Raw genomic sequence first — 55,720 nt, forward strand, 5'->3', positions numbered from 1 at the left:
CGACACGTTCGGGCTCGTGGGTCGCGGGGTCCAGGCCGAACAGCGGCTGGGCGGGCACGAAGCCCCAGTCCACCTTGCCGGGCAGGGCGAAGGCCCAGGCGGTGAACGCCAGCGCTCCCACCGAGAACAGGTTGCCGAGCGACAGCGCCAGGCCCGAGGCCTTGTGGGCGCCGCCCATGCCGGCCGCCCGCACCAGCAGCGAATTGTGCAGCACCTCGGTGTAGATGAAGAGCACGCGGGCGAAGGCGCCCAGGGCCAGCACCGTGGTCAGCGACATCCAGCCGCCGGGCCTGGCGAACCACATGGCCGCGATCGCCGGGACCATCAGCGCGACAGTCAGGGCCAGCCATCCCTTCCGCGGCCCCAGCTTGTCGATCGAGGCGCCCAGGAAGGGCGCGGTCAGCATCACGGTCCAGCCGATGTACTGGTCCCAGCGCGAGATCACCGCCTGGCCCTGCACCGGATCGCCGACCAGCGTCCCGGCCACGTAGGGCATGAAGATGTAGATCGTGACCAGGATGATGAACGGGTCGCGCCCGCCCTGGAACACCGCCCACGAGACGCCGCCGCGGTTCAGCCGTCCGTCTCCGCCGATGGTCGCGGTCACCGGCGGATCGACCACCGCCGCGGGCCCGCGCGCATCCACCGCTTCCGGATCGAGCATGAACGTCCCCTCTCCTTCGGCCGCGTCTGATCGGCGGCGCTTGTCCGCCACGTTAGACGGCTGGCGCGAGGCCGCAATCATCACTCCGTGATTCACGCGCAGGTGATTGGGCGCGCGCCGCCCCCGAGCGCAGAGTCGCGATACGGCTTCTCTTGAGGTCTGTCCCTGAAGCGCCCGCTACGGTTTGCGGAGACCGTGGCGGGCGCGGCCGTGTCGGCTTGGCGCCGAGCCTTTCCCCTCGCTAGGCTCCAGCAAACACGGCAAGGGGGGATGTTCATGGCTAGGTTCCGCAGCGCGGCGCTCGCCATCGCCTGGGCGTTCACGGCTGCAGGCGTCGCTGCGGCCCAGCCGGCCGCCCAGCCGCCCGCCGACCCCGGCCCGCCGCTCAGCGGCTATCCCCGCAATGCGCTGCGGCCGCCGACTCCTGCGGAACTGAAGACCGCGACCTACGTCCGCGACGTCATCTACGGCCACCGCGACGGCATGGCCCTGACCTACGACGTCTTCAGGCCGGTGAAGAAGGCCAACGGCGCCCTGGTGGTGAACATGGTCTCCGCCGGCTGGCGCTCGTCATGGGCGCCGCCGGAGGAGCGCCAGGCCCGCTATCAGGCCCTGATCGACAAGGGCTTCACCGTCGTCGCGCTCTACCATTCCTCGGCGCCGCGCTTCCAGGCGCCCGACGCGGTGACGGACGTCCGGCTGGGCATGCGCCACATCAAACTGCACGCCCGCGACTACGGCGCCGATCCCGCCCGGATCGGCGTGTGGGGCGCGAGCGCCGGCGGTCACCTGGCGCTTGTGGCGGGCCTGATGGCCGATGACGGAGACCCGGCCGCCGCCAATCCCCTGGAGCGATCCGGCAATCGCGTCGCCGCCGTCGTCGCCTACTTCCCGCCCACAGACCTGGCCGTCCTGCTGCAGGGCCGCCCCAAGGCGGGCCCCATCGCGTTCGACGACAAGCTGCTTCCGTCGATCTCGCCCATCCACGCCGTCGATCCCCGCGATCCGCCGACGCTGCTCCTGCACGGCGACGCCGACCGCGGCGTGCCGCCCGCCCAGTCCGAAATGATGCACGCGGCCCTCGACAAGGCCGGCGTCGAGAACGCGCTGAAGATGTTCGCCGGCGCCGACCACGACTTCTACGTCAAGGGCGACCCGGCCAGGACCGACGCCTACGCCACCGAGGCCATGACCGCGATGGTCGCCTGGTTCGAACGCCACCTGAAGAAATAGGCGGCTCCCATGTCACAGCGGGCGCGAACCGCGCGTCTCCTCACCATCATCATTGAGAGGAGATCCAATGGCGCGCTTGAACTGGTCAGAGGTGGCCCCTGACGGGGCGAAGGCGCTCTACGGCGTCCATCATTACGTGGTCACCCGAACCAACCTCCCGGCAGAACTGATCCACCTGGTGTTCCTTCGCGTGTCACAGATAAACGGCTGCGCCCACTGCGTCGACCTGCATAGTCGCGATCTGCGAAAGACGATGTCGGTCGAGAAGATCACCCTCGTCCCGGTCTGGGATGAGGTCCCGCACCTCTTCTCCGCCATCGAACGCGCTGCGCTGGCCTGGGCCGAGGAAGTGACCCGCGTCAGCGAGACCCATGCATCGGACGAAGCCTATGCCGCAGCCTCGGCGGCGTTCGAGCCGAAGGATCTGGTCGACCTGACGATCGCCATCGCAGCGATGAATGCGTTCAACCGGCTGGGCGCGCCGTTCCGCTTGCCGGTCGCGGCGACGGTCTAGAACTGGAGGCCTTCCACGGGTCGGAAGGGCCGCTTGCCACCCTTAGCTGACATTCGGAGCGTCTGCTTCCCGAACGGCGACCACGAACTTCCGCTTCCCGGCGCTCGGCTCGTGTCTGCTTCCGACCCTTTGCGGACGTAGAACCGGCCCGTACAACGGCGGAATGACCGAACTCGTGCTTCTGGCGCTGGCGGGCTTCGTCGGCGGCGCGATGAACGCGCTTGCCGGGGGTGGTTCGTTCGTGACGTTGCCCGCTCTCATTGCCGCTGGCGTGCCGTCGGTGGCGGCGAATACGTCCAGCTCGGTGGCCCTCTATCCAGCCGGAGCCGTGTCGGCGTGGGTGTATCGCGGTGGGCTGACCCGCGTGTGCGGCGTGCCGCTGCGGCCTACCTTAGCTGTCACCCTCGTCGGCGGGCTTATGGGTGCGCTGCTGCTGCTCTGGACCCCATCGACCATCTTCGACCGAGTGCTGCCCTGGTTACTCTTAAGCGCGACCGCCACCCTCTTCTTTGGGCCGAGACTGCGGACGCTGGTGCAACGGCGCTTTCAGGCGAGCGCCACGCTCATTCTCTCGTTGCAGTTCATGCTCGGCGTCTACGGCGGCTACTTCGGCGGGGCGGTCGGCCTGATGATGATGTCCGCCTGGAGCCTACTCGACGAAGCCGACGTGAAGTCGCTGAACCCCGTGAAGACGTTACTCGTCACCGCCGCCAATACAGTGGCGATCATCTGCTTCGCCGTGGCTGGGGCCGTCGATTGGGGGGCGGCTGCCGCGCTTGGTACCGGTGCGATCATCGGCGGCTATGGCGGCGCCCACCTTGGACGGCGTCTTCCCGCCGCTGTCATCCGATGGGCGACCTTGATTGCAACAGCCGCGATAACGGTCGCTTTTTTCGGCAGAGCCTACTTCACAGGCTGAGGGCTTCTAACCACCCCTAGCGGACCTCTAAGAGGTCGGCTCGCTGGCCGCCGCGGCGGCCGGCCCCTGCCCGGAGGATCAGGCCAGCAGGCGGTCGTGGATCTTCTCGCGCAGCGCGGGGGTCAGCCCCAGCGCCTCGTCCAGGTAGCCGTCGATCGAGCCGTGCCGATCTCGCATGACCGCGAAGGCCCGCTCCAGGTATTCGGCCTCGACGCGCATCGCCACGTACAGCGCCTCGTCCGACGGCACGCGGCCGCCGAGCTCGGTGAAGTGCTGGCGCATGATCGGCAGCCGGCGCTCGATCCGCGCCGGATCGTTGGTCAGCAGATAGTCGTCGACGATGTCGTCGTCATGGACGCCCGCGACGTGGTGGGTGAGCGCGCACAGGATGCCCGTCCGGTCCTTGCCCGCCGCGCAGTGGACCAGCACCGCGCCCTCCGTCTGCGCCAGCGCCCGGAAGTATCGGGAATAGAGGTCGATATGCCGGGCCGCGTGCGGCGCGCCGTCGTAGTAGCTCAGCATGTAGTCGCGGAACGAGGCGGCGGTCAGGTCCGAGCGGGCGATGAACTCGTGCCACTCGTCGGCGTGTTCCTGGCCGATGTCGTTGTCGATGACCTCGGCCGCGAACCCCTGCCATCGGCGGCTGGGGCTGGTTTCGCGTTCGTTGGAGCGGCGAAGGTCGACGATCACCGCAAGGCCCAGGTCGGCCAGCCGCTGCAGGTCGGCGTCGGTGGCCTGGGCGTGGTTGGCCGAGCGGTAGAGCAGGCCCTTCTTCAGCCGCCGCTGGCCCGCGGCGTAGTCGCCGAAGTCGCGGAAGTTCTCGATCCCCTCGAAGGGCAGGTGTCGCGTCATCGGCCGGGGCTCATCGGAAAGGCGGTTCGTCGAAGCTGCGGAGTTTGCGCGAATGCAGGCGCGCGCCTTCCTGGCGAAGCAGGTCGACGGTGGCGAGGCCGATCTGCAGGTGCTGGCCGATGGCCCGCTCGTAGAAGGCGTTGGCCTGGCCCGGCATCTTGATCTCGCCGTGCAGCGGCTTGTCCGAGACGCAGAGCAGGGTCCCGTAGGGCACGCGGAAGCGGTAGCCCTGGGCGGCGATGGTGGCGCTCTCCATGTCGATGGCCACCGCCCGGCTCTGGTTGAAGCGCAGCGCGCTGGTCGAATAGCGCAGCTCCCAGTTCCGGTCGTCGGTGGTCACCACCGTGCCGGTGCGCAGGCGCCGCTTGAGCAGTTCGCCGCTTTCGCCGGTGACGATCTCGGCCGCCCGGTTGAAGGCCACCTGCACTTCGGCGATCGGCGGGATCGGGATCTCTGGCGGCAGCACGCGGTCCAGCACGTGGTCGTCGCGCAGATAGGCGTGGGCCAGGACGTAGTCGCCGATGGTCTGGCTGCCGCGCAGGCCGCCGCAGTGGCCGATCATCAGCCAGGCCTGCGGCCTCATCACCGCCAGGTGGTCGCAGATCGTCTTGGCGTTGGAGGGGCCGACGCCGATGTTCACCAGGGTCACGCCCGCGCCGCCCTCGGCCATCAGGTGGTAGGCTGGCATCTGGTGCCGCCGCCACGGCCCGGCCGCCACCGTCCCTTCGGGATCGACCGTGTCGGCCGTCACCGTGATGCGGCCCGGCGCGGACAGGGCCGTGTACGGGCTGTCCTTGGCCTTCAGCTGCGCGGCGGCCCAGCGGACGAACTCGTCGACATAGCGGTGGTAGTTCGTGAACAGCACATACTGCTGCACGTGCTCGGCGGGCGTGCCGGTGTAGTGGGCGAGCCTCGCCAGCGAGAAGTCGGTGCGCAGGCCGTCGAACAGGGCGAGCGGCCGGGGCTGGTCGTCCGGCTGCAGCCAGGCGCCGTCGGCCACCTCGTCGCCGATGTGGGCGAGCTCGGTCGAGGGGAAGTGGCGGGCGATCTCGGCCGCGCCGATGTCGGCCAGCGCCAGGTCGTGGGCGCCGTCCAGCACATAGGGGAACGGGATCTCCTGGTTGGAGCGGCCCACCTCCAGCTCGACGTCGAAGTCCTCCTGCAGCAGGGTGAGCTGCTCGGTCAGGTAGGACCGGAACAGGTCGGGCCGCGTCACCGTCACCGCATAGCGGCCGGGAATGCCGATCCGGGCGAAGGCCCGGCCGATCCGCGGATAGGGTCGTCCCGCCGGCCAGTGCAGCCGCAGCTCGGGATAGACGTAGGCGCCGGCCCGCCGTGCGACGGGATCCGGGGGCGGTCCGCCGGCCAGGAAGGATTTCAGGGAGGTCCGCAGCGCCGTGACGCTCGTGCGGTATTCGTTTTCCAGCCGATCGACGATGCCGGCTGCATCGGTTTTCTTCATCATGGCCACTTATAGCGACCTCGTGTGACGCTTGCCATTCCCCGCCGCTGGACTGCGCCGCGGTTCTTCGCGACAAAGACGCCTCGAAATTCCGTCGGGGTCTGAATGAACCGCCTTTTCACCTATTTCATCGTCGGGTCCATGGTGCTCGGCGTGGTCGTCGGCTGGGCGCTGAACGCCTACCTGCCCGCCGAGAGCGCCGCCGCCGTCGCCGGCAACCTCACGATCATCACCGACGTCTTCCTGCGCCTGATCAAGATGATCATCGCGCCCCTGGTGTTCTCGACGCTGGTGGTCGGCATCGCCCACATGGGCGACGCCTCGGAAGTGGGCCGGGTCGGGGTCAAGACCATCGGCTGGTTCATCGTCGCCTCGATCTGCTCGCTGCTGCTGGGCCTGGTCATGGTCCACATCCTGCGGCCGGGCGTGGGCATGAACCTCTCGACCGCCGACGCCGCCGTGGCCTCCACAGCCGTCGACATGTCGAAGTTCACGCTGCGCGAGTTCGTCACCCACCTCGTGCCGTCGTCGATCTTCGACGCCATGGCCCGCAACGAGATCCTGCAGATCGTCGTCTTCTCGGTCTTCGTCGGCGTCGCCGTCTCGGCGGTCGACGACCGCGCGCCCCAGGTCCTGGCCCTCGTCGAGCAGGTCGCCCAGATCATGCTGAAGGTCACGGGCTATGTGATGAAGACGGCGCCCTTCGCCATCTTCGCGGCGCTGGCCGCCTCCATCGCCACGCGCGGGATCGAGGTGATCTTCACCTACGCCAAGTTCGTCGGCGGCTTCTACCTGTCGCTGGGCATCCTCTGGGGCCTGCTGATCCTGGCGGGCGTGATCATCGTCGGCCCCCGGGTCCTGAAGCTGATCGGCCAGATCCGCGCGCCCACCCTGCTCGCCTTCTCCACCGCCTCGTCCGAAGCCGCCTACCCGCGCACGCTCGAGGAGCTGCAGAAGTGGGGCGTCAGCCGCAAGGTGGCCTCCTTCGTCCTGCCGCTGGGCTACTCGTTCAACCTCGACGGCTCGATGATGTACTGCACCTTCGCGACGCTCTTCATCGCGCAGGTCTACGGCATCGACCTCACCATCGGTCAGCAGATCACCATGCTGGCGCTCCTGATGGTGACGTCCAAGGGCATGGCCGGCGTGCCGCGCGCCTCGCTGGTCGTGATCGCCGCCACCCTCACCTTCTTCGACCTGCCCGAGGCCGGCATCGCCCTGATCCTGGCCGTCGACCACCTCCTCGACATGGGCCGCTCGGCCACCAACGTGGTCGGCAACTCCGTCGCCAGCGCCGTGGTCGCCAAGTGGGAGAACCAGATCGAGGAGCCGGCGCCCGAGCCCGCCCGGGCCTGAGGCGCAGGCTCGCCGCGGGTCGCCCGGCCCGCGGCGAACCCGCCGTTAACCTCGACGCTTAACGTCCCGTTCGCCTCGTTCGCCACAATGTCCGCCTCCCGTCGAGGTGAGGCAGAACGCCGGTCGTGTCCGACACGCGAAACACACATGCGGAACTCGTCCAGCGCGTCGCGGCGCTGGAGGCCGAACGGGCGCTCACCCTGCGCCTGGCGCAGACCGATTCCCTGACCGGCCTCGTCAACCGCGGCGCCTTCACGGCGGCCCTGTGCGATCGGCTGGAGGCGGCGCGCGCCGGCGGCGGCGCGGTCGCCCTGTTCGTCGTCGACCTCGACCGCTTCAAGCACCTGAACGACACGCTGGGCCACCACGCCGGCGACCTCCTGCTGGCCGAGCTCGGCCAGCGCCTGCGCGGCGACTGTTCCGAGACCGAGATCGCCGCTCGCCTCGGCGGCGACGAGTTCGCCATCATCTCCGACGTCGCCGACGTGGCCCGCCGCGCCCAGCGGCTCGTCAACCTCGTCTCGCAGCCGCAGGTCATCTACGGCCGCCAGGTCTCGCCCGGGGCCTCGGTGGGCGTGGCTGTCTATCCGCACGACGCCGCCGACGCCTCCGACCTGCAGCGTTTCGCGGACATGGCGCTCTATCGGGTCAAGACCAAGGGCGGTCGCCGCTTCTCCATCTTCGACGCCGAGCTGCGCGCCGAGAGCGAGCGCCGCCGCACCCTGGAGGAAGAGCTTCGCCGCGCCATCCCCGCCGGCGAGATCGAGCCCTGGTTCCAGCCGGTGATCGACAGCGGCACGGGCGCCGTGGTCGGCGTCGAGGTCCTGGCCCGCTGGAACCATCCCGACCAGGGCCTGCTGGCCCCCGCCGCCTTCGTGCCGATGGCCGAGGAGCTGGGCCTGATCCGCGCCATCGACGAGGCGGTGTTCGACGCCGCCTGCCGCCGCGCCGCCGCCTGGGTCGCCGAGGGCCTGATCGAGCTCGTCTCGTGCAACGTCAGCCCCCGCGACCTGCTCGATCCCGGCTTCTCGCGCAAGCTGATCGGCCGCCTCGACCGCACCGACCTGCCGGCCACCGCGCTGACGGTCGAGATCACCGAGACCTTCCTGCTGCAGGACCTGGGACTGGCGCGCCGCCATATCGAGCGCCTCGCCGCCCGCGGCGTCCGCGTGGCCCTGGACGACTTCGGCACCGGCTACTCCAACCTGCGCGCGCTCATGCACCTGCCGATCCAGACCGTGAAGCTGGACCGCTCGCTGATCGCCGACGTGGGCCGCGACGCGCGGGTCTCCAAGCTGGTGGCCTCCATGCTGCACGCCGCCCGGGCCCTCGGCGTCTCCATCGTCGCCGAGGGCGTGGAGGACGAGGCCCAGGCGCTCTTCCTCCGCTCCACCGGCTGCGACCGGATGCAGGGCTACTTCTTCGCCCGCCCGATGTGCGGCGACGCCATGGACGCCCAGCTCCGCGAGGCCGCCGCCCAGGCCGAGCCGGCCCGCGCCGCCCGCCGCGCCGCCCGCTGACTTAAAACCGCGTCAGCGAATCCCCATATCGGCAGTGGGGACGTTCCGGACTGCACAGATCCATAGGGACCATGCGCAACCATCTTCGCACCTTCATGCTGCTGGCCGCTCTGACGGCGCTGTTCGTCGGCGTCGGCTATCTGATCGGCGGCCCGACCGGCATGGCGATCGCCTTCGTCTTCGCCGCAGGCATGAACCTGATCAGCTACTGGAACGCCGACAAGATCGTCCTGAAGATGTACCGGGCGGTCGAGGTCGACCGCGACCATCCCGAGCCGCTCATCCGGAACTATGTCGAGGACACGCTCGAGCTCGCCAACCGCGCCGGCCTGCCGCGCCCGAAGATCTACGTCATCGACCAGGACCAGCCGAACGCCTTCGCCACGGGGCGCGACCCGGCGCATGCCGCGGTCGCCGCCACGCGCGGCCTGCTGCGGATGCTGGACCGCCGCGAGATCCGCGGCGTCATGGCCCACGAGCTGGCCCACGTAAAGAACCGCGACACGCTGACCATGACCATCACGGCGACGATCGCCGGCGCAGTCTCGGCGCTCGCCAACTTCGCCTTCTTCTTCGGCGGCCGCGACGAGGAAGGCCGACCCACCGGGATCATCCCGATGATCGTCGTGGCCCTGGTGGCGCCCATGGCCGCCGCCCTCGTCCAGTTCGCCATCAGCCGCGGGCGCGAATACGAGGCCGACCGCCACGGCGCCGAGATCTCGGGCGATCCCCAGGCCCTGGCCTCGGCCCTGCAGAAGATCGAGGCCTACGCCAAGGGCGGCTACTTCAACCCCGACGCCGAGCGCAATCCGGCCACCGCCCACATGTTCATCATCAACCCGCTGGCGGGGACGAAGGGCGGCGACAGCCTGTTCTCCACCCACCCGGCGACCCACAACCGGGTGGCCGCGCTGATGCAGCTCACCGGCGTCGCCGCCGAGGCGACGGTCCAGCCGGCGCGGCGCAGCGGCACGGCCGTCCCGCTCACCGCCGCCCGGAAGAGCCCCTGGAACTAACCTTCCGTTGTCATCCCGGTTTTGGCGCAGCCAAAGACCGGGACCCATAAGCGCCAAAGGGTGGACGGCGACACGCCAGCGCGAACACTCCGAGCATCGACGCCAATGGGTCCCGGTCTTCGCCTCCCGGCGAAACCGGGATGACACGGGAGGCGGCTGCCTAGCGCGTCAGGGCCTCGTCCGGCATCTCGATGTCGATCTCCAGCGTCGAGACCTGATCCCCGCGATCCAGCTTCACCACGACCTTGTCCTGGTCGATGGGGATGTGCCGGGCGATCACCGCCAGGATCTCCTTGTGCAGCACGGCAGCCAGGTCCGTGCCGCCGCCCGAGATCCGCTCGTGGGCCAGCAGGACCTGCAGCCGGTCGCGGGCCACCGGCGCCGAGCCGCGCCCGCGGGTGAAGAAGTTCAGGAAGCTCACGCCGCCGCCCTCCGGCCGAACAGCCGGCTCATCAGGCCCTTCTTCTCGGGCTCGTGCATCCTGAGGGTCACGCTCTCGCCCATCAGCCGCCTGGCCGCGTCGGCATAGGCCCGGGCCGCCGGCGAGGCCGGATTGTTCAGCGTCACCGGACAGCCGACGTTCGAGGCCGTCAGCACGTCGGGGCTCTCGGCCACCACGCCCAGCAGCGGGATGGCCAGGATCTCCAGCACGTCCTCCACCTTCATCATCTCGCCCCGCGCCGCCCGCGCCGGGTCGTAGCGGGTGAGCAGCAGGTGCTTCTCGATCGGCTCGCCGGCCTCGGCCTTGCGCGTCCGCGCGTCCAGCATGCCGATGATCCGGTCTGAGTCGCGCACCGACGAGACCTCGGGATTGGTCACCACCACGGCGGCGTCGGCGAACCGCATGGCGAGCTGCGCGCCCTTCTCGATCCCCGCCGGGCTGTCGCAGATGATCCAGTCGAAGGTCCCGCGCAGTTCCTCGATGACGCGGCCGACGCCCGCCTCGGTCAGCGCGTCCTTGTCCCGCGTCTGCGAGGCCGGCAGCAGCCACAGCCCCTCCAGCCGCTTGTCGCGGATCAGCGCCTGGGTGAGCTTGGCGTCGCCCTGCACCACGTTCACCAGGTCGAACACCACCCGCCGCTCGGCCCCCATCACGAGGTCGAGGTTGCGCAGGCCCACGTCGAAGTCGACCACCGCCACCCGCTTGCCGGCCTGCGCCAGGGCCGCGCCCAGCGAGGCCGACGAGGTGGTCTTGCCCACCCCGCCCTTGCCGGACGTCACCACCAGAACCTTGGACATCGGCCTTCTCCTCCTACTCGATGACGGAAATCCGGATGGCGCCGCGGTCGCAGCGCACCTCCACGGGCCGGCCGTGCAGGTCCGGTCCCCAGTGCGAGCCATCCTGATGATTGGGCGTGCGGTAGAGGTGGTCGACGCCGACCATCTCGGCCTCCAGCCGGCGGCAGAAGACGCGCGCCTGCGGTCCCGTCTTCAGGCCGGCGATCGCCCGCCCGCGCAGCGGCCCGTAGATGTGGATGGAGCCGCCGGCGATCACCTCGGCGCCGGAGCCCACGGCGCCCACGATGGTCACGTCGCCGTCCTCGAACACCACCGACTGGCCCGAGCGCACCGGCCCCTCGATCAGCAGGGAGGCGGGCGGCGGCGGCGCGACCCGCGCCTCGGCCTCCCGGGGAAGATCGCGTCCCTGGATGCGCGGCAGCTTGGCCCAGCGCGTGCCTTCCAGCGCCCGGGCCGGCACGCCGTCCACGCCCACCAGCCGCAGGTCGCGGGCCTCCAGACCCTCCAGAAGGATCGGCGCGACGTCCGGCCCGCCCGCCGCCACAGCCGCCGACAGATCCGCCACCACGGGCCGGTCGGCGAACACGCCGGCGGCGTCGCGCATCTGGGCGTCCAGGCCCGCGAACCACGCCGTGGCGGGAAGATCCGGCGCCAGCACCAGGGCCATGAAGTTGCGCCCGCGGATACGGAAGGGCGCGGCGACGGGCGCGGTCTCGCTCAGCATGGCCATGGGAAGCGCCTCCGCCCGTCGGGAAGCGCTCAGCAGTCGGCAGCGTCCAAGGCCGTAACGCGGCCCATTCGTGACCATCCCCGCCCAAGATGTTTACAGGGGGTACGGCTCCGCTTGTTCAAGATTGAAGCACCTTCCCCTCAACCCTTTCCTTGTCATCCCGGCCGCAGCGAAGCGGAGAGCCGGGACCCAGAGGGTTCTGCAGTGCGCCGGCCACTGGGTCCCGGATAGCCGCTGCGCGGCTTCCGGGATGACGCCCGGGGAGGAAGGGGGAGGCACGCTACGCCTTCCGCAGCTCGGACGGCTTGTGCGCGGCGATCGCGCCGGTCTTGTCGGACTTTACGATGTACTCGGGATTGTCCTTCGACGCGGCCACCTTGTGGCCCTTGATCTTGGTCGGCGTGGTCTGCTTGCGCACCACCTTGCCCTTGGTGGTTCCCTGGCTGTGGTCCCACCTCACGGCGTCGCCCGCCTTGAACGTCTTCTCCGTCATCGCGGCTTTCTCCTCGCGCCGGGAAGCTGCGGAGGCGGCGCCAGGTTCCGCTCACCGCCTTCTCCCCTTGCGGGAGAAGGTGTCGCCCGAAGGGTGACGGATGAGGGGTTTCTGTGAGCCGGCGGAGGCGACCGGCAGCTCAGCCGCCTAGCAACCCCTCATCCGACCTGCTCCGCAGGCCACCTTCTCCCGCAAGGGGAGAAGGGAAACGGCCTTCGATTCCACGGCAGCCAGTCACCTCGGGGCCGGGCGTCTCAAGGACGCCTGCGCAGCGCCCGCCGGCCGCGGCGGCCTGTCGGCCGGTCCTTGACACACCCGGATCCGCAGGCTCGCATCGAGGCCAGAGAACGACGTGGGGCGTCTAAGGTGGTAGGCTCTTGGAGCGGCTGGCTTCGAACCGGATTGGCGGCCGGCCTCCTCGGAGGCGCGCTCACCTACCAGATCTTCTTCGGCTTCAGGGTCGGCGAGGATGCTGGTGAAAGGGCGGAACTGATCGTGGCTTCAGCGCTGGTGCTTGCCATGCCTGCAGCGTTCTACGGCTTGGCGAAGCGTCGCACATGGGCGGCCATGGCACTGGCCTTCTGCAGCGCCTTCATCCTTTGGCAGGCCGATGTCCGGTTCTCTACCGGTCTCGATGCCCAGTACGGCGGCGCTTACGGTTGGACTAGCGAACGAATCGCCGTCCTTTCGTGGCTGCTCGGCCTGCCCGTCGCCGGCGTCGCCGCGTGCAACGTTGTGCTGACGGTCCTGCTTGGCCGCTTCTTGGATCGGCGACAGAAGCTTCCTGCCTAGTCTGGTTCCCGGATCGCCGCTGACGCGCCGTCCGGGATGACACGCTACGCGGTCACTCCGCCGGCATTCCCTCCGCCGCGCGCTTGGCCTGCATCTTCTCGAACTCGGCCCAGACGCCTTCTTCGCCGTGCCACTGGCCCCGGGTGGCGGCCTTCGAGTACTCGGTCGCCCGGGCCTCGAAGAAGTTCGCGTGTTCGACGCCCGAGAGCATCGACTGCAGCCACGGCAGCGGGTTCTCCTTGATGCCGTACACTTCCGGCAGGTGGAGCTGACGCAGGCGCCAGTCGGCGATGAAGCGGATGTACTGCTTGATGTCGTCGGGCGTCATGCCCTGGACCTCGCCGGCCTCGAAGGCCAGGTCGATGAACTTGTCTTCCAGGCCCACCACGGTCTTGCAGCAGTCGACGATGTCGTCGGCCACGGCCTTGGTGACCGCGCCCGTTTCCTTGTTGAAGGCGTGGTACAGCTTGATGATGCCTTCGCAGTGCAGGCTCTCGTCCCGCACCGACCAGCTCACGATCTGCCCCATGCCCTTCATCTTGTTGTGGCGCGGGAAGTTCATCAGCATGGCGAAGCTGGCGAACAGCTGCAGGCCTTCGGTGAAGCCCCCGAACATCGCCAGCGTCCGGCAGATGTCGGCCTCGGTGTCGACGCCGAACTGCTGCATGTAGTCGTGCTTGTCGCGCATGGCCTGGTAGTCGAGGAAGGCCGTGAACTCGGAATCGGGCATGCCGATCGTCTCGAGCAGCAGCGCGTAGGCGGCGATGTGGACGGTCTCGATGTTCGAGAACGCCGCCAGCATCATCTTCACCTCGGTGGGTTTGAAGACGCGGCTGTAGCGCTCCATGTAGTTGTCGTTCACCTCGACGTCCGATTGGGTGAAGAACCGGAAGATCTGGGTCAGCAGGTTGCGCTCGCGGTCGTTCAGCTTGACCGCCCAGTCCTTCAGGTCCTCGCCCAGCGGCACCTCTTCCGGCATCCAGTGGACCTGCTGCTGGCGGCGCCAGAACTCGAAGGCCCAGGGATAGCGGAAGGGCTTGTAGGCGTAGGAAGGCGTCATCAGACCCGGCAGGGCCTTGCCGTTCGGAGTGATAATCCCGCTCATTCGACTCAGCGTCCCTGCTGCCTGCCCCTGGTGTCGGATTGAAGGGTGACCCAACATCTTGTGGGCGTAAAGTGGGTGAGACGCCGCATCTAGAGTTTTCCACGAGGTTCTCGAATGGCTGGGGATTATCTCGTTTATGGCGGCCTGGGCTCGGGCTCGGTGCCCGTCGAGGCTGCGCTGACGCTGCTTGCCGAACCCTACCGGGTGATCGAGCGCCGCGTCTGGGAAGACCCCGCCGCCGCCGAGGAGATGGCCAAGGTCAATCCCCAGCGGCAGGTGCCGGCGCTCGTCCTGCCGTCCGGCGAGCTGATGACCGAGAGCGCCGCCATCCTGATCCACCTCGCCGACTCGCACCCGGCGGCGCGGCTGGCCCCGGCCGTGGACTCGCCGCTTCGGCCCCGTTTCCTCCGCTGGATGACCTACGTCTCGGCCCAGATCTATTCGCTCTACTGGATCCGGGATGACGCCAGCCGCCTCGCCGCCGACCCCGCCCACGAGCCGATCCTGCTGGAGCGTACGAAGCAGCGCATCCTCGACTGCTGGCGGATGATGGACGCCCAGGTGACGCCGGAAGGCCGCTTCATGCTGGGCGACGAGGTCTCGGTCCTCGACCTCTACCTGACCGTCGTCTCCCGCTGGGGTCCGCGCCGCAAGGCCTTCTACGAGGCCGCGCCCGGCCTGACCCCTGTCGTGAAGGCCGTCGACGCCCTGCCGGGGCTCGCCGCCTTCTGGCCTGAGCGCATGCCCTTCTTCGACGGCTGGGAAGGCTGACGCCCCCAGCGGGTGCGCGATCGACGAAAGTTTTTGACTTTCGCCAGCTTCCGTGTTCTCTTTTTGTTCGTGATCAGCGACGCCGACATGCTGGAGGAGATCGACGCCCGCCTCGCGGCCGTGGCCGACGTCCAGTTCGCGCTGATCCAGAAGATCCAAGGCCGCATCGAAGCTTCGGACGATGCCGCCGAGCTTCAGGCTCTGGCCGAGCCCCTCGACCGCTGCGCCCGCTCGATCCGCCTCACCTATGCGCTGCGCGTGAAGCTGCGGAAGGACATCCGCAGCCTCGACCGTGAGGAGACCCGCCGCGCCGAGGCCGCCCACAGGGAGCGCAGCCAGGATCGCTGGGACGCGGTCCGCCACCGTGTCGAGACCCTCACCTGGCGCGAAGCCGACTGGGAGGACGAGGGCCTGCTGGCTGAGTACGACCGCGTCCTCGACTTCGAAAGCCTCGACGAACGCTTCCTCGACCTCACCGTCGAACAACAGGCCGACCGCCTCATCGCAAAGCTCGACCTCAGGGCCGAGCCGCCGCCCTCATATCCCGAGGCGGAAGCGGCCGAGGCTCGCGAGGGCTTCCAGAGCTCCGCCTGATCCCGCCGCCGCAGGATCTAGCCACGAACCAACACGAACCAACACGAACAGCGCGGTTGGTCGTCGTCCCTCAGAGTTTCAGCCCTATCGCGCGCCTCGGGCGCGCCTTCCTCCCGAAGCGCATGCGCTTCCGGGCTCGCACCGCATGCGCCGACCCGTTCGTGTGGGTTCGTGTTCGTTCGTGGTTCCAAAGAGAAGCAGCGCCGGCGCCCCATCCACGTTCACCGTGCAGCCACCGGCAAACCTAAACCGGCAGCTGGGTCGTCGACTTCACCTCTTCCAGCACCGCATAGGTCCGGGTCTCCCGCACCCCGGGGATCCGCACCAGCACCTCTTCCAGGAACACGCGCCAGGCCGCCAGGTCCTTCACCCGCGACTTGATCAGATAGTCGAACCCGCCCGCCACCATGTGGCACTCCAGCACGTCGGGGGAGCGGCGGGCTGCGGCGGCGAAGGTCTCGAACACCTCGGGCGTGGTGCGGTCCAGCACCACCTCCACGAAGATCAGCACGCCGCGCTCCACCTTCTCCGGATCAAGCAAAGCGGTGAACCCTGTGATGAAGCCGCCCTCCCGCAGCCGCCGAACCCGCTCCGAGCAGGCCGACGGCGACAGGTTGCACCGCTCCGCCAGGTCGGCGTTGCTGATCCGCCCGTCCGACTGCAGGGCGCGCAAAAGCCGGCGATCGGTGTCGTCCAGCCGCAGGTTATTCGCCATCATGCCTCCCAGCCGCAGGATGTGCGGCGGCTCGGCTCGCGATCCGCAGCACCTGCTGTCCACCCTGGGTTACTCCGGAGATCATCTCCGCGGAAGGGCTCACATGCCGTTCGATCATCTGGATTCGCTGAAGTTCGCCGACGAACGTGCGGTCCTCGCCGCCCATCTCGCCGTCCGCCCCCTGTCCGCGGACGATCGCGATGCGATCCGCCAGGAAGCCGAGACCCTGGTGCGCGCCGCCCGCAAGTCGGCCCGCCGGCAGGGCGTCGTCGAGAGCTTCCTGCAGGAGTTCAGCCTCTCGACGCGCGAGGGCCTCGCGCTGATGTGCCTGGCCGAGGCCCTGCTGCGGACGCCGGACGAGGAAACCCGCGACCGTCTGATCGCCGAGAAGATCGCCTCCGCCGACTGGGCCAGCCACGCCGGCAAGTCGGATTCGGTTCTCGTGAACGCCTCCACCTGGAGCCTGATGCTCACCGGCAAGCTGATCGATCCGGACGAGGAGGCGAAGAACGACCTCTCCGGCTTCATCAAGAAGCTGGCCGGCCGCCTGGGCGAGCCCGTCATCCGCCGGGCCGTCGGCGCCGCCGTGAAGATCATGGGCGAGCAGTTCGTCCTGGGCTCGACGATCGACAAGGCCATCAAGCGCGCCGCGCAGGACGGCTTCGTCTGCTCGTTCGACATGCTGGGCGAGGGCGCCCGCACCGACGCCGACGCCGACCGCTACGAGGCGGCCTACGCCCGCGCCATCGAGACCGTCGGCAAGTCCGCCAAGGGACAGGGGCCCGAAGCCGGCCACGGCATCTCGGTGAAGCTCTCGGCCCTGTCGCCGCGCTACGAGGCGCGCCAGGAAGAGCGCGTCTTCGCCGACCTTTACCCGCGGACCCTGCGCCTGGCCGAGATGGCCGCCAAGGCCGACATCAACTTCACCCTCGACGCCGAGGAGGCCGACCGCCTCGTCATCTCCCTGAAGCTGCTGGACCGCCTCGCCCGTGAGCCGTCGCTGGGCGCCTGGACCGGTCTCGGCCTCGCCGTCCAGGCCTATCAGAAGCGCGGCCCCCAGGTGATCGAGGCCGTCGCCGGCATCGCCCGCAGCTCGGGACGACGCCTGATGGTGCGGCTGGTGAAGGGCGCCTACTGGGACAGCGAGATCAAGCGCGCCCAGGTCGGCGGCCTGCCCGGCTATCCGGTGTTCACCACCAAGGCCGCGACCGACCTGTCCTACCTCGTCTGCGCCCGCGCCCTGATCGCCGCCGCCCCCGCGCTCTATCCGCAGTTCGCCACCCACAACGCCCACACCCTGGCCGCCGTCCGCCAGATGGCCCGCCAGGCCCAGGCGCCCTTCGAATGCCAGCGCCTGCACGGCATGGGCGAGGCCCTCTACGGCGCCGCCAAGGACCGCTACGGCGACTTCCCGCTGCGGGTCTATGCCCCGGTCGGGAGCCACGAGGACCTGCTGCCCTACCTCGTCCGACGCCTGCTGGAGAACGGCGCCAACACCTCCTTCGTCCACGCCCTGCTCGACGAGAAGACGCCGGTGTCGAAGGTGGTCGGCGATCCGATCGCCGCCGTCGAGGCCGCCGGCGGCGCGCCGCATCCGAAGATCCCCCTGCCGCGCGACCTCTACGGCCCTGCGCGCCGCAACTCCGAGGGCCTGGACCTCTCGATCGCCGCGGTCCGTGAGCAGCTCGCCGCCGCGGTCGTCGCCCTCGACGCCGAAGACCTGGTGGGCGCACCCATCGTCCGCGGCAAGGTCCGCGACGGGGCGAAGGAGGATCGCGTCTCTCCGGCGCGTCTCGCCCAGCGGATCGGCCGTGCGGTCCAGGCCTCGCCCGAGCTCATCGACGAGGCCTTCGCCGCGGCTCGCCTGGCGCAGAGGCCTTGGGACGCCCTCGGCGGCGAGGGCCGCGCCACGGTGCTCCGCGCCATGGGCGACGCGCTTGAGGCCCGTCGCGACCGGCTGATCGCCATCTGCGTCCGCGAAGCCGGCAAGACCCTCGCCGACGCCATCGCCGAGGTCCGCGAGGCTGCCGACTTCTGCCGCTACTACGCCTATCTCGCCGAGCGGCAGTTCGCCTCGGCCGAGACCATGCGCGGCCCCGTGGGCGAGACCAACCAGCTCAGCCTGCACGGTCGCGGCGTCTTCGTCTGCATCAGCCCCTGGAACTTCCCGCTGGCCATCTTCACCGGCCAGGTCGCCGCCGCCCTCGCCGCCGGCAACGGCGTGCTGGCCAAGCCGGCCGAACAGACGCCGATCATCGCCACGGAGGCCGTGAAGCTGTTCCACCTGGCCGGCGTGCCGGTCGATCTGCTGCACCTCGTTCCCGGCGACGGGGCGACGGTCGGCGCGGCCTTGACGGCGCATCCCGCCTGCGACGGCGTCGCCTTCACCGGCGGCACCGACACCGCCTGGGCGATCAACCGGACCCTGGCCGCCCGCCAAGGCCCCATCGTGCCCTTCATCGCGGAGACCGGCGGCCTGAACGCCATGTTCGTCGACACCACGGCGCTGCGCGAACAGGTCATCGACGACGTCCTGCTCTCGGGCTTCGGCTCGGCCGGGCAACGCTGCTCGGCGCTCCGCATGCTGTTCGCGCCCCGCGAGACCGCCGACGCCCTGATCGAGGGTCTGAAGGGCGCCATGCAGACCCTCGTGGTGGGCGACCCCGCCGATCCGCGCACCGACGTCGGCCCGGTCATCGACGCCGAGGCCCACGAGGCGCTGGAGGCGCACGTCCGCAAGCTCGAGGCCGAGGGCAAGGTGATCCACCGCCTCGACGTGCCGCAGGGCGGGCACTTCTTCGCGCCCACCCTCGCCGAGATCGGCGAGGCCGGCTGGCTGCAGAAGGAGGTGTTCGGCCCCATCCTGCACGTCGTCCGCTACGACCCGGCCAGGCTCGCCGAGGCGGCGGCGCCGCTGGTTCAGGCCCGCTACGGCCTGACGCTCGGCGTCCACAGCCGCATCGAGGCCTTCGCCGAGGAGGTCCAGCAGGCGGTCCCGGCCGGCAACGCCTACGTCAACCGTTCGATGATCGGGGCGGTCGTGGGCGTCCAGCCGTTCGGCGGCGAGGGGCTTTCCGGCACCGGTCCCAAGGCCGGCGGCCCGCACGCCCTGCTGCGCTACGCAGTCGAGCGCGCCGTCAGCGTGAACATCACCGCCCAAGGTGGCGATCCGGCCCTGCTCAACCTCGACGCCTGACGCGCGTTTAAGATCCCGAGAGCCGGCTTCGGCCGGTACGAGGGATGCCGAATGACACTGCAGCAGGCCCTGGCCTTCGGGCTGGTGGGCGTGACCATCGCCGCCTTCATCTGGGGGCGGTGGCGATACGACGTGATCGCCGTGACCGCGCTGCTGGCGGGCCTGGCCATCGGGGTCGTGCCGACGGACAAGGCGTTCGCCGGCTTCGCCAACGACGTGACGGTGATCATCGCCTGCGCCCTCGTGGTCAGCGCCGCCTTCGCGCGGTCCGGCGTCGTCGAGACGGTCCTGCGGCCCCTGCTGCCCTACCTGACCAGCGCCCGGACCCAGGTGCCGCTGTTCACGGCCGTGGTCGCCCTGCTGTCGATGGTGACCAAGAACGTCGGCGCGCTGGCCTTGATGATGCCGATCGCCCTGCAGGTCGCCCGCCGCACCGGCACCGCGCCCTCCTGCCTGCTGATGCCGATGGCGTTCGGCTCGCTGATCGGCGGCACCGTGACCCTGGTCGGCACCTCGCCGAACATCCTCGTCTCCGAGGTGCGCGAGCAGATCCTGGGCCAGCCCTTCGGCATGTACGACTACGCGCCGGTGGGCCTCGGGGTGACGGCGCTTGGGCTGGTGTTCCTGGCGTTCGGCTACCGCTTGCTGCCGAGGGCCCGGGTCGCGGCGGAGACGCTCGACGCGGCCATCGAGACCGCGCCCTATTTCACCGAGGTGATCGTTCCCGAGGACTGGACGCTCGAGAAGCGGACCGTCGCCAGTCTGCATCGCCTCGCGAGCGGCGACGTGACCATCGTAGCCCTCATCAGGGACGGCAAGCGCCGGCCCTCGCCCGCGGGCAATCTGCGCGTCCGCTCGGGCGACATCCTGCTGCTCGAGGGCGAGCACCGCGAGCTGGACGACTTCATCAGCCGCGCGCGGCTTAAGCTGACCCGGGCCGATCGGCCGGTGTCGATGGAGGAGCCCACGGAGGAGGTGCGGATCGTCGAGGCGGTGATCAGCCCCGACTCGTTGCTCGTCGGCCGCTCGGCGAAGCAGGAGGACCTCTACGGCCAGCAGAACGTCAACCTGCTGGCGGTCAGCCGCTCGGGCTACCGCACCAGCAACGAGCTGAAGGGCGTGCGCCTACGGGCCGGCGACATCATCGTCCTGCAAGGCGGCGAGCGGACGCTGCCCGGCGCCTTGAAGGCCCTCGGGGTGCTGCCGCTGGCGGAGCGCGAGCTGCGGCTGGGCGGCATCCGCAAGCAGATCCTGCCGACCCTGATCCTCGGCGCGGCGATGATCCTGGTGGCGGTGCAGGTGGTGCCGGTGGCGGTCGCCTTCTTCGCCGCCGCGGTGGCGATGGTGCTGTCCGGCGCGATCCGCATGCGGGAGGCGTACAGCGCTCTGGATGGACCAGTCCTGGTCCTGATCGCGGCCCTGATTCCGGTGTCGGACGCGATCCGGGCGACGGGCGGGGCGGACCTGGTGGCCTCGACGCTGGCGCACATCTTCGCCGGGCGACCGCCGATCCTGGCGCTAGGCGCGGTGATGGCCGTCGCCATGGCCGCCACGCCGTTCCTCAACAATGCCGCCACCGTGCTGATCGTCGCCCCGATCGGGGCCGCCCTGGCCAAGCTTTTGGGCCTGAACCCGGACCCGTTCCTGATGGCGGTGGCGCTGGGCGCAGCCTGCGATTTCCTCACCCCCATCGGCCACCAGTGCAACACCCTGGTCATGGCGCCTGGCGGCTACAAGTTCGGGGACTATCCCCGCCTCGGCGCGCCGCTGACGGCCCTGGTGCTGTTCGTGGGGACGCCGCTGATCGCGGCGGTGTGGCCGCTGCAGGGATAACCGTTCACAGGTTCGTGAGCGGGCTGTGGACGGCGCCATGCAACCGATTGATCTGCCGAGGGAGGAGGCCCAACGTTAACGTCTCGTTTACGAAAAAGGCTGTGGGCGGACGGGTCGCCTCATTGACGAGTCATTAGCCTAGTGTCCCCATATGTGGGCTGGTTCGGGGGCTGAACCACAAGATGTAGGGACGAGGGGCTGAGTAGGGACGATGAGCGAAGCGGCGAAGGTTGGGATTGCCGAAGGTGCTGAACGAGCGGCCCCGCAAGCGGCGGCGAAGCCGCAGCTCCAGCTGGTGCGGAAGGTCGAGGTCGATCGCAGCCGCGACGCGCTGCTGACCGATTTCGGCAAGACGACGCTGGAAGACCGCTACCTGCTGCCGGGCGAAAGCTACCAGGACATGTTCGCCCGCGTCGCCACGGCCTTCGCCGACGACGCGGACCACGCCCAGCGCATCTACGACTACATCTCGAACCTCTGGTTCATGCCGGCGACGCCGGTGCTGTCGAACGGCGGCGCCTCGCGCGGCCTGCCGATCTCGTGCTTCCTGAACGCCGTGCCCGACAACCTCGACGGCATCGTCAGCGTCTGGAACGAGAACGTGGCGCTCGCCTCGAACGGCGGCGGCATCGGCACCTACTGGGGCGGCGTCCGCTCGATCGGCGAGAAGGTGAAGGGCGCGGGCCAGACCAGCGGCATCATCCCGTTCATCCGCGTCATGGACAGCCTGACGCTGGCGATCAGCCAGGGCTCGCTGCGGCGCGGCTCGGCGGCGGTCTATCTCGACATCCACCACCCGGAGATCGAGGAGTTCCTCGAGATCCGCAAACCTTCGGGCGACTTCAACCGCAAGAGCCTCAACCTCCACCACGGCCTGTCGATCACCGACGAGTTCATGGAAGCGGTCCGCGACGGCGCCATGTTCGGCCTGCGCTCGCCGAAGACCGGCGAGGTGATCCGCGAGGTGGACGCCCGCTCGCTGTGGCAGAAGATCCTCGAGATCCGCCTGCAGACCGGCGAGCCTTACCTGATCTTCTCCGACACCGTGAACCGGGCGATGCCGCAGCATCAGCGCGAGCTCGGCCTGTCGGTGCGCCAGTCGAACCTGTGCTCGGAGATCATGCTGCACACGGGCAAGGACCACCTGGGCGCCGAGCGCACCGCGGTCTGCTGCCTCTCGTCGGTCAACGCCGAGAAGTTCCTGGAGTGGCGCGACCACCCGACGTTCATCGAGGACGTCATGCGCTTCCTCGACAACGTGCTGGAGGACTTCATCCAGCGGGCGCCGCCCGAGATGAAGAACGCGGTCTATGCCGCCAAGCGCGAGCGCTCGGTGGGCCTGGGTCTGATGGGCTTCCACTCGTTCCTGCAGGCCCAGAACGTGCCGTTCGAGAGCGCCCTGGCGAAGAGCTGGAACATGCGCCTCTTCAAGACCCTGCGCCGCCAATGCGACGCGGCCTCGCGCACCCTGGCCGCCGAGCGGGGCCCCTGCCCCGACGCCGCCGAGCGGGGCGTGATGGAGCGCTTCAGCCACAAGATCGCGATCGCGCCCACGGCCTCTATCTCGATCATCTGCGGCGGCACCTCGGCCGGCATCGAGCCGATCCCGGCCAACATCTACAGCCACAAGACCCTTTCGGGCACCTTCGCGGTCAAGAACCCCTACCTGGAGGCCCTGCTCGACGAGAAGGGCCAGAACACGCCGCAGGTGTGGGACTCGATCCTGCAGAACGAGGGCTCGGTGCAGCACCTCGAATTCCTCAGCCAGGACGAGAAGGACGTCTACAAGACCGCCTTCGAGATCGATCAGCGCTGGGTGATCGAACTGGCGGCCGACCGCACGCCGGACGTCTGCCAGTCGCAGTCGGTGAACGTCTTCCTGCCTGGCGACGTCGACAAGTGGGATCTGCACATGCTGCATTGGACGGCGTGGGAGCGGGGCTGCAAGTCGCTGTACTACCTGCGCTCCAAGTCGGTGCAGCGCGCGGCTCACGCCGGCGGCGAGAAGGCCGAGGTCGTCGACATGAGCGGCGCGGCCAAGACCGACTACGAAGAGTGCCTAGCCTGCCAGTAGGCCGGCCGACCCGAAGACCCTTCTCCGATCTTCAAGGCAGGGGCTGGCGGAAACGCCAGCCTTTTCCTTTGGCTGGATGGTTAAGGCCGCAAGCCGATCGTGGCGGACCGGAAAGTGCAATGATCTTTTGGGCTTGTGCCGGCCGCCATTCATGGAAGTATGCCCGCCAAGGATCCGCCACATAAGGCGGGCTGGGAGAGACGCATGGTGCGGCGAGCGGTCTTCATGGCCGTCGTGCTGGGATGTGGCGCAGCGACCGCTGCCGCCGCCCAGGACTTTGCGCCCATCGGCGCGCCCCGCGGGCAGCCGCTGGTCGCAAGCGCGGCCGACCGGCTGGCCAGCGCCGCCTTCCTCGACCGCGAGAGCTATTCCCCGGACGCGGGCGTCACGCGCCGGCGCTCCGGCGAGGTCACCCTGGCCGCCGGCGGCGGGGCGGTCGATTCCCTTCGTATCGGCGTCGACGAGAGCCTCAGGGGCCTGCCGCTGCCGGCGCTTCGCGACGAGTTCGACACCGGCGCTTACGACGTCACCCTGATCCGCTCGTGGCCGCGCGCCATCAACTTCAGCGACGGCAAGCTGCAGTTCGACGTCTCGCCGCACGCCGGCGTGGGCGTGGGCTCGCGCGGCGGGTCGGCCGAGGCGGGGGCGACCCTGACCGTCGGCCAGAAGCGCGAGAAGCAGGCCGTCGAGGCCCTGAAGGACATCGGGGTCCGCGAGGGGACCGAGTACGGCGACAAGGGCCGCTGGTACCTGTTCGCCGCCGCAAGCGGCCGGGCCGTCGGGCTGAACATGCTGCGCAACGAGGGTGACTGGAGTCGCGGCGACTGGACCACCGACGACACCGGCGAGCTGGTGGGCGACGCCCACGTGGGCGTCGGCTGGCGCAAGGGCGACATGCAGAGCTCGTTCGGGGTCATCCACCGCGAGGTGAAGGGCAACCACATGGTCTTCGGGCAGCACACCCGGGACGACACGGTGGCGGCGTTCACGTTCTCGATCCGGCCGCAGAACTAGCGCCGAAAACCTGTCCGAATCCTGTGGCTGACAGGCTTCGCATCGAGAAGCGGAGCTGTTCATGGCGCGATTCCTCCTGGCCCTTTCGGCTGCGGCCCTGCTGCTGGGCGCCTGCGGACACAATGTGGAGCAGCGGGCGGCGACCGGGGCCGTGGCGGGCGCGGTGGTCGGCGGCCCGGTGGGCGCCGCGGTGGGCGCTGGCGTCGGCGTGGTGGTGAGCCGGTCGCAGGATCGGTGAGCCGGCGGCGCTGCTCTCTCGGACCACGAACGAACACGAACGGGTCGGCGTGAGCCGACACCTCCCTCGAGCCGTTGTGGCCGTGCTTGTCTCGGCCATCCAGATGCGCGGGCGCGGCCGCGTGCGAGCGGCTTCGTATTTTTGAACCACGAACGAACACGAACGCACACGAACGGGTCGGCGCATGCGGTGCGAGCCCGGAAGCGCATGCGCTTCGGGAGGAAGGCGCGCCGGCGGCGCGCGATAGGGCCGAAACTCTGAGGGACGAGGACGAACCAGACCGTTCGTGTTGGTTCGTGTTTGTTCGTGGCTGAACCCCGCGGCGGCGGGTTCAGGCGGAGCTTTGGAAGGGGGAGTGGGTTTGAGCCCCCTCCACCGCTTCGCGGTCCCCCTCCCCCTGTGGGGGAGGATAGAGGACGGCCTTGAAGCCGAGGGCCCGGATCACGCGGGCAACCTGCTGTTCGAGGGGCAGGTGGATGAAGGCGGGGTCTAGGGCTTCGTAGTCGAGGATGCGGTCGAGCTTCTCGGCGAACTCGTCCTCGTCCTCTTCCTCCCAGTCGATCTCGCGCCAGGTCAGCGTCTGGACGGTGTTGCGGATGCGGTTCCAGGGCCGCTCGGCTTCTTCGCGGGCCGCACTCTCGGCGCGGCGGGTCTCCTCGCGGTCGAGCGAACGGATGTCCTTCCGCAGCTTCACGCGCAGCGCATAGGTCAGGCGGATGGAACGGGCGCAGCGGTCGAGGGGCTCGGCCAGAGCCTGGAGCTCGGCGGCGTCGTCAGCAGCCTGGATGCGGCCCTGGATCTTCTGGATCAGCGCGAACTGGACGTCGGCCACCGCCGCGAGGCGGGCGTCGATCTCTTCCAGCATGTCGGCATCGCTGATCATGAACAAAAGTAGAACACGAAAAGCGACGAACGCCAAAAATTATTTTGCGCAAAGCAAAGGGCCCGGCGTCGCCGCCGGGCCCTCGCTTAATTTCCGACTGTCGTCGGCGACCGAGATCAGAAGTTGATGTCGATCGTCGAACGGCGGTTCAGCGGTTCCTTCACGCCGTCGCCGGTGGCGACCGCGGGCATGGTCTCGCCCTTCCAGTCGACCGACAGGGCCGTCTGGTTCACGCCCGAGCCGACCAGCGCGTCGGCCACGGCCTTCGCACGACGTTCCGACAGGCGGACGTTGTAGGTCTGCGAGCCCGAGGTGTCGGCGTGGCCGACGACCACGACGCGGGTGGCGTTGCCGCTCTTGGCGTAGTTCGCGGCTTCCGAGACCACCGTCTGGGCTTCCGGCGTCAGCACGTACTGATCGAACGGGAAGTAGACGATGAACTGCTTGGCCTCGTAGGCCGGCGCCGGCGGAGGCGGCGGGGGCGGAGGCGGCGGCGGGGGAGGCGGCGGCGGCGGGGGCGGCGGCGGCGGCGGCGGCGGAGCCGCGAACGAGTACCGCAGGCCCAGCGTCACCGACGAGTCGCGGTATTCGCCACCGAACACGCCCGGCTGCAGGCCGCCAGCGGCCGAACCGGTCGAGGCGAAGTCGAGATCCGAACCGCCGAGGTAGCGGTAGGTCAGGTCGACGTTCAGACGGTCGGTCGCCTTCCAGGCCAGACCGGCGATCAGTTGCCAGGCGAAGGCCGTGTCGTCGTCGTCGATCGTCAGGTTCTGGATGGCCGGGTTGGCGGCCGTGATCGCCGTCGGGATGTTCGAGAACTGACCGACCGTCTCCATGGAGACGTGGTTGATCCCGATGCCGCCGCCGATGAACGGGTTGATCGTGGAGCCCGGGAGGATGTCGTAGATGACATTGCCCATGACCGTCCACGAGGTCACGTCGCCGTCCGGCGAACCGCAGGTCGGGGCCGCAGCCGTCCGGGTCACGCCCGGGGTGCAGAGGCCGAGGACCGACTGGTTCGAACCGCCGCGGACCGACTCGATGTCGCCGCCGCGGTAGCCGAGCTCGAGCTCGACGCGCCAGTTGTCCGTCAGCTGATAGCCGAGGCGGGCGAACCCGGCCCAGTCATCTTCCTGATTGAAATCCCAGATGTAGGGATTGCCGTTGGCGGCGTTGTTCGAGCTTTCGAGCTCGAACTCTTGCGGCCAGTGGTACCCAAGGTCCACGGCGCCGTACCAGCCGACTTGCGCCTGCGCGGCGGAAGCGGCGAAGGCCGCAGCCATCGCAGCGCCTGCCAGGAGTTTCAACTTCATAATCAGAGCCCTCTCGTTGCCCTCAGGTGGTGCGGCCAATCGACCCAGCCGCTCTTATAACAAGGCCGTTGGATTGCGTAAGTGTCGCCGAAGCCACACTCCCACCCCAATCTGGCCCCCCTCTTCCGACCTTCACCAGGACGCTGAACAACACCTTAACAGTGATCGGTGTCGTCGGGAGAGTTAATCCCGCTCCAGCGACCCGGCCGCAGACCAGGCTTTCGCCCGGCCAGCCGGAAAATCTCAGTTCGAACACCTCCGCTGTTCAAGGCCAAGCTTTACGCCCGAGCCGTCGAATGCTGGCCGAAGCCACTGGAAGTATTTGTGAAGCATCAACAGAGACGCAGGCTGGCGCAGCGGGTCCGCACCCGCGGCCGCGCGCTCGAAAGCCTGGCCTCCCGCCGACATGAACCCCTCGCCTGACCTGTGCGCCCCTGTCGCGCCTTCGCCCTCAACGGGTATGGTGACGCTTAGTTCCCGAAGATGAACGTCGGCTGACAGATTTTTTTTCATCGCCGAAATGAAGGCGCCGTTTCGACCCGGCCGCCCGCACCGGTCCCGCGACCTTCACCTACCCGCCAGCCCGGCGGAAGCGACGAGTCCGGCCGCCCATCGAGTCTGGCCGATTGAGCGCCGCGCGGAATTCGTCGCGACGCTCATGGATGGAGGCGATCACCAGCCCCATCGGGATGCCGATCTCCACCAGCACGGCCTCGGAAAGCTGCAGGCTGGCCTCCACCGTCTCGGGCACGGCGTCGGTGGCGCCGAGGTCGTAAAGCCGCTGGGCGTGGCGGGCGTCGCGGGCCCGGGCGACGATGGTGAGGTCAGGCCGGAGGCTACGAGCGACGGCGACGATCGATTCGACGCCCTCAGGGTTGTCCATCGTCACCACCACGGCCGGCGCGTCGACGAGGCCGCAGCGCTGTAGAAATTCGGGACGGGCGGCGTCGCCAAAATAAATCGCCTCTCCGGCCCGGCGGCCCTGTTCCACCAGCCGCGGGTCGAGCTCGGCGGCCACCCAGGGGATCTGGTGACGCTTGAGCATCTCGCCGACCAGCCGCCCGACCCGACCATAGCCGACTATGAGCACCTTGGGCTCGGCCGCATCCTCCTCGCCATCCGACGGGCCCAGGCCGGGCTCGGGCTCGGGCTCGGGCGGGAGCTCGGAGGGGGCGATCCGGCGGCCGCCCACGCGCACGCTGACATTGGCGAGCAGCGGGATGCAGAACATCGACAGGGTGGCGGCCACGAGCGCGGTCTGGCCGGCCGTGCGCTCCACCAGCCCGCCGCTCATCGCCTGCCCCAGGATGACGAAGGCGAACTCGCCCGCCCCGGCGAGCAGCAGGGCGGCCTCGGCGGCGGCGCGGGTCTTCAGGCCGAAGAGGCGGGCGAGGCCGAAGACCACCGCGGTGTTGAAGGCGATCATGGCCGTGGCGGCACCCAGGATAATCGCCGGCCGCTCCAGGAGCAGGGGCACGTTCAACTGGATGCCGACCGAGATGAAAAACAGGCCGAGCAGCAGGCCCTTGAACGGCTCCACCCGCACCTCGACCTCGTGGCGGAACTCGGTCTCGGCCAGCAGCAGGCCGGCGATGAAGGCGCCCAGCGCCATGGAAAGGCCGGTGAGCGCGCTGACCAGACCCGCGCCGATGACCACCAGCAGGCAGGCGGCGAGGAACAGCTCCTCGCTCTTGGCCTTGGCCACCGAGCGCAGCATGGGCCGCAGGAGCAGGCGCCCCATGACCAGCAGCAGGACGACGCCCAGAACCGAGGGCGCGAGGGAAAAGAGCAGACGCTGGCCGAGCGCGTCCTGGTCGCCCCGGCTCAGGAGGGTGAGGGTGACGAGGATCGGCGCCACCGCCAGGTCCTGGAACAGCAGAACCGAGAAGGTGGCCCGACCCGCCTGGGAATGCTGGCGCTTCTGTTCGGCCAGGATCGGCATGACGATGGCGGTGGACGAAAGCGCGAGCGCCGCGCCGATCGCCAGGGCGGCGACCAGGGGTTGGCCCGCCAGCAGCGCCACGGCGCCGGCCGCGCTGATGCAGACGCCGACCTGCAGGGCGCCAAGGCCGAACACCAGCCGGCGCATCGCCCGCAGGCGCTCCCACGACAGCTCCAGCCCGATGGTGAAGAGCAGGAAGACGACGCCGAGCTCGGCGAGCTGGGACAGCTCGGCCGGGTTGTCGATGGTGATGATCTCCAGCCAGCCGAACTCGCGGGCCAGCGGCGCCAGGCCATAGGGTCCGAGGAGCACGCCGGCCACGAGGAAGCCGAGGATCGGGCTGATCCTCCAGCGGCGGAACAGGGGGACCACGACGCCGGCGGTGGCGAGGAACAGGACGACGTCCTTGTAGGCGCCGGCTTCGACGTGGCCTTCCATTCGCTCTCCCGGTTGGACTGGCGCGCGAGTATGGCGCCCGCAACGCGCTTGCGGAATCCCGGGTTCGGTTTAGAGGCAGGTTCCGTGGGACCGTCGCCGAACCAGGCCGTCGATGCGCGCACCGAACGCCGGGCGATGATCGCCCTCGTGGCGGTGTTCGCCCTGCTGGTCCAGTTGCTGGCGGCCATGCCGGCCATGGCGGCCCGGCCCGGCGCGCCCTTCGGCGACAAGCAGGCGATCTGCACCAGCCACGGCCTGCAGATCGCGGGCGCCGGCGACGCTTCGGACGACGGGCCCCGTGACGGCCCTGGCGGCGATGCGAGCGGCTCCTGCGGCCACTGCGCCTGCCCGCCCGCGGACGCCGCGCTCGCGCCGCCGATGCTGCTGGGGGCCGCGAAGCGCTTCGCCTACGCCGCCGATGTCGCACAAGGCCTCGCGATCCAGGGCCCGCCGCCCGCCCGGGGACCGCCGCGTCCCTTCGGCCAGGGACCTCCTGCCCCGAACGCCTGACGACGACGCTGCGCCCGCGAGCCCGCCTCGCCGCGCCTCATCTCTCACGTTCGGAGACGACACATATGGATCTGGATAGCCTGCGGCCGCGACGCCGCGTCCCTGCCCGGCGACGGGCGCCCTTCGCCGAAAGCCGTCACATGGCCCTCCTGAAGCTCACCCTCGCCGCGGCGTTGGCCGCCCCGTCCATCGCCCTGGCCGCCCCGGCTGTGACCGACGCCTGGAGCCGGCCGGCCGCCGCCGGGATGACGGGTGCGGGGTTCATGACCCTGACCAACCCGGGCAAGGCGCCCGACGCCCTGACCGCCGTGGAGAGCCCCTGGGCCAAGACGGTGGAGATCCACCGCTCGATGATGAGCGGCGGGATGAGCAGCATGCAGAAGCAACCGCGCGTGGCCCTGGCGCCGGGCGGCCGCGTGCTGTTCGCACCGGGCGGCTATCACCTGATGTTCCTGGAGCTGAAGCGGCCCCTGAAGACGGGCGACCGCCTGCCTGCGACGCTGGTCTTCGCCAGCGGGGCGAAGGTGAAGGCCGAGTTCGAGGTGAGGGTAAGCGCGCCGCCGAGCGGCCACGCACATCACTGATATCTAACCAAAATGTAACGAGCGAAGCGGCGGCGGCCGGGAGCATGGTCGCCGCCAAACGCCTCATCGAGAGAGACTGCCCATGAAGACCGCCTGGCTCGCCGCGTGCGCGGCCGCCGCCCTGCTGGCCGCCGCGCCTGCCGCCTTCGCCGCCGACACCGCCGCGACGACGGCCGTTCCCAAGGACCTGACTAAGGCGCCGCGCATGGGACCGTGGGGCTTCGACGCCAGCGGTCAGGACACTTCGGTGAAGCCGGGCGACGGCTTCTTCCGCTACGCCAACGGCAAGTACCTGGACCGGATGGAGATCCCGTCCGACCGGTCGAGCTACGGCGCGTTCAACGCCCTGGACGAGCTCTCGCGCGAGCGCATGCGCGCGGTCGTGGAGAAGGCCGCCGGCCACCGGAACGCGTCGGGCGCCGAGGGCCAGGTGGGGACGCTGTACCGCAGCTTCATGGACGAGGCCCGCGTCAACGCCCTGGGCGCCAAGCCGCTGGCGGCCGATCTCGCCAAGGTGCGGGCGGCGGCGACGCGCTCGGACATCGCCCGGCTGATGGGCGAGACCTCCAAAGGCTTCGGCCAGAGCGTGTTCTCGGCCCAAGTCTATGACGACGCCAAGGACCCGCTGAAGTACGCAGTCTATCTGGGCCAGGGCGGCCTGGGCATGCCCGACCGTGACTACTACCTCGTCGAGCGCTTCGCGCCGCAGAAGGCGGCCTACGAGGCCTATGTGGCGAAGATCCTGACGCTCGCCGGCTGGCCGGACGCGCAGGCGCACGCCAAGGCCATCCTCGAGATGGAGACCGAGATCGCCAAGGTCTCGTGGACCCGGGCCGAGCGCCGCGACGACGACAAGACCTACAACCGCTATGAGGTGAGCCAGCTACCGGGCTTCGCGCCGGGCTTCGACTGGAACGCCTTCCTGGCCGGCGCGGACCTGGGCCGCGCCAAGCGGGTGATCGCATCCGAGAACACCGCCTTCCCGAAGATCGCGGCGATCTACGCCAAGACGCCGGTGGACACGTTGAAGGCGTGGCTGGCCTTCACCACCGCCGACCAGGCGGCGCCCTACCTGTCGGACGACTTCGTGAACGCCCGCTTCGAGTTCCGCTCGAAGACGCTGTCGGGCACGCCGGCCCAGCTGCCCCGCTGGAAGCGCGGCGTGAACCTGGTGGACAACAACGTCGGCGAGGCGCTGGGCAAGCTCTACGTCGACGCCTACTTCCCGGCCGAGTCCAAGGCCAAGATGGAGGCCCTGGTCGGCGACCTGAAGACCGCCATGGGCGCGCGCATCGACCGTCTGGAGTGGATGAGCCCGGCCACCAAGGCCAAGGCGCACGAGAAGCTGGCCAAGTTCCGGGTGAAGATCGGCTACCCCGACACGTGGCGCGACTACTCGGGCCTGACGCTGAAGGACGACGACCTCTACGGCAACGTGGAGCGCGCCTCGGCCTTCGAATGGGCCCGGCAGGTGAACCGGCTGGACAAGCCGGTGGACCGCGACGAGTGGGAAATGACCCCGCCGACGATCAACGCCTATTACTCCTCGACCAAGAACGAGATCGTCTTCCCGGCCGCCATCCTGCAGCCGCCCTTCTTCGACCCCGAGGGCGACCCGGCCATCAACTACGGCGGCATCGGCGGGGTGATCGGCCACGAGATCAGCCACGGCTTCGACGACCAGGGCCGCAAGTCGGACGGGGACGGCCGGCTCGCCGACTGGTGGACCGCCGAGGACGCGGCCAAGTTCCAGGCCCAGGCGGCCAAGCTCGGCAAGCAGTACGAGGCGACCGAGATCCTGCCGGGCGCGCGCATCAACGGCGACCTGACCATGGGCGAGAACATCGCCGACCTGGCGGGGCTGCTGCTGGCGCTGGACGCCTATCACCTGTCGCTGAAGGGCAAGCCCGCGCCGACGATCAACGGCCTCTCGGGCGACCAGCGGGTGTTCCTGGGCTGGGCGCAGGTGTGGCGGGCCAAGTACCGCGACGACTTCATGAAGCAGATCCTGGTCTCGGATCCGCACGCGCCGCCGCAGGCCCGCGTTGAGGTGCCGATGAAGAACATCGACGCCTTCTACGAGGCGTTCGGCGTGAAGCCCGGCCAGGCGATGTACGTGCCGCCGGAACAGCGCGTTCGCCTTTGGTGATGCGAGACCGGTCCCTCCCCTTCGGGGGAGGGATTGTCTTTTGACTCTTTCGTCAAAAGTTGTGGCTTGCCAGAAAAGATTCGGCCCGCTGAGGGGGATAATCTCAGCGGGCCGTCTTGAGCAGTCGCTCTGATTGAGCGGGCGTTTCCTCCCCGAAACGCCGGAGACCTTCGGACTTACGCCGTCATGTCTCTCGCCTGATGACAGAACGGCAATTTTCACCCTGAGTCAACGGCCCAGGCAGAGGTTCTCCGCAAGCTTCGATCAGAATTTCGCGATCGTAAGAAAATTTACGCCGTTATTTTGACGGAACCGTCAAAAGTTCTCGCCTCAGGGTGTCGAACGGCGGGCAGCGCACGTCGAAGACGAACTCCGGCCGCGCGGCGGTCACCGGGCCAAGGCCCGCCGCGGTCAGCGCCTGGGCGGCGTCGGCGATTCCCGCGACATCGACGAGGAGCCCGTTCGGCCGCCGCGAAGCCCCGCGGGCCACGAGGGCGTCCACCACCCCTTCCTCGGCCGCGTCGCCGCGAGCGGGCCAGATCAACGTCGCCGAACGCAGGGCGGCGGCGCGGGCCTCCACGAGGCGCAGCAGGCGCTCGGCGGCGGCCAGGGCCGTCTCGCTCCACGTGGCGCGCAGCGAGGCGGCGAGCTGGGCCTGGCTCTTCAGGATGACCCCGTCAGCCAGCACCTTCAGCCCGTTGGCCACGAGCGTCGCCCCGGTGGTGGTGATGTCGACGACGAGCTCGGCCGAGCCCGCGGCCGGAGCCCCCTCCGTCGCCCCACCCGATTCGACGATGCGGTAATCGACGACGCCGTGCCGGGCGAAGAAGGCGCGGGTCTGGGTCAGGTACTTGGTGGCCACCCGCATGCGGCGGCCGGTGCGCGAGAGGTACTCGTGCGCCACCTCCTCGAGGTCGGCCATCGTCTCGACGTCGAGCCAGCTCTTGGGCGCGGCGACGACGAGGTCGGCGCGGCCGAAGCCCAGGGCGCGCAGCAGCAGGACGCGGGCCTTGAGATCCTCGCCGCGCTCGCGCAGCAGATCCTCGCCGGTGATCCCCAGGTGGACCTCGCCCGCATCGAGCGCGTCGGCGATGTCGCGGGCCGAGAGCAGGCGGACCTGGGCGCCGTCTACGCCCTTCAGGGCGGCCATGTAGCCGCGCGATCCGCCGGACACGCTCAGCGACAGTCCGCTGTCGGAGAGCCAGGCCTCCACCTGCTCCTTCAGGCGTCCCTTGGACGGGACGGCGATGATCAGTTCGTCGCTCATGCTTCGCCCTCCGACCACGCGCGCCAGGGCCGGACCATGCAGCCCACCGCCCGGCCTTCCCCGCCGCCCAGGCGGCCCAGGAGGCCGTCGTAGCGGCCGCCGACGGCGACCGGGCGATCGGCGCCCAGGGCGTCCGAGACCACCTCGAAGGTGAGACCGTCATAGTAGTCGAAGGCATGGCCGAGCGCGGGGGCGAAGGACATGCGGTGCGGATCGGCGACCTTGGCCAGCGCCTCCAGCCGCCGCGCCCAGGCGGCAAGGGCGGCCTTCAGCGCCTGGTCCTTGCGGCCGGCCAGTTCGCCCACGCGAGCCAGCGCCGCGTCGGGGGCGTCGTCGATGGCCATGAAGGCGCGGATGGCGGCGGCCTGCTCTTCGGTGAGCGCGGGCGCCGAGGCGGCTTCCGCCTTGCGGACCAGCCGGGCGGCGATCTCGGCGGGACCGCGGCCGCCGACGGGCTCGACGCCGGCGAGGCTCCAGACCTCTTCCAGCAGGGCGCCGGCCTGAGCTTCCGAAAGGCCCGAGAGAATCCCCGCGAGCGTACCGCCCTGGGCCGGGGCGGCTTCGCCGACGCGGGCCAGCTCGGCCTGCAGCAGGCGCGGGCGGCCGGCGACGCGCTTCAGCCGGGCGGCCAGCGCGTCCGCCAGCGACAGGCTCTCGATGAACGGGCCGAAGAGGCCGACGTCGCCCAGGCGGAGCGTCAGGTCGGAACGGCCGCCGGCCACGGCCGAGCGCCAGGCGAGGCCCGCGATCTCGGCGTCGGCGGCCTCGGTCGCCTCGCCGGCCGGCGAGAACAGCTCCAGGCCGACTTGCAGGAACTCCTCCGGCCGCTCGGCGCCCGACGAGGCGCGGAAGGCTGTCCCCTCATAGGCGTAGCGCCCCTCGCCGCCTCCGGCCTCGATGTGCTGGCGGGCGATGGCGACCGTGAAGTCGGGGCGGAGGCAGGCCTCGGCCCCGCCCTCGGCCTGGACCACGAACAGCCGGGCGCGCATCGCCTCGCCCGCCAGATCGAGCAGCAGGTTGAGCGGCTGGAGCAGGGGCGCATCGGCGCGGGTCGCGCCGGCGGCCTCAAGGGGCTGACGGATGGCGGCGAGCGCCGCCTCCGGAACGGGCGGCTCGACGCGCATCAGCCGGCGTCCAGGATGCGGCGGAGCGCCGGGACGAGATCGGCGCGCGGAATGGTCTGCTGCCCGGGGCGCTGCTCGCGCCATTCGGCGTTGTCCGCGACCTTGCTGGCGAGTTCGCGGCCGAGGTCGAGGTCCTTCACCGTGACTGTGCCGGCGGCCAGCTCGTCCTCGCCGACGATGACGGCGGCGGGCGACAGGCGGCGGTCGGCGTACTTCATCTGCGCCTTCATCCCTGACTGGCCGAGATAGACCTCGGCCGGGATGCCCGCGGCGCGGATCTCGCCCGCGAGGGCGAAGTAGTCGGCCATGCGGGCCTGGTCGAAGGCGATGACCACCACGGGGCCGCGGAATGCTTGCGCGGCGTCGCGGCCGGCGGCGCGCAGGGCGGCGGCCAGGCGCGAGACGCCGAAGGAGAAGCCGGTGGCCGGCGTGCGCTCGCCGGTGAAGCGGGCCACGAGGTCGTCGTAGCGGCCGCCGCCGCCGATGGAGCCGAAGGTGACCTTCTGGCCCTTCTCGTCCGTCGTCTGGAGCAGCAGTTCGGCCTCGAAGACGGCACCCGTGTAGTACTCGAGGCCCCGCACGACGGCGGGATCGACGATGGCGCGGTCGGCACCGACGCCGAGCGCGGTGAGCGCCGCATCGATGGCCGCCAGCTCGGCCAGGCCCTCGTCGCCTTCCGCCGAGCCGCCGACCACGTCGGCGAGCTTGGCCAGGGTCTCGGCCCGGCCGCCGACGCCGGCGGCGGTGAAGGCGAGCACGCGCTCGGCCGCCGCCGCGTTCAGGCCCGCGCCCTTGGTGAAGGCGCCGCTCTCGTCCATGCGGCCCTCGCCCAGCAGCAGGCGGACGCCGTCGGGGCCCAGGCGGTCCAGCTTGTCGACGGCGCGCAGCACGCCGAGCTTCTGGCCCTCGTCCGTGACGCCCGCGGCGGCCATCAGGCCGTTGAGGAGCTTGCGGTTGTTGATCTTGATGAGCGCCGAGCCCGCCGGCAGGCCCGCGGCCTCCAGCCCCTGCACCGCCATGGCGATGATCTCGGCGTCGGCCTCGGGACGGGCCGAGCCCACGGTGTCGGCGTCGCACTGGACGAATTCGCGGAAGCGGCCCGGGCCCGGCTTTTCGTTGCGCCACACCGGCCCGTAGGCGTAACGGCGGAAGGGCTTCGGCAGGGTCTCCCAGTTCTGGGCGGCGAACCTCGCCAGCGGCGCGGTCAGGTCGTAGCGCAGCGCCATCCACTGATCGTCGTCGTCCTGCAGGGCGAACACGCCCTCGTTCGGGCGGTCGGCGTCGGGCAGGAACTTGCCCAGCGCATCGGCATATTCGAAGGCGCCGGTCTCCAGCGGCTCGAAGCCCCATTGCTCGTAGACGCCCGAGACGGCGGCCAGGATGCGGCGCTCGGCGACCACGTCGCGGGCGCGGCGGTCGACGAACCCGCGCGGGGCTCGGGCTTCGGGGCGTTGGGGCGCGTCGCTGGACATGCCCGGGCGCTTACCGGCTGCGGGAGCGTCACTCAAGGCAGGAAGGTCGGTCATCGTCGTCTCTCGGGAAGTCTGAGGGACGGACGGGCGCTTGTCTCAAGGAGGCCCCGTCCGCTTGGGCGGGGCTTCGGGGGCGGTGCGTCTTAAGCCACGCGGCCGCCGTCCGAACCCGCCGGGGTCGGATGGTGGTGATGGCCGTGATGGTGCGCGAACCGCGTCATGACGGGCGGCGTATAGCGGACCTCCATCCTGCTGTCATCCCGGCCGCAGCGAAGCGGAGAGCCGGGACCCAGAGGCCGTGCGCACCGCGCCTGGGTCCCGGATCGGCCTGGGCCGTCCGGGATGACGTGCTGTGGGGCCTACCGCAGCCGCGCGATCAGGGCCTGGGTGGACGGGTCGTGGGGGTTGGACGCGCTGCCGTCGAGGTCGGCGAGGACGCGGGCGGCCAGCGTCTTGCCGAGTTCGACGCCCCACTGGTCGAAGCTGTTGATCTCCCAGAGCACGCCTTCGACGAAGGTCTTGTGCTCGTAGAGCGCGATGAGCGCGCCCAGCGCCTCGGGGGTCAGGCGCTCGATAAGGAGGAAGCTGGTCGGCCGGTTTCCCGGGAAGTGACGCTGGGGATCGTCCGGCATGGCGCGGCCGATCATCAGGGCCTCGGCCTGGGCTATGGCGTTGGCGAGCAGCTTCTTCTGGGCGGCGGGATCGCCCTCCGAGCCCTGGGCCACGGCGAGGATGTCGACGGGGATGACGTCGGTCCCCTGGTGCAGGAGCTGGAAGAAGGCGTGCTGGCCGTTGGTGCCGGCGTCGCCGAAGACGGACGCCGCGGTGGCGTGCGGCGCGGGACGGCCGTCGGCGGTGACCCGCTTGCCGTTGGACTCCATCTCGAGCTGCTGGAGGAAGGCGGCGAACAGGCGAAGCCGCTGGGCGTATGGGACGACCGCGCGAATGGGGCGGCCCAGGCCATTGCGGTTGAAGACGTGGGCCAGCGCCAGCATGACCGGGGCGTTGCGCTCCAGCGGCGCCTCGCGGAAGTGGGCGTCCATGGCCGCGGCGCCGGCGTGCAGGCGTTGGAAGACGTCGTATCCCAGCGCGATCGCGCAGGAGAGGCCGACCGCCGACCAGATGGAATAGCGGCCGCCGACCCAGTCCCAGAAGCCGAACACCTGATCGGCCGGAACGCCGAAGGCCTTGGCCTTGTCCGGAGCGGCGGAGACGGCGACGAGGTGGGCGTCGGACGCCTGGCCCAGGGTCTCGCGCAGCCAGGCGCGCGCGGTCTCGGCGTTGGCCAGGGTCTCAAGGGTTGTGAAGGTCTTGGAGACCGTGACCAGCAGCGTCTCGGCCGGATCGAGGCCGGTGAGCGCCTGGGCGAGTTCGTTGGGATCGACGTTGGCGGCGAAGCGCAGCTCGATCTGCGGCTGGAGCGGCTTCAGCGCCTCCCAGATCAGGCGCGGGCCCAGGTCGGAGCCGCCGATGCCGATGTGGACGATCGCGCGGAACGGCTTGCCCGTGGCGCCGACCTTCTTGCCCGAGCGGATGGCCTCGGCGAAGGCGCGCATGGCGGCGCGGGTGGCCTCGACCTCGCGCGAGACGGGGACGCCGTCCGCCTTGAAGTCCGCGCCGTCAGGGGCGCGGAGCGCCATGTGCAGGGCGGGCCGCTTCTCCGAGGCGTTGACGATCTCGCCGGCGAACAGGCGGTCGCGCGCGGCCTCGACGCCCGCGGCGCGGGCGAGACCCAGGGCCGCGTCGACGGCGGCCCGGTCCCACGGCTGCTTCGAGAGGTCGAGGACGAGGCCGGCGGCCTCCAGCGTCAGCCGCTGCAACCGGTTGGGTTCGGCGTCGAAAAGACCGGCGATCGGCTTTTCGGCGCAGGCGTCGGCCGCCGCCGTCAGGGCGCGCCAGGCGGCGTCGGTGTTGGTGGTCAAGGTCCTACGACTCCAGAGTTCAATCTCGTGCCGTCATCCCGGCCGCAGCGAAGCGGAGAGCCGGGATCCAGGCGGTTCTGCAGTACGACGGCCCCTGGGTCCCGGGTCGCCTTCGGCGCCCGGGATGACGTGGAATTTGATCAGTCCGCCGAGGCGTACTTAACGCTGCAGCCGTAGGGCTTGGTTGCAGCCTGGGCGACGGGACGGCCGGCCTTCACGTCGGCGAGGGCAGCCGTGACGTAGTTCTTCGCGCCCTTGAGGCTGGCCGGGTCCGACGACGGCTTGTCGTCGATGCCGCCCATGTAGGCGAGCTTGCCGGCCTTATCGACGATGAACATGTGCGGCGTGGTCTTGGCCTCGTAGGCGCGGCCGACCTCGCCCGACGGGTCGAGCAGAACGGCGGTGGAGTGCGCCTTCGCCTTGGCCTTCCAGGCCTTGGCGCCGGCGCCGTCCAGATGGCCCTGCATGTCGGGAGCCGAGGAGACGACGGTCAGCCACACGACGCCGTCCTTGGCAGCCTGGCTTTGCAGGCGCTGCATGGCGCCCGAGTTGTAGTGCTTCTGGACATAGGGGCAGCCGTTGTTGGTCCATTCGAGGACCACCGTCCTGCCCTTGAACTCGGCCAGCGAGCGGGTCTTGCCGTCGGCGTCCTTGGCCTGGAAGGCGGGCGCCGGCTGGCCGATCACCGGAGCGGCGACGGCCGGCGCCGAGATGGCGGCGACGGCGGCGGCGAGGGCGACAACTCGGAACATGGGGGAGGCTCCTGGCGTCTTGAGGGTTCAGCTCGGCTTTCCGGCGGCGTCGAGGGCCTTCACCACCGCGCCTTCGGTGAGGATGGCGGGCAGGATACGCGGCTGGGCGCCGTCCTTGCCATACACGAGATAGAGCGGCACGCCGGCGCGGCCGAAGCGGGCCAGTTCCTCGGCGATGACCGGGTCCTTCTTGGTCCAGTCGGCTTTGAGGTAGGCGACGCCGTTGCGGGCCATGGCCTCGGCGACGCCCTTGGTGGAGAGCGCCACCCGCTCGTTCACCTGGCACGAGACGCACCAGGCCGCCGTGTAGTTGACGAACACCGGCCGGCCGTCGGCCTGCAGGGCGGCGAGGCGCTCGGGGCTGTAGGGCTCGTAGGCCGCGCCCTCCGCGACTGTGTCGGCGGCGGCTCCCGCCGGGGCTTCGGCGTAACTGGGGCCGACCACGGCGGCGATGGCGATGACGGTGAGCGCGCCGGCGGCCACGGCCTGGGCCACGGGCCGGCCGCCGAGGATGGCGCGCCGCTGGGCGATGCCGGCCAGCCAGGCGGCGAGCGCCAGGACGACGGCGGCGGCGAACAGGCGGGCGAGGCCGTCGGCGCCGGCCTGCTGGGTCAGCACCCAGGCGAGCCAGGCGGCGGCGGCGTACATCGGGAAGGCCAGGGCCTTGCGGAAGGCGTCCATCCAGGGGCCGGGCTTGGGCAGGCGGGCGAGCAGGCCGGGCGCGAAGGCCACCGCGACGAACGGGGCGGCGAAACCTAGCGCCAGGGCGGCGAACACCACCAGCGCCGCCACGGCCGGCTGGGCCAGCGCCCAGCCCAGCGCCACACCCATGAAGGGCGCCGTGCAGGGAGCGGCGACGACCACGGCCAGGACGCCGGTGAAGAACGCGCCGGCCACGCCGCCGCGCGCGGCGGCGCCCGAACCCACGTTCTGGAGCGAGCCGCCGATCTCGAAGACGCCCGAGAGGTTGAGCGCCACGGCCAGCATCAGGAGCGCCAGGAAGGCCACGACCGGCGGCGACTGCAGCTGGAAGCCCCAGCCGATCTCGGAGCCCGCCGCCTTGAGCGCGATCAGCAGGCCGGCCAGGGCCAGGAAGGTGACGAGGACGCCGGCGCCGAAGGCCAGGCCCTCGCGCCGCGCCGAGGCCGAGCCGCCGTGGCTGGCGAGCGAGGCGGCCTTCATGGCGAGCACCGGGAAGACGCAGGGCATCAGGTTGAGGATCAGCCCGCCCAGGAGGGCGAAGGCGGCGTAGCCGAGGAGGCCGAGGCTTCCGCCGGCGGCGCCGTCCGCCTTCGCGGGCGGCGGGCCGAGGCCGGCGGCGCCGGCCGGGGCCGGGCCCCTGGCGGCGGTGAGCTCCACGGCCCGGTCGCCGAAGGTCAGCACGCCGGCGAGTTCAGCGGGGCCTTCGCCGGCCTGGAAGTCGACGCCGGGCGGCAGGGTCAGCGTCAGGCCTTCGGGGCCGCGCTCGACGGGCTGGGGCTTGGCATGGTCGATCGCCGTGCCCGAGAACGGGAAGAAGTAGGCGTCGGCCAGGTCGACGCCCTTCACGACGGAGCCGGCGATCGCGAGCTTCAGGCCGGCGGCGTCGTTGGTGAAGGCGGCGGTGAGGCCCGCGGGCCTGGGCGTGGCGGCCAGCGCCTTGTCGATGACCGGACCCCACTGGCCGTCGGGCGGCGCGGGCGCGGCGGTGACCGGCAGGTCGAGCGTCAGGTCGGCGTTCTCCGGCACGCAGATCTCGGCGCAGACGAGGAAGGTGGCCTTGGCCTTCAGGCTGACGGTCTGGCCGGGCGTGGCGTTCGCCGGCGCGGTGACGGGGACCGGCAGGACCACCTGGCCCTCGAAGCCGTAGTTGACCAGCGGGCCGACCGGCAGGCGGTGCGGCTTCGGCCAGACGATGTCCCCGGCGGTCCAGCCTTGCGGGAGCTCCCAGGCGATGGCGGTGGGCTCGCCGCTGTCGCCCGGATTGCGCCAGTAGGTGTGCCAGCCGTCCTGGATCTTCTGGACGAGGGCGACGTGGATCGTCTGGCCGGGCGCGATGCCGCGGGCCTGCGGGGCCAGCTCGGCGGTGAGGTGGCCTGTGTTCACCGGCGCGGCGTGCGCCGTTCCGAACATCGCCAGGGCGGCAAGGACGCCCGCCAGCAACCGCATCGCCACTCCTTCGAAGGACAACCTTCAGCAGATACGGCCGCTATATGGCCTGCGGATTTCGGCTGCGCAAAGGCGGGGGCTCGACTTCGGCTTCCGGCGTTGTCCATTCTCACGCCAGATTCCAGCCAGGAGAGGACCCCAAGTGCCCGCCAGCTTCGACGACATCGAGATCGGCCAGGTCGTATCGCTGGGGGCCTGCGCGGTGGACCCCGGGGCGCTGGCGTCGTTCTGCGGAGCCTTCACGCCCGGCTGGGCGACCGAGCGCGGCGCGCCCGACGCGATGATCTATGCGCTGTGGGCCAAGCTGGACGCGGCGGCGGGCGCGGAGTGGCCGCAGACCAAGCGCCTGGGGGTCGACGCCCTGCGCTGGATGCGCAACCCGCCGGCCGGCGAGCTGCTGCGGGGCCGGATGACCATCATGGCCAAGGATCCCGTCGGCGACGGCAAGGGCATCGTCATCGCCCAGCACGACCTGCTGGACGAGGCCGGACGCCTGGTCTTCTCGTGCCTCACGCGGAGCGTGTTCAGCCGATAAGGCATGAAAAAGGGCCGGAGCGGCGCCCCGACCCTTTCCGAGTTCTCAGAGCCTTACGCGTTCGCGGCGGCGGGCTGCTGGACCTGACGGGCCATGGCGATGGCGATCAGGCGGTCCCAGCCGACCAGCGACAGCAGGTGGGCGTAGATCTGGCCGAGCGCGCCGTTGTCGCGCAGCTCGATGATCTTGTCGGCCGGGAGCTTGTTGAGCTTGTCCTCGGACACGCCGAAGTACTCGGCGATCTTCTGGGGCTGGCCCTGGCTGCCGTCCGGGTTGGTCGGGGTGAACTGGGCGGTCTTGGTCTCGAACAGGTCGAGGTCCTTGAGCAGCTGGACGAAGCTCATCGTCCGCTGACGCTCGACCTCGAAGTTGTTGCAGAACTCGATGCACTGCTGGGTGTATTGCGTGGGTTCGCCCTTGTCGTCGAAGAAGGACAGGTCGCCGCCCTCCACCACGAACTCGGCCTCGCGGTCGACGCAGAGCACCATCTGGTTGTTGGCGGTGTCGTTGGCGAACACGAACGGATAGCGGCGGACGTAGGCGGGGATGTAGACGCCCGGCTCGAAGAGGCCGTTGTCCTGGACGAACATGTTCTCGCCGGCGTTCAGGCCCATGACCGCGATCGGCAGCTTCTCGTCGCCGACGAAGATGATCGGGCCGGTGACGGCGGCCAGCGGGAACTCGCCGACGGTCAGCGGGATGGCGTGGCCGGCCTTGGCGAACTTGAACGGGCCGTCCATGCGCTTCACGCCCAGCTTCCCGTGCAGCTCGCGGGCCAGCGGTTCGGGCTTGTTGTAGAACAGGACGCTGCCGGTCAGCTCGCCGCCTGCGGGCAGTTGGGTCGTTTCGGACATCGGAACCTTCGAAAATCTCTGGAGCGCCCGACGGAAGCCTCCTCAAGGTCCGCCCGTGCGCGAAGTCGCCGCTTCTAGCCGATCCGAAGGGGGGCGGCAAATGCGGCCGTCCGCGCTTGCCTGCCCCGCCGCAAAGCCCTTCAATCGCGGAAAGACCTCAAGGGGGAGCGCGTCCGTGCCGATCTACTATCCCGACATCCTCGAGAACCCGCCCAACGCCTGGACCTTCACCTACGGCGACAAGGACGTGATGCTGTATGCGCTCGGGATCGGGCTGGGCGCCGACCCGATGAACCGCGACGAGCTGCCGTTCGTTTACGAGCGCGAGCTGAAGGTGGTCCCGACCGCGGCGACGGTGCTGTCCTCGGCCGGCGTGGGACGCGCCGAGCGGACGCCGACCGCCGCGCCGCGGGAAGGCTGGCGGCAGAGCGAGATCAACTACCTGATGGTCGTCCACGGCGAGCAGAAGGTCGAGCTGCACAGGCCGCTGCCGGATTACGGGACCTTCACCGCCGAGATGCGGGTGGTCGGCGCCTACGACAAGGGTCCCGGCAAGGGCGCGGTGATCGTCAACGAGACGGTCTGGACCAACGCCAAGGGCGAGAAGGTCGCCACCCTGACGAGTTCGACCTTCGCCCGCGGCGACGGCGGGTTCGGCGGGCCCAGCGACGGCGCGCCCGAGCCGCACGTGGTCCCGGACCGCGCACCCGATGTCTCGGTCGACTTTACGACCCGTCCGGACCAGGCGCTGCTCTACCGCCTGAACGGGGACCGCAACCCGCTGCACTCCGACCCCGACGTGGCCAAGGCGGCGGGGTTCGAGCGGCCGATCCTGCATGGGCTGTGCACCTACGGGATCACCTGCCGGGCGGTGCTGCAGGAGATCACCGGCTTCGATCCGAGCGTGATCCAGAGCCATCAGGTGCGGTTCTCGGCCCCGGTGTTCCCGGGCGACACGATCACGGTGGACCTCTGGCGGGATGGGAACGTGATCTCGTTCGAAGCCCGGGTTAAGGAACGCGGCGTGACCGTGATCAAGAACGGCAAGACCGTCCTTCGAGCCTGAGGAAGATTCCGTTGCTCCGTATGCTGACCATCTCCGGCGCCGCCCTGGCGCTGGCCGCCTGCGCCGCCACGCCGGAGGCCGATCCGGCGCCGCAGCCGCGCGCCGCCGCCCAGGCCGCGCCGGGCGGCCAGACCACCGGCTACCTTCAGGCCAGCGCGCTCAGCGGCAAGGACATCCTGCCCGGCCCGCCGGCGGCCGGCAGCCCCTACGACGTCGCCGACCGGGCGAACTACGACGCCACCCGCAGCCTCGAAGGCTCGGCCCGCTGGAAGCTGGCGCAACAGGACAACGACCTCTGGCAGGGCGGCGCGCTGAAGCGATTCTCCTGCGCCATGGGGAAGGACGTGAACGCCCAGGCGACGCCGGTGGCCTGGAAGCTGCTGCACAAGATTGAGCTGGATGTCCGCACCATCGGCACGCCGGCTAAGAACTTCTTCGACCGCAAGCGTCCGGCGCTGGGTAACGACAAGGCGATCTGCGTGCCGCGCGAGAAGTGGCTGGAGACCAACGCCTCCTACCCCTCGGGCCACTCCATGGTCGCCTGGTCGTGGGCGCTGATCCTCACCGAAGCGGCCCCGGCGAGCGCCGACGCCCTGCTGAAGCTCGGGCAGGAATCCGGCGACAGCCGCGTGGTCTGCGGCGTGCACTTCCCGTCGGACGTGGAGGCGGGCCGCACGCTGGCGGCGGGCATGGTCGCGCGCCTGCACGCCGATCCGGCGTTCATGGCCGACCTCGCCGCCGCCAAGCGCGAGCTGGCGACGGCGCCTGCGGCGAGCGGCTGCGGCGCCTAGGCCGGCCGCGCGCCGACGAGGGCGCCGTAGAGGTCCGTCCGCCGGTCGCGGAAGAAGCCCCAGGCGGCGCGGTGCGTGGCCAGGAACTCCAGGTCGAACTCGGCCTGGACAATGCCCTCGTCCTCGCGGCCCAGCGCCGAGACCAGGTCGCCCCGGTGATCGGCGATGAAGCTGGAGCCGTAGAACTGCTGGCCGCCGTTGGGATAGCCCGCCCACGGCTCGAAGCCCGTGCGGTTGGCGCCCACGACCGGGATCACGTTCGAGACGGCATGGCCCTGCATGGCGCGGCGCCACGGCGCGGCGGTGTCCAGCGTCGGGTCGTGCGGCTCGGAGCCGATCGCGGTGGGATAGAGCAGCACCTCGGCGCCCATCAGGGTCATGGCCCGGGCGCATTCCGGGTACCACTGGTCCCAGCAGATGCCGACGCCGATGCGGCCGAACTTCGTGTCCCAGACCTTGAAGCCGGTGTCGCCCGGCCGGAAGTAATACTTCTCCATGTAGCCCGGCCCGTCGGGGATGTGGCTCTTGCGATAGACGCCCATCAGCGCGCCGTCCGCGTCGATCATGACGAGGCTGTTGAAGTAGTGCGGCCCCTCGCGCTCGAAGATCGAGACGGGGATGACGACGCCCAGTTCCTTGGCCAGCGGCTGCAGTTCGACGACGGCCGGATGCTCGCGCCACGGGTAGGCGGTCGCGAACCAGCGCTCCTCCTGGGCGACGCAGAAGTACGGGCCCTGGAACAGCTCGGACGGCAGGATCACCTGCGCGCCCTGCGCCGCGGCGGCGCGGATGAAGCCCTTGGTCTTCTCGATGTTGGCCGCCATGTCCTCGCCGTACGAGGTCTGGATGGCGGCGACCTTCAGCGTGCGCGTCATCAGGCGGCGGGCTCCTGTTGGGTGATGCAGTGGAACGAGCCGCCGCCGGTGAGGATGGCGATCGACGGCAGGCCGATGACCTTGCGGTCGGGGAAGAGCTGCTCCAGCGACTGGACGGCGAGTTCGCCCGGCCGCTCCTCGTAGATCGGCACGATCACCGCTTCGTTGGCGATGAGGAAGTTCATGTGGCTGGCGGGGATCGGGCCGTCCTCGCCCTCGACGAAGCCGGGCGACGGGATGCGGACGACCTTGATCGCCTGCCCTTGGGCGTCGGTCTGATGCGCCAGCCGGCGCGCGGCGTCGTCATAGGCCGCCGCGTTCGGATCGCCGCGGCCCCAGGCCACGGGCACGGCGACGACGCCCGGCGCCACGAAGCGCGCCAGGTTGTCGACGTGGCCGTCGGTGTGGTCGTTCTGCAGGCCCTCGCCCAGCCAGATGACCTTCTTCGCCCCCAGCGACCGGGCGAGCGCGGCCTCGGCCCTGGCGTCGTCCCAGCCCGGGTTGCGGTTGGCGTTGAGGAGGCACTGGCCGGTGGTCAGCACCGTGCCCGCGCCGTCGTGGTCGACGGCGCCGCCTTCCAGGATGAAGTCGTGCTGCACGAGTTCCACGCCCGAGGCCTCGGCGATCTGGGCCGCCACCTCGTCGTCATGCGGCAGGTCGTACTTGCCGCCCCAGCCATTGAACCTGAACCCCTGAGCCTTGCCGCCGGCGAAGATCGGGCCGGTGTCGCGCAGCCAGATGTCGCCGAAACGGCCGGGGACGATCTCGATGTTGGCGACCTCGCCCAGCAGGCGGCGCGCGGCCGCCTCGCCGTCGGGATGGCCGGTCATCAGGCGCACGCGTTCGCCCCCGGGCCCAGCGAGGGCGCGGGCGAGCGCGGCCACCTCGGCCTGCGCCTCGTCGAGGTCGGCTTGCCAGAGGTCGGCATGACTGGGAAAGCCCAGCCACATGGCCTTGTGCGGCGCCCACTCGGCGGGAACGGTGAAGGTCATCTAGGCCCCCAAAGGACGAGAACGGGTCTCGAAGCCGGGCGCAGATGGCCCCCCGCGCCCCCTGCGTCAAGCATGTGCGGCAAATGAGAAAGGGCGGCTGCGTCGCCGCAGCCGCCCTTCCCAACTCTCAACGTGTCGTTCGGCTTAGAACTTGTACTTCGCGCCGAACTTGATCTGCCACAGGGACTGGTCGCGGCGGTACGCCTTGACCGGCTCCTGGAAGGCGCCGTTCGCGCCGGTGCCGCTGATGAGGTAGCGAGCGCCCGGGACGCCGCAGCCGACAGCGCCGCCGGCGCCGTTGACGCAGCTGACGTTCACGACCGGCACCATGCGCGAGAAGTCGTACTGTTCGAGCACGCCCCAGTCGTCGTTCAGCAGGTTGCCGAGGTTCTCGACGTCCATGAAGACCTCGAGCTTCGCCCCGTTCGGGAAGAAGGCCGGCAGTTCCTGGCTGATGCGGATGTCGAAGGTGGTGACGTCCGCCTGACGGAAGGCGTTCCGCGGCGCGATCTTGCCGGCGTACTTCGCGAGACCGGAGTCCTCGAGGAAGGTCCGGAAGCGGGCTTGGTCGAAGCCCGGCGCGTAGGTGACGATCGGGTCGCTCGCCAGCGGCACGTACAGCAGCGCGTTCGACGTGGCCTGACGACCCGAGTAGCTCGAGGTGTAGTAGCCGAAGTCGTTGTCGAAGTTGCCGGTCCGGCTGTTGGCGAAGGTGTAGCTGAACGGCAGGCCCGAGCGATGCTGCGCGAACATCGTGAAGCGGGTCTCGTTATCGCCGAAGAACTTCTTCGCGTAGTAGAGGTTCAGGGCGTGACGGTGACGGACCTCGTAGTCCGAGGTCGCCGCCGGCGGGTTCAGCGGGTTCTGGCTGGCGAACCGGGTGAAGCTCGACGAAGCGATCGAGCTGGTCATCGGGTTGGCGTCTTCGGCGTCGGTGTAGGTGTAGCTGTAGTTGAAGCCGAGGCCTTCGAGGAGGCCGTCACGCCAGTCCTTGGCCAGCGTCAGGGCCACCGAGTCCGAACCACCCTTGTCGATGTTGCGGAGGATGAAGTCGCCCTGGTTGCCGGTCAGGTCGCCGACGGTCGTCGGGCCATAGACCGGACGGCCGTCCGGCGCGAGGCCGATCACCCGCGAGCGGGCGTCCGACCAGTAGAGGGCGTTCTCGTTGATCGCCTTCAGATAGTCGACCTGCACCAGCCAGCCGTCGCCGATGCCGAAGCGGCTGAGATCGAACTCGTAGCCGACCGACAGGTTCGCCTTCCAGGTCGTGGGGATCTGGAACGCGGGCGACAGGGCGTTCACGTCACCGCCGCGAGGCGTGAACGTGCACCCGGTCGGAGCCTTGGTGATGTCGACGTTCTGCAGATACGAGCCCGTGCAGACCGCGTTCGTCTGGCTGACGCCGGTGTTCGAGAAGGAGTTCGAGATCCAGACGTTCAGGCCGGTCGCCGAGAAGCGGCCGAAGCCGCCGCTGATGTTGAGGCGGTCCATCGGCTCGTAGTTGAACGAGACGCGCGGCAGTACGACGGACTCGCCGTCCAGGCTCTTGGTGTTGGCGAAGCCCTGACGCGACAGGAAGGCCGTGTTCAGGATCGGCGCGTCGTTCGTCGAGTACCAGTCGAAGCGGACGCCGGCCGTCACATCGAGGTTGTCGAGGATCTGGATGCGGTCTTCCGCATAGATGCTGGAGAGACGGAAGCCGAAGTCGGCGGCGCCGGCCCGGGCGGTGCCCAGGGTGGCCGGGACCGTGCCCGAGCTCGGATCGATGCCGCCCGTGAGCGAGAACGAGCCGGCGCGGCGGGCGAGGAAGTCGGCGTAGCTGTTGAACTGCCACTGGCCGAGCGAGCGCGAGACGAAGACGTTGTAGAGGTCGTCCTTCTCGGTGCGGAAGCCGAACAGCAGGTCGTGAACGCCCAGGCGATAGCGGCCGATGGCCTCGATCGTCTCGAGCTTCACGTTCAGATAGTTGTCGTGGCGGTTGATGTCGGCGCCGAAGCGGATTTCCGGCGTGCCGCCGCCCGCCTGCAGGCCCGGCAGGTCGTTGCCGCGCACCGCGACTTCACCGACCGTCAGACCGTTCAGCGGGGTCTGGGTGGTGTCGGTTTCCTTCGAGGAGTAGCGGAACTCGGTCGAGAAGTTCTCGGTCCAGTCCGAGTTCACCTGCACCGTGTAGGCGGTGAGTTCTTCGGTCTTGTTGTACTGGCGCGATTCCAGGCCGATGGCGGGCTGGGTCGTGCTGTTGCCCTGGGCGAAGGTGTCGGACACCGACCCGTTGAACGAGTTGCCCTTGGTGTTCTGGTAGGTGAACGAGGCGCGGTGGTTGTCGTTGATGTTCCAGTCGATCTTGCCCAGCCACTTCTCGTCTTCCACCGGGAAGGCGCCGATGACCGCACCGCCCGGATCGTAGCCGTAGATGCGCTGGGTATCGGCGCGCACCTGGTCGATCGTCTGCTGGGTGATGCGCGGGATGGTCGTCGACGCGCCCGAGCCGGCCGGGCCTTCGTCGAAGCCGAGCACGCCTTCGAACTTCTCGTACGAGCCGAAGAAGAACAGGCGATCCTTGATGATCGGGCCGCCGAGGGTGGCGCCGTAGGTCTTCTCTTCGAACGCGCGCTCGATCTTCACGCCTTCGAGCGAGTCACCGCGCAGGTCCTGGTCGGTGTACTCGTAGAAGGCCGTGCCCGAGAACTTGTTGCCGCCCGACTTGGTCACGGCGTTGATCTGGCCGCCGACGAAGCCGTTGTTGATGACGCTGTAGGGGGCGACCGAGACGTTCACGGCGGCGACGGCGTCGAGCGAGATCGGCGAGCGCTGGGTCGGGTAGCCGTTGTTGTTCAGGCCGAAGTCGTCGTTCTGGCGAACGCCGTCGACGGTCAGCTGGTTGAACCGGGTGTTGGTGCCCGCGAACGACAGGGCGTCCTGGTTGGTGGGGTCGATCGAGGCGAAGGGGTCGATCCGGGCCACGTCCTTCAGGTCGCGGCTGATCGACGGCAGCGCTTCGATGTCGCCGGCGGTGAAGTTGGTGGCGGGGCCGCCCTGGCTCTTGGCCGCGGCGGCGGCGGTGACGACCAGCTCGGCGACCTGGTTGCCGGCCGAGAACAGGACCACGTCGATCGTGGCGGGCTCGCCGATGCCGATGGCCGAGACGTTGGCGCTGGCCGATTCGAAGTTGGCCGCCGTGGCGCTCACCCGATACGGGCCGCCCGGACGCAGGCCGCGAACGGAGAAGAAGCCGTCCGCGCCGGTGACCGACGTCGCCACCGAGCCGGTCGGCACGTGGGTGACGGTGACCGTGGCGTTCGGCACGGCCGCGCCGGAGTCGCTGGTGATCTGGCCACGGATGGCGCCGGTGGTCGCCTGCGCGTACACGGCCGTCGAGGCGGCCGAGGCGAGGACCGTCAGCGCCGCGCCGCACGCGAGCCGTTGGAGCATTCTCATTAAGTATCCCCTCATCCGATAGACTGCCTACGGCGGACGCCCCTTCCGTACGCCGCGAGTCTTGCGCGCCCCTATAGCGCCAAATTTCGCCACGTGGGTGACGCTTTTGTTACGGTGGCCGGGGGAGATGCAGGAGTGCGGCGAAAGGCGGCGCCGTGTGCTTTACACGGCACGCCGCGCCACTTGCGTCCGCACCGCGCGCTGGGAGACCCATGACCGACGTTACCGGATTCGGCCCGAAAGACGGCGGCGGTCGCCAGGATTGGCGCGCGGCCGTTCTGCTGGTGGCCGCGTTGACGGCCGTGCGGCTGGTCGTGCTGTTCTCCAGCCCCCTCGAACTCTACCCGGACGAAGCCCAGTACTGGCTTTGGTCGCGGACGCTCGACTTCGGCTATTATTCCAAGCCGCCGATGATCGCCTGGGCGATCTGGGCGACGACGGCGATCGGCGGCGACGCCGAGCCCTGGGTGCGCCTCTCAGCGGTGCTGTTCCAGGCGGGCGCGACGCTGGCGGTGTTCGCCATCGGGCGGCGGCTGTACGGCGGCGGCGGCGCGTTCGCGGGCGCCGCGCTCTACGCCCTGATGCCGGGCGTGCAGCTCTCCTCGCTCGTTGCGGCGACCGACGCGCCGCTGCTGTTCTTCCTGGGCCTGACGATCCTCGCCTACGTCGCGCTGCTGGAGGCGGACGGTCGCCGCGCGACGCTGCTGGCCGCCGCGCTGGGCGCAGGCCTGGGGCTGGCGTTCCTGTCGAAGTATGCGGCCGTCTATTTCCTGATCGGGCTGGCGATCCACCTGATCGTCTCGGGCCGGGCGCGGGCGGCGTGGACGCCGGCGCGGGCCGGCGCGGCCGTCCTGGCCTTCGCGGTGATCCTGGCGCCGAACGTCGCGTGGAACGCGACCCACGGCTTCGCCACCCTGCATCACACCGCGGCCAACGCCGCCTGGGGCGGGCGCCAGCTGTTCAACCTGCCGGAGCTCGGCGAGTTCGCCCTGTCGCAGTTCGGCGTGTTCGGGCCGATCCCGCTGGGGGCGTTGATCGCCGGCCTTGCCCTGGCGGCGATGCGGCGGAGGCTCAGCCGCGAGGACCTCCTGCTGCTCTGTTTCACGCTGCCGCCGCTGCTGATCGTGACCGGCCAGGCTTTCATCAGCCGGGCCAACGCCAACTGGTCCGGGGCAGGGTACCTGGCCGGCGCGGTGCTGGTGGGCGCCTGGCTGGTGCGCTGGCGCGCGAAAGGCTGGCTGGTCGCGGCCCTGGCGATGCAGGCCGTGGTGGCGACGCTGTTCTTCGCGGTGGCCATCTCCCCCCGGCTGTCGGAGCAGACGGGGCTCGGCAACAGCTTCAAGCGGGCCAAGGGGTGGGCCGAGACCACCGACGTGGTGCTGCGGCGCGCGGCGGTGGAGCCCGGCCTCACCGCCATCGCGGTCAACAACCGCTTCCTGTTCTACGCCATGAGCTACTACGGCCGCGACGCGTTCACGGGCGGCGCGCCGCCGCTCCGGAGCTGGCTGCTGACCGGCACGCCGGAGAACCAGGCCGAAGCGAGCGCCGCGCTGCGCCCCGCGGAGGGCGGACGCGTGCTGGCCGTCGCCATGGAGGGCAATTACCGCGCCGAGATGGAAGGCGACTTCCGCCGCGCCTCGGGCCTGGAGATCGCCAGCGTGTGGCTGGACGCCAAGCGCAGGCGTCGGATCGAGATGTTCGTGGGCGAGGGCTTCGCGCCGAAGCCGCGCGATCCTAGGACCGGCCGCCCCAGACCGTCTTGAGCCAGCGGTCGCGGCCGCAGCCGATGCGGTAGCGCTCGTACTGGGCCGGGTTCTTCTTGGCGAAGTCCTGGTGATAGGCCTCGGCGTTCCAGAAGGGCGCAGCGTTGCGCACCTGGGTCGCAACCTTGGCCTTCAGCTCGCCGGCGACCTTGGCCTTGGCCTGTTCGGCGATCTTCCGCTCCTCGGGCGTGGAGACGAACACCGCCGTGCGATAGGCCGGGCCCTTGTCGCAGATCTGGCCGTTGGGATCGGTCGGGTCGATGTTGTGGAAGAAGTGGTCGACGAGCTGGGCGTAGGAGACCTTGGCCGGGTCGTAGGTGACGCGCACCGACTCCAGGTGGCCTTCGTGGTTCTCGTAGGTGGGGTTGCGCGATGCGCCCCCGGCGTAGCCGGAGACGGCGCTGACCACGCCGGGCTTGCCTTCGAACAGCTTCTCGATCGACCAGAAGCAGCCGCCGGCGAAGACGGCGGTCTTGGTGGCGGCGCCGGTGGCGGGCGCGGCGGCGATCAGGCCCGCCACGGCGGCCGCCGTGAAGATGCGGTGTCTCATGAGAAGAGCATGCCACTCCGGAACGACAGGGTCACCCCGCATGTACGCGGGAGCCCGGCCGGCGGATGCAGCCCGGCTCAGGCCGTCTGCAGGGCGACTTCGAAGGCGGCCTCGGTCTTGGCCCGCACCTCGTCGAGGCTCACGTCTGGCGCGAGCTCCAGCAGGGTCAGGGGCTTCTTGCCGCGGCTGACGTCGAAGACGGCCAGGTCGGTGATGACGAGGTCCACGACGCCCGCGCCGGTCAGCGGCAGGGTGCAGGCCTTCATGAGCTTGGGCGCGCCCGACTTCTCGACGTGCTCCATGACCACGACCACGCGCTTGACGCCGGCCACGAGGTCCATGGCGCCGCCCATGCCCTTCACCATCTTGCCCGGCACCATCCAGTTCGCGAGATCGCCGTTGGCCGCCACCTGCATGGCCCCCAGGATGGAGAGGTCGATGTGGCCGCCGCGGATCATGGCGAAGCTGTCGGCCGAGCTGAAATAGGACGAGGAGGCCAGCTCGGTGATCGTCTGCTTGCCGGCGTTGATCAGGTCGGGGTCGGCCTCGCCCTCATAGGGGAACGGGCCCATGCCCAGCATGCCGTTCTCCGACTGCAGGGTCACGTGCATGCCGGCGGGGATGTAGTTGGCCACGAGCGTCGGGATGCCGATGCCGAGGTTGACGTAGAAGCCGTCGCGAAGCTCGCGGGCCGCACGCGCGGCGATCTGGTCGCGGGTCCAGGCCATGGCTCAGGCTTCCTCACGCTTGCGGACGGTGAGCTGTTCGATGCGCTTCTCGAACGTGCCCTGGACGATGCGGTCGACGTAGACGCCAGGCGTGTGGATCTGGTCCGGGTCGATGGACCCGATTTCCACCAGCTCCTCGACCTCGACCACCGTCACCCTGCCGGCCGTGGCCATCATCGGGTTGAAGTTGCGGGCGGTCTTGCGGAACACGAGGTTGCCCTCGCGGTCGGCCTTCCAGGCCTTGACGATGGAGAGGTCGGCGGTCAGCCCGCGCTCCATGACGTAGAGCTCGCCGTCGAACTCGCGGACTTCCTTGCCCTCGGCCACCAGGGTGCCGACGCCGGTCTTGGTGAAGAAGGCCGGGATGCCGGCGCCGCCCGCGCGGATGCGCTCGGCCAGGGTGCCCTGGGGGTTGAACTCGAGCTCCAGCTTGCCCGACAGGTACAGCTCGGCGAACAGCTTGTTCTCGCCGACGTAGCTCGAGATCATCTTGCGGATCTGTCCGCCGGCCAGCAGGACGCCGAGGCCGAAGTCGTCCACGCCACAGTTGTTGGAGACGACCGTGAGGTCCTTCGTCCCCGCTGCGCGGATCGCCGCGATCAGGTTTTCGGGGATGCCGCAGAGGCCGAAGCCGCCGGCCATGATCGTCATGCCGTCGAAGAGCAGGCCAGCCAGCGCCTCGACAGCGTCGTTTCGAACCTTGTCCGCCATGGCTTCGCCAATACGCCGCAAACGTCCTATTGAGAACCGGGCGCCGCAAAAAATTCATCGATTGATGAAGAAACGGCGGCGCTTCTCCATCGCAGCCGACAATTCCGGGGATCCGATGACCGCCGACAACCTCCTGCTGCAGGCCCTGGTCTATCTGACAGCCGGCGTCATCGCGGCGCCGATCGCCAAGCGGCTGGGGCTGAGCTCGGTGCTGGGCTACCTGGTGGCGGGCGTGATCGTCGGGCCCTTCGCCCTGGACCTCGTCGGCGAGGCCGAGGACGTCATGCGGTTCGCCGAGTTCGGCGTCGTGATCCTGCTCTTCCTGATCGGGCTGGAGGTGCGGCCTGCCCTGCTCTGGAAGATGAAGACCAACATCTTCGGCCTGGGCGCGGGCCAGATGGCCGGCACGACCGCCCTGGTCGCCGCCGCGGGGCTGGCGCTGGGCCTGGACTGGAAAGCCGCCGTCGCCTCGGGCCTGATCCTGGCGATGAGCTCGACGGCCATCGTGCTGGCGAGCCTTGAGGAGAAGGGCTTGCGGCAGGGCCCGGTGGGCGAGGCCAGCTTCGGCGTGCTGCTGTTCCAGGATCTGGCGGTGATCCCGCTATTCGCCCTGCTGCCGTTCCTGGCGATGACCGGCGCGGCGCCCGCGGCCGCGGAGGCGGGCGGGCATCACGGCGGGGCGCTGCTCGAGGCGCTGCCCGCCTGGGGGCGGCCGATCGCGGTGATCGCGGCCGTGGCCGCCGTGGTGATCGGCGGGCGCTACCTGACCCGGCCGCTGTTCCGCTTCATCGCCGCGGCAAGGCTGCGCGAGATCTTCACCGCCTCGGCCCTGCTGCTGGTGGTGGCCGTGGCGGCGCTCATGGAGGTGGTGGGCCTGTCGCCGGCGCTGGGCGCGTTCCTGGCGGGCGTGGTGCTGGCCGAGAGCGAGTTCCGCCGTGAGCTGGAGACCGACATCGAGCCCTTCCGCGGCCTGCTGCTGGGACTGTTCTTCATCACCGTGGGCGCGGGCCTCGACCTGGCGCTGCTGCTGGCCCAGCCGCTGCTGCTGATCGGCCTGGTGGCCGGCCTGATCGTCATCAAGTGGCTCGCCATGTACGCCGCCGGCATGATCTTCCGCCGCGGCCGGCGGACCTCGGCGACGACGGCGACAGCGCTGGCGCAGGGCGGCGAGTTCGCCTTCGTGCTGCTGGGCTTCGCGCTGGGCGCACGCGTGCTCGACGCGGAACTGTCGCGGATGCTGACGGCGGTGGTGGCGGTGTCGATGGCGGCCACGCCGCTGGTGTTCGCCGCCTACGAGAAGCTGGTGCTGAACCGGCAGGAGGCGCGGCCCGAGCCCGAGCGGCTGCCGTTCGACGAAGCCGCGCCGGAGGTGATCGTCGCGGGCTTCGGCCGTTTCGGCCAGATCGCCACCCGCCTGATGATCGCCAACGGCTTCAACGTCGTGCTGCTGGATTCCAGCATCGAGCAGATCGACGCGATCCGCCGCTTCGGCTGGCGGGTGCACTATGGCGACGCGAGCCGCCTCGACCTGCTGCGCACGGCGGGCGCCGACAGGGCCCGGCTGCTGATCGTGGCCATCGACGACCGCGACAAGGCCCGCGAGATCGTGGAACTGGCCAAGGAGTCCTTCCCGCATCTGACGGTGCTGGCCCGGGCCTGGGACCGTCGGCACGCCTACGAGCTGCTGGACGCCGGCGCCGACGGGGTGGAGCGCGAGACCTACGAGAGCGCGCTGAACTTCGGGCGCAAGGCGCTCTCGGCGCTAGGACTGTCGGAGCGGCGGGCGCTGCGGGCGGCCGTGCTGTTCCGCGAACACGACGACCGGCTGTTCCAGAAGCTGCGCCCCGTCCACACGGAGGACGAGCGGTATGTCATGGCCAGCCGCGCGTCCCGCGAGACGTTCGAGAAGCTGCTGCAGACCGAGATGCAGCGCCTCGACGACGAGGACGACGAGGTCGAGGCGCCGCGGCTGGCGGCGAGCGAGAGGCGCTAGGCGCGCCGGCGCTGCGGGGGCGCCAAAGCGGTTCCAGCCTTTGGGTCGTGGGTGTAGAAACCGCCCATGAGCCAAGCCCTCCAGATCCAGGACCGTATCGAGCCGGTCTCGTACGCCCTCTTCGACCAAGACTTCGAAGCCTTCACCAAGGCGCTCGGCGACAGCTTCCAGCGGTGGGGCTTCGCGGTGATCAAGGACCACGGCCTGCCGCAGCAGAAGGTCGACGCCGCCATCGGCGAGACGAAGGCGTTCTTCGCCCTGCCGGAGGAGACCAAGCTCAAGTACAAGCTGCCGGTCATGGGCCAGCGCGGCTACACGCCGTTCGGCATCGAGACCGCCAAGGGCCATACCCACTACGACCTGAAGGAATTCTGGCACGTCGGCCGCGACCTGCCGCCGGGCCACCGCTTCCGCAACCACATGCCGGACAACGTCTGGCCCGACGCGGAACTGCCCGAGTTCCGCGCCAAGGTGGGCTGGCTGTACCAGGCGCTGGACGCCATGGGCCTGAAGGTGCTGGAGGCGATCGCCAGCTACCTCGACCTCGACCGCCACTTCTTCGATCCCACGGTCGACTTCGGCAATTCGAT

At 69.8% G+C, this 55,720-nt stretch carries 49 protein-coding genes and 2 pseudogenes (2 of these 51 cut by a window edge); 26 read left to right on the forward strand and 25 right to left on the reverse strand.

From position 1 onward, the window contains the following. On the reverse strand, positions 1-664 hold the beginning of the coding sequence (locus tag ACO2Q0_RS06215) for an MFS transporter (protein ID WP_423350635.1). 800 nt of this gene lie to the left of the window's left edge; the window shows 664 of its 1,464 coding nt (coding positions 1-664); it begins with the start codon at positions 662-664; its stop codon lies off the left edge, out of view. A gap of 276 nt (positions 665-940) precedes the next feature. On the opposite strand from ACO2Q0_RS06215, the gene ACO2Q0_RS06220 reads away from it, so the two are divergent. From ACO2Q0_RS06220 to ACO2Q0_RS06230, 3 genes are all read left to right on the forward strand, one after another. Further along, positions 941-1,897, forward strand: coding sequence for a prolyl oligopeptidase family serine peptidase (locus ACO2Q0_RS06220; protein ID WP_423350636.1), 957 nt, complete (start codon positions 941-943; stop codon positions 1,895-1,897). A gap of 67 nt (positions 1,898-1,964) precedes the next feature. Beyond that, complete coding sequence (locus ACO2Q0_RS06225) at positions 1,965-2,411, forward strand: carboxymuconolactone decarboxylase family protein (RefSeq protein WP_423350637.1); 447 nt, start codon at positions 1,965-1,967, stop codon at positions 2,409-2,411. A gap of 163 nt (positions 2,412-2,574) precedes the next feature. Continuing rightward, positions 2,575-3,330: a sulfite exporter TauE/SafE family protein gene (locus ACO2Q0_RS06230; protein WP_423350638.1), complete on the forward strand. Its 756-nt coding sequence runs from the start codon at positions 2,575-2,577 to the stop codon at positions 3,328-3,330. A gap of 78 nt (positions 3,331-3,408) precedes the next feature. Here ACO2Q0_RS06230 and ACO2Q0_RS06235 read toward each other — a convergent pair whose 3' ends face one another. Continuing rightward, a complete protein-coding gene (locus ACO2Q0_RS06235) occupies positions 3,409-4,182 on the reverse strand; it encodes a tyrosine-protein phosphatase (RefSeq protein ID WP_423350639.1) in 774 nt (257 codons plus the stop codon). A gap of 10 nt (positions 4,183-4,192) precedes the next feature. Continuing rightward, a complete protein-coding gene (locus ACO2Q0_RS06240) occupies positions 4,193-5,647 on the reverse strand; it encodes an AMP nucleosidase (RefSeq protein ID WP_423350640.1) in 1,455 nt (484 codons plus the stop codon). Between the two features lie 102 nt (positions 5,648-5,749). Here ACO2Q0_RS06240 and ACO2Q0_RS06245 point away from each other — a divergent pair, with 102 nt between their 5' ends. The 3 genes from ACO2Q0_RS06245 to htpX all read left to right on the forward strand — a co-directional run bounded on the left by ACO2Q0_RS06245 (position 5,750) and on the right by htpX (position 9,536). Beyond that, positions 5,750-7,000 (forward strand): dicarboxylate/amino acid:cation symporter, encoded by a 1,251-nt coding sequence (locus ACO2Q0_RS06245; RefSeq protein ID WP_423350641.1) that lies wholly within the window; start codon positions 5,750-5,752, stop codon positions 6,998-7,000. A gap of 125 nt (positions 7,001-7,125) precedes the next feature. After that, positions 7,126-8,520, forward strand: coding sequence for a putative bifunctional diguanylate cyclase/phosphodiesterase (locus tag ACO2Q0_RS06250; protein WP_423350642.1), 1,395 nt, complete (start codon positions 7,126-7,128; stop codon positions 8,518-8,520). A 71-nt stretch (positions 8,521-8,591) separates the two neighbouring features. Beyond that, positions 8,592-9,536, forward strand: a complete 945-nt coding sequence (htpX, locus tag ACO2Q0_RS06255) for a zinc metalloprotease HtpX (protein WP_423350643.1) — start codon at positions 8,592-8,594, stop codon at positions 9,534-9,536. Between the two features lie 160 nt (positions 9,537-9,696). Here htpX and minE read toward each other — a convergent pair whose 3' ends face one another. From minE to minC, 3 genes are read right to left on the reverse strand one after another with little or no spacing between them, the layout of a single operon-like run. Further along, positions 9,697-9,957 carry a cell division topological specificity factor MinE gene (gene minE / locus ACO2Q0_RS06260; protein WP_423350644.1) on the reverse strand — a complete coding sequence of 87 codons (261 nt, stop codon included), beginning with the start codon at positions 9,955-9,957 and terminating at the stop codon, positions 9,697-9,699. Next, positions 9,954-10,775, reverse strand: a complete 822-nt coding sequence (gene minD, locus ACO2Q0_RS06265) for a septum site-determining protein MinD (protein ID WP_423350645.1) — start codon at positions 10,773-10,775, stop codon at positions 9,954-9,956. Before minD ends, minE begins: the two co-directional genes overlap by 4 nt. Positions 10,776-10,788: 13 nt before the next feature. Beyond that, positions 10,789-11,505, reverse strand: a complete 717-nt coding sequence (minC, locus tag ACO2Q0_RS06270; RefSeq protein WP_423350646.1) for a septum site-determining protein MinC — start codon at positions 11,503-11,505, stop codon at positions 10,789-10,791. Positions 11,506-11,619: 114 nt separating this feature from the next. Here minC and ACO2Q0_RS06275 point away from each other — a divergent pair. After that, positions 11,620-11,733: pseudogene (locus ACO2Q0_RS06275) on the forward strand (hypothetical protein); the annotation flags it as partial. 52 nt (positions 11,734-11,785) lie between these two features. Here the strand turns inward: ACO2Q0_RS06275 and ACO2Q0_RS06280 are convergent. Next, entirely contained in the window at positions 11,786-11,998 is a 213-nt protein-coding gene (locus ACO2Q0_RS06280; RefSeq protein WP_423350647.1) for a DUF2945 domain-containing protein, read from the reverse strand. Between the two features lie 402 nt (positions 11,999-12,400). Between ACO2Q0_RS06280 and ACO2Q0_RS06285 the strand changes: the two genes are divergently transcribed. Beyond that, on the forward strand, positions 12,401-12,790 hold the full coding sequence (locus tag ACO2Q0_RS06285) for a hypothetical protein (protein ID WP_423350648.1): 390 nt from the start codon (positions 12,401-12,403) through the stop codon (positions 12,788-12,790). A 52-nt stretch (positions 12,791-12,842) separates the two neighbouring features. Here the strand turns inward: ACO2Q0_RS06285 and ACO2Q0_RS06290 are convergent, their stop codons facing one another. Continuing rightward, positions 12,843-13,895, reverse strand: coding sequence for a ribonucleotide-diphosphate reductase subunit beta (locus ACO2Q0_RS06290; RefSeq protein ID WP_423350649.1), 1,053 nt, complete (start codon positions 13,893-13,895; stop codon positions 12,843-12,845). 114 nt (positions 13,896-14,009) lie between these two features. On the opposite strand from ACO2Q0_RS06290, the gene ACO2Q0_RS06295 reads away from it, so the two are divergent. Both ACO2Q0_RS06295 and ACO2Q0_RS06300 read left to right on the forward strand, forming a co-directional pair. Continuing rightward, a complete protein-coding gene (locus ACO2Q0_RS06295; RefSeq protein WP_423350650.1) occupies positions 14,010-14,666 on the forward strand; it encodes a glutathione S-transferase family protein in 657 nt (218 codons plus the stop codon). A 69-nt stretch (positions 14,667-14,735) separates the two neighbouring features. Beyond that, on the forward strand, positions 14,736-15,260 hold the full coding sequence (locus ACO2Q0_RS06300) for a hypothetical protein (RefSeq protein WP_423350651.1): 525 nt from the start codon (positions 14,736-14,738) through the stop codon (positions 15,258-15,260). A 244-nt stretch (positions 15,261-15,504) separates the two neighbouring features. Here the strand turns inward: ACO2Q0_RS06300 and ACO2Q0_RS06305 are convergent, their stop codons facing one another. Continuing rightward, positions 15,505-15,975 (reverse strand): winged helix-turn-helix transcriptional regulator, encoded by a 471-nt coding sequence (locus ACO2Q0_RS06305; protein ID WP_423350652.1) that lies wholly within the window; start codon positions 15,973-15,975, stop codon positions 15,505-15,507. A 103-nt stretch (positions 15,976-16,078) separates the two neighbouring features. Between ACO2Q0_RS06305 and putA the strand changes: the two genes are divergently transcribed. The 5 genes from putA (at position 16,079) to ACO2Q0_RS06330 (ending at position 24,330) form a co-directional block, all read left to right on the forward strand. Next, positions 16,079-19,171: a bifunctional proline dehydrogenase/L-glutamate gamma-semialdehyde dehydrogenase PutA gene (gene putA / locus ACO2Q0_RS06310; protein ID WP_423350653.1), complete on the forward strand. Its 3,093-nt coding sequence runs from the start codon at positions 16,079-16,081 to the stop codon at positions 19,169-19,171. A gap of 51 nt (positions 19,172-19,222) precedes the next feature. Further along, positions 19,223-21,004, forward strand: coding sequence for an SLC13 family permease (locus ACO2Q0_RS06315; protein WP_423350654.1), 1,782 nt, complete (start codon positions 19,223-19,225; stop codon positions 21,002-21,004). A 211-nt stretch (positions 21,005-21,215) separates the two neighbouring features. Beyond that, the gene (locus tag ACO2Q0_RS06320; RefSeq protein ID WP_423350655.1) at positions 21,216-23,078 is read left to right on the forward strand and encodes a ribonucleoside-diphosphate reductase subunit alpha; all 1,863 of its coding nucleotides are present in this window, start codon (positions 21,216-21,218) and stop codon (positions 23,076-23,078) included. Between the two features lie 204 nt (positions 23,079-23,282). Further along, positions 23,283-24,092: a lipid A-modifier LpxR family protein gene (locus tag ACO2Q0_RS06325; protein ID WP_423350656.1), complete on the forward strand. Its 810-nt coding sequence runs from the start codon at positions 23,283-23,285 to the stop codon at positions 24,090-24,092. 61 nt (positions 24,093-24,153) lie between these two features. Next, positions 24,154-24,330 carry a hypothetical protein gene (locus tag ACO2Q0_RS06330; protein ID WP_423350657.1) on the forward strand — a complete coding sequence of 59 codons (177 nt, stop codon included), beginning with the start codon at positions 24,154-24,156 and terminating at the stop codon, positions 24,328-24,330. A 331-nt stretch (positions 24,331-24,661) separates the two neighbouring features. On the opposite strand, the gene ACO2Q0_RS06335 is transcribed toward ACO2Q0_RS06330, so the two are convergent. From ACO2Q0_RS06335 to ACO2Q0_RS06345, 3 genes are all read right to left on the reverse strand, one after another. Further along, positions 24,662-25,213, reverse strand: coding sequence for a hypothetical protein (locus tag ACO2Q0_RS06335; RefSeq protein ID WP_423350658.1), 552 nt, complete (start codon positions 25,211-25,213; stop codon positions 24,662-24,664). A 116-nt stretch (positions 25,214-25,329) separates the two neighbouring features. Beyond that, on the reverse strand, positions 25,330-26,526 hold the full coding sequence (locus ACO2Q0_RS06340) for an OmpA family protein (RefSeq protein ID WP_423350659.1): 1,197 nt from the start codon (positions 26,524-26,526) through the stop codon (positions 25,330-25,332). A gap of 571 nt (positions 26,527-27,097) precedes the next feature. Further along, complete coding sequence (locus tag ACO2Q0_RS06345) at positions 27,098-28,906, reverse strand: cation:proton antiporter (protein WP_423350660.1); 1,809 nt, start codon at positions 28,904-28,906, stop codon at positions 27,098-27,100. 84 nt (positions 28,907-28,990) lie between these two features. Here ACO2Q0_RS06345 and ACO2Q0_RS06350 point away from each other — a divergent pair, with 84 nt between their 5' ends. From ACO2Q0_RS06350 to ACO2Q0_RS06360, 3 genes are all read left to right on the forward strand, one after another. After that, complete coding sequence (locus ACO2Q0_RS06350) at positions 28,991-29,416, forward strand: DUF2946 family protein (protein WP_423350661.1); 426 nt, start codon at positions 28,991-28,993, stop codon at positions 29,414-29,416. A gap of 140 nt (positions 29,417-29,556) precedes the next feature. Next, positions 29,557-30,000, forward strand: coding sequence for a copper chaperone PCu(A)C (locus tag ACO2Q0_RS06355; RefSeq protein WP_423350662.1), 444 nt, complete (start codon positions 29,557-29,559; stop codon positions 29,998-30,000). Between the two features lie 82 nt (positions 30,001-30,082). Beyond that, positions 30,083-32,149 carry a M13 family metallopeptidase gene (locus tag ACO2Q0_RS06360; protein ID WP_423350663.1) on the forward strand — a complete coding sequence of 689 codons (2,067 nt, stop codon included), beginning with the start codon at positions 30,083-30,085 and terminating at the stop codon, positions 32,147-32,149. A 298-nt stretch (positions 32,150-32,447) separates the two neighbouring features. Here the strand turns inward: ACO2Q0_RS06360 and hisG are convergent, their stop codons facing one another. The 3 genes from hisG to hisS are packed head-to-tail and all read right to left on the reverse strand — an operon-like array spanning position 32,448 to position 36,012. Continuing rightward, positions 32,448-33,416 (reverse strand): ATP phosphoribosyltransferase, encoded by a 969-nt coding sequence (hisG, locus tag ACO2Q0_RS06365; protein WP_423350664.1) that lies wholly within the window; start codon positions 33,414-33,416, stop codon positions 32,448-32,450. Next, entirely contained in the window at positions 33,413-34,540 is a 1,128-nt protein-coding gene (locus ACO2Q0_RS06370; protein ID WP_423350665.1) for an ATP phosphoribosyltransferase regulatory subunit, read from the reverse strand. The genes hisG and ACO2Q0_RS06370 overlap by 4 nt, the downstream gene beginning before the upstream one ends. Further along, on the reverse strand, positions 34,540-36,012 hold the full coding sequence (hisS, locus tag ACO2Q0_RS06375) for a histidine--tRNA ligase (RefSeq protein WP_423350666.1): 1,473 nt from the start codon (positions 36,010-36,012) through the stop codon (positions 34,540-34,542). Before hisS ends, ACO2Q0_RS06370 begins: the two co-directional genes overlap by 1 nt. 247 nt (positions 36,013-36,259) lie before the next feature. Here hisS and ACO2Q0_RS06380 point away from each other — a divergent pair. Continuing rightward, a pseudogene (locus ACO2Q0_RS06380) lies at positions 36,260-36,368 on the forward strand (hypothetical protein); the annotation flags it as partial. A 3-nt stretch (positions 36,369-36,371) separates the two neighbouring features. Here the strand turns inward: ACO2Q0_RS06380 and pgi are convergent. After that, entirely contained in the window at positions 36,372-37,934 is a 1,563-nt protein-coding gene (gene pgi, locus ACO2Q0_RS06385; protein WP_423350667.1) for a glucose-6-phosphate isomerase, read from the reverse strand. On the opposite strand from pgi, the gene ACO2Q0_RS06390 reads away from it, so the two are divergent. After that, positions 37,927-38,097 carry a hypothetical protein gene (locus ACO2Q0_RS06390; protein ID WP_423351568.1) on the forward strand — a complete coding sequence of 57 codons (171 nt, stop codon included), beginning with the start codon at positions 37,927-37,929 and terminating at the stop codon, positions 38,095-38,097. The two genes, pgi and ACO2Q0_RS06390, sit on opposite strands and share 8 nt — an antisense overlap. Here ACO2Q0_RS06390 and ACO2Q0_RS06395 read toward each other — a convergent pair. Continuing rightward, complete coding sequence (locus ACO2Q0_RS06395) at positions 38,075-38,686, reverse strand: thioredoxin family protein (protein WP_423350668.1); 612 nt, start codon at positions 38,684-38,686, stop codon at positions 38,075-38,077. The two genes, ACO2Q0_RS06390 and ACO2Q0_RS06395, sit on opposite strands and share 23 nt — an antisense overlap. Before the next feature lie 27 nt (positions 38,687-38,713). Then, positions 38,714-40,834: a protein-disulfide reductase DsbD family protein gene (locus ACO2Q0_RS06400; RefSeq protein ID WP_423350669.1), complete on the reverse strand. Its 2,121-nt coding sequence runs from the start codon at positions 40,832-40,834 to the stop codon at positions 38,714-38,716. A gap of 142 nt (positions 40,835-40,976) precedes the next feature. On the opposite strand from ACO2Q0_RS06400, the gene ACO2Q0_RS06405 reads away from it, so the two are divergent. Beyond that, a complete protein-coding gene (locus tag ACO2Q0_RS06405) occupies positions 40,977-41,369 on the forward strand; it encodes an acyl dehydratase (protein ID WP_423350670.1) in 393 nt (130 codons plus the stop codon). Positions 41,370-41,422: 53 nt separating this feature from the next. On the opposite strand, the gene ACO2Q0_RS06410 is transcribed toward ACO2Q0_RS06405, so the two are convergent. Further along, on the reverse strand, positions 41,423-42,223 hold the full coding sequence (locus ACO2Q0_RS06410; protein WP_423350671.1) for a SapC family protein: 801 nt from the start codon (positions 42,221-42,223) through the stop codon (positions 41,423-41,425). A 175-nt stretch (positions 42,224-42,398) separates the two neighbouring features. On the opposite strand from ACO2Q0_RS06410, the gene ACO2Q0_RS06415 reads away from it, so the two are divergent. Further along, a complete protein-coding gene (locus ACO2Q0_RS06415; protein WP_423350672.1) occupies positions 42,399-43,289 on the forward strand; it encodes a MaoC/PaaZ C-terminal domain-containing protein in 891 nt (296 codons plus the stop codon). 20 nt (positions 43,290-43,309) lie between these two features. After that, positions 43,310-44,080: an acid phosphatase gene (locus ACO2Q0_RS06420; protein WP_423351569.1), complete on the forward strand. Its 771-nt coding sequence runs from the start codon at positions 43,310-43,312 to the stop codon at positions 44,078-44,080. On the opposite strand, the gene aguB is transcribed toward ACO2Q0_RS06420, so the two are convergent. The 3 genes from aguB to ACO2Q0_RS06435 all read right to left on the reverse strand — a co-directional run bounded on the left by aguB (position 44,077) and on the right by ACO2Q0_RS06435 (position 49,385). After that, complete coding sequence (gene aguB / locus ACO2Q0_RS06425; protein WP_423350673.1) at positions 44,077-44,955, reverse strand: N-carbamoylputrescine amidase; 879 nt, start codon at positions 44,953-44,955, stop codon at positions 44,077-44,079. The genes ACO2Q0_RS06420 and aguB overlap by 4 nt on opposite strands. After that, positions 44,955-45,947: an agmatine deiminase family protein gene (locus ACO2Q0_RS06430; RefSeq protein ID WP_423350674.1), complete on the reverse strand. Its 993-nt coding sequence runs from the start codon at positions 45,945-45,947 to the stop codon at positions 44,955-44,957. The genes aguB and ACO2Q0_RS06430 overlap by 1 nt, the downstream gene beginning before the upstream one ends. A 144-nt stretch (positions 45,948-46,091) precedes the next feature. After that, positions 46,092-49,385, reverse strand: a complete 3,294-nt coding sequence (locus tag ACO2Q0_RS06435) for a TonB-dependent receptor (RefSeq protein WP_423350675.1) — start codon at positions 49,383-49,385, stop codon at positions 46,092-46,094. A gap of 212 nt (positions 49,386-49,597) precedes the next feature. Between ACO2Q0_RS06435 and ACO2Q0_RS06440 the strand changes: the two genes are divergently transcribed. Then, complete coding sequence (locus ACO2Q0_RS06440) at positions 49,598-51,148, forward strand: ArnT family glycosyltransferase (RefSeq protein ID WP_423350676.1); 1,551 nt, start codon at positions 49,598-49,600, stop codon at positions 51,146-51,148. Here ACO2Q0_RS06440 and msrA read toward each other — a convergent pair. From msrA to ACO2Q0_RS06455, 3 genes are all read right to left on the reverse strand, one after another. After that, positions 51,120-51,698, reverse strand: a complete 579-nt coding sequence (gene msrA, locus ACO2Q0_RS06445) for a peptide-methionine (S)-S-oxide reductase MsrA (RefSeq protein WP_423350677.1) — start codon at positions 51,696-51,698, stop codon at positions 51,120-51,122. The two genes, ACO2Q0_RS06440 and msrA, sit on opposite strands and share 29 nt — an antisense overlap. 77 nt (positions 51,699-51,775) lie before the next feature. After that, on the reverse strand, positions 51,776-52,426 hold the full coding sequence (locus tag ACO2Q0_RS06450) for a 3-oxoacid CoA-transferase subunit B (protein WP_423350678.1): 651 nt from the start codon (positions 52,424-52,426) through the stop codon (positions 51,776-51,778). A 3-nt stretch (positions 52,427-52,429) separates the two neighbouring features. Continuing rightward, positions 52,430-53,137 (reverse strand): CoA transferase subunit A, encoded by a 708-nt coding sequence (locus ACO2Q0_RS06455; RefSeq protein ID WP_423350679.1) that lies wholly within the window; start codon positions 53,135-53,137, stop codon positions 52,430-52,432. A 64-nt stretch (positions 53,138-53,201) separates the two neighbouring features. Between ACO2Q0_RS06455 and ACO2Q0_RS06460 the strand changes: the two genes are divergently transcribed. Beyond that, on the forward strand, positions 53,202-55,130 hold the full coding sequence (locus ACO2Q0_RS06460) for a monovalent cation:proton antiporter-2 (CPA2) family protein (RefSeq protein ID WP_423350680.1): 1,929 nt from the start codon (positions 53,202-53,204) through the stop codon (positions 55,128-55,130). A gap of 66 nt (positions 55,131-55,196) precedes the next feature. Then, a protein-coding gene (locus ACO2Q0_RS06465) for an isopenicillin N synthase family dioxygenase (RefSeq protein WP_423350681.1) crosses the window boundary here: on the forward strand, positions 55,197-55,720 show its 5' portion. Its footprint extends 430 nt past the window's final position; 524 of the gene's 954 nt are visible here — the first part of the coding sequence; its start codon is at positions 55,197-55,199; its stop codon lies beyond the right edge, outside the window.

It is taken from the genome of Phenylobacterium sp. VNQ135 (assembly GCF_049445735.1).
Taxonomy (GTDB): Bacteria; Pseudomonadota; Alphaproteobacteria; order Caulobacterales; family Caulobacteraceae; genus Phenylobacterium.

Bases quoted from the DNA above. Each gene is read 5' to 3' on its own strand.
- ACO2Q0_RS06230 (WP_423350638.1), top strand. From the start codon at position 2,575: ATGACCGAACTCGTGCTTCTGGCGCTGGCGGGCTTCGTCGGCGGCGCG.
- ACO2Q0_RS06225 (WP_423350637.1), top strand. From the start codon at position 1,965: ATGGCGCGCTTGAACTGGTCAGAGGTGGCCCCTGACGGGGCGAAGGCG.
- msrA (WP_423350677.1), bottom strand. From the start codon at position 51,698: ATGAGACACCGCATCTTCACGGCGGCCGCCGTGGCGGGCCTGATCGCC.
- minD (WP_423350645.1), bottom strand. From the start codon at position 10,775: ATGTCCAAGGTTCTGGTGGTGACGTCCGGCAAGGGCGGGGTGGGCAAG.
- ACO2Q0_RS06280 (WP_423350647.1), bottom strand. From the start codon at position 11,998: ATGACGGAGAAGACGTTCAAGGCGGGCGACGCCGTGAGGTGGGACCAC.
- hisG (WP_423350664.1), bottom strand. From the start codon at position 33,416: ATGAGCGACGAACTGATCATCGCCGTCCCGTCCAAGGGACGCCTGAAG.
- ACO2Q0_RS06305 (WP_423350652.1), bottom strand. From the start codon at position 15,975: ATGGCGAATAACCTGCGGCTGGACGACACCGATCGCCGGCTTTTGCGC.
- ACO2Q0_RS06455 (WP_423350679.1), bottom strand. From the start codon at position 53,137: ATGGCGGACAAGGTTCGAAACGACGCTGTCGAGGCGCTGGCTGGCCTG.
- ACO2Q0_RS06220 (WP_423350636.1), top strand. From the start codon at position 941: ATGGCTAGGTTCCGCAGCGCGGCGCTCGCCATCGCCTGGGCGTTCACG.
- ACO2Q0_RS06330 (WP_423350657.1), top strand. From the start codon at position 24,154: ATGGCGCGATTCCTCCTGGCCCTTTCGGCTGCGGCCCTGCTGCTGGGC.
- ACO2Q0_RS06235 (WP_423350639.1), bottom strand. From the start codon at position 4,182: ATGACGCGACACCTGCCCTTCGAGGGGATCGAGAACTTCCGCGACTTC.
- aguB (WP_423350673.1), bottom strand. From the start codon at position 44,955: ATGACGCGCACGCTGAAGGTCGCCGCCATCCAGACCTCGTACGGCGAG.
- htpX (WP_423350643.1), top strand. From the start codon at position 8,592: ATGCGCAACCATCTTCGCACCTTCATGCTGCTGGCCGCTCTGACGGCG.
- ACO2Q0_RS06400 (WP_423350669.1), bottom strand. From the start codon at position 40,834: ATGCGGTTGCTGGCGGGCGTCCTTGCCGCCCTGGCGATGTTCGGAACG.
- hisS (WP_423350666.1), bottom strand. From the start codon at position 36,012: ATGTCCAGCGACGCGCCCCAACGCCCCGAAGCCCGAGCCCCGCGCGGG.
- ACO2Q0_RS06430 (WP_423350674.1), bottom strand. From the start codon at position 45,947: ATGACCTTCACCGTTCCCGCCGAGTGGGCGCCGCACAAGGCCATGTGG.
- ACO2Q0_RS06450 (WP_423350678.1), bottom strand. From the start codon at position 52,426: ATGGCCTGGACCCGCGACCAGATCGCCGCGCGTGCGGCCCGCGAGCTT.
- ACO2Q0_RS06320 (WP_423350655.1), top strand. From the start codon at position 21,216: ATGAGCGAAGCGGCGAAGGTTGGGATTGCCGAAGGTGCTGAACGAGCG.
- ACO2Q0_RS06295 (WP_423350650.1), top strand. From the start codon at position 14,010: ATGGCTGGGGATTATCTCGTTTATGGCGGCCTGGGCTCGGGCTCGGTG.
- ACO2Q0_RS06360 (WP_423350663.1), top strand. From the start codon at position 30,083: ATGAAGACCGCCTGGCTCGCCGCGTGCGCGGCCGCCGCCCTGCTGGCC.
- ACO2Q0_RS06345 (WP_423350660.1), bottom strand. From the start codon at position 28,906: ATGGAAGGCCACGTCGAAGCCGGCGCCTACAAGGACGTCGTCCTGTTC.
- ACO2Q0_RS06340 (WP_423350659.1), bottom strand. From the start codon at position 26,526: ATGAAGTTGAAACTCCTGGCAGGCGCTGCGATGGCTGCGGCCTTCGCC.
- ACO2Q0_RS06240 (WP_423350640.1), bottom strand. From the start codon at position 5,647: ATGATGAAGAAAACCGATGCAGCCGGCATCGTCGATCGGCTGGAAAAC.
- ACO2Q0_RS06440 (WP_423350676.1), top strand. From the start codon at position 49,598: ATGACCGACGTTACCGGATTCGGCCCGAAAGACGGCGGCGGTCGCCAG.
- ACO2Q0_RS06420 (WP_423351569.1), top strand. From the start codon at position 43,310: ATGCTGACCATCTCCGGCGCCGCCCTGGCGCTGGCCGCCTGCGCCGCC.
- ACO2Q0_RS06325 (WP_423350656.1), top strand. From the start codon at position 23,283: ATGGTGCGGCGAGCGGTCTTCATGGCCGTCGTGCTGGGATGTGGCGCA.
- ACO2Q0_RS06435 (WP_423350675.1), bottom strand. From the start codon at position 49,385: ATGAGAATGCTCCAACGGCTCGCGTGCGGCGCGGCGCTGACGGTCCTC.
- ACO2Q0_RS06245 (WP_423350641.1), top strand. From the start codon at position 5,750: ATGAACCGCCTTTTCACCTATTTCATCGTCGGGTCCATGGTGCTCGGC.
- ACO2Q0_RS06355 (WP_423350662.1), top strand. From the start codon at position 29,557: ATGGCCCTCCTGAAGCTCACCCTCGCCGCGGCGTTGGCCGCCCCGTCC.
- ACO2Q0_RS06410 (WP_423350671.1), bottom strand. From the start codon at position 42,223: ATGTCCGAAACGACCCAACTGCCCGCAGGCGGCGAGCTGACCGGCAGC.
- minC (WP_423350646.1), bottom strand. From the start codon at position 11,505: ATGGCCATGCTGAGCGAGACCGCGCCCGTCGCCGCGCCCTTCCGTATC.
- ACO2Q0_RS06315 (WP_423350654.1), top strand. From the start codon at position 19,223: ATGACACTGCAGCAGGCCCTGGCCTTCGGGCTGGTGGGCGTGACCATC.
- ACO2Q0_RS06335 (WP_423350658.1), bottom strand. From the start codon at position 25,213: ATGATCAGCGATGCCGACATGCTGGAAGAGATCGACGCCCGCCTCGCG.
- ACO2Q0_RS06370 (WP_423350665.1), bottom strand. From the start codon at position 34,540: ATGCGCGTCGAGCCGCCCGTTCCGGAGGCGGCGCTCGCCGCCATCCGT.
- ACO2Q0_RS06290 (WP_423350649.1), bottom strand. From the start codon at position 13,895: ATGAGCGGGATTATCACTCCGAACGGCAAGGCCCTGCCGGGTCTGATG.
- putA (WP_423350653.1), top strand. From the start codon at position 16,079: ATGCCGTTCGATCATCTGGATTCGCTGAAGTTCGCCGACGAACGTGCG.
- ACO2Q0_RS06395 (WP_423350668.1), bottom strand. From the start codon at position 38,686: ATGTTCCGAGTTGTCGCCCTCGCCGCCGCCGTCGCCGCCATCTCGGCG.
- ACO2Q0_RS06460 (WP_423350680.1), top strand. From the start codon at position 53,202: ATGAAGAAACGGCGGCGCTTCTCCATCGCAGCCGACAATTCCGGGGAT.